Source organism: Arthrobacter sp. E44 (assembly GCF_041877125.1).
GTDB lineage: Bacteria > Actinomycetota > Actinomycetes > Actinomycetales > Micrococcaceae > Arthrobacter.
Genome location: NZ_JBHDJA010000003.1, coordinates 225,020 through 273,755 on the forward strand (window position 1 = coordinate 225,020; position 48,736 = coordinate 273,755).

45 protein-coding genes are annotated in these 48,736 nt (G+C 65.6%); 21 read left to right on the forward strand and 24 right to left on the reverse strand.

What is annotated here, in order from left to right; translation table 11 throughout:
- Positions 1–140 precede the first annotated feature (140 nt).
- Positions 141–320, reverse strand: coding sequence for a hypothetical protein (locus tag ACETK3_RS04855; protein WP_236799271.1), 180 nt, complete (start codon positions 318–320; stop codon positions 141–143).
- A gap of 656 nt (positions 321–976) precedes the next feature.
- On the opposite strand from ACETK3_RS04855, the gene ACETK3_RS04860 reads away from it, so the two are divergent.
- Together ACETK3_RS04860 and ACETK3_RS04865 are read left to right on the forward strand one after the other, a co-directional pair.
- Complete coding sequence (locus ACETK3_RS04860) at positions 977–1,831, forward strand: hypothetical protein (protein WP_236799272.1); 855 nt, start codon at positions 977–979, stop codon at positions 1,829–1,831.
- A gap of 377 nt (positions 1,832–2,208) precedes the next feature.
- Positions 2,209–2,967, forward strand: a complete 759-nt coding sequence (locus tag ACETK3_RS04865; protein ID WP_236799274.1) for an ABC transporter substrate-binding protein — start codon at positions 2,209–2,211, stop codon at positions 2,965–2,967.
- 93 nt (positions 2,968–3,060) lie between these two features.
- Here the strand turns inward: ACETK3_RS04865 and ACETK3_RS04870 are convergent, their stop codons facing one another.
- From ACETK3_RS04870 to pdhA, 3 genes are read right to left on the reverse strand one after another with little or no spacing between them, the layout of a single operon-like run.
- A complete protein-coding gene (locus ACETK3_RS04870; protein WP_373992603.1) occupies positions 3,061–4,593 on the reverse strand; it encodes a dihydrolipoamide acetyltransferase family protein in 1,533 nt (510 codons plus the stop codon).
- A 2-nt stretch (positions 4,594–4,595) separates the two neighbouring features.
- The gene (locus ACETK3_RS04875; protein ID WP_373992604.1) at positions 4,596–5,717 is read right to left on the reverse strand and encodes an alpha-ketoacid dehydrogenase subunit beta; all 1,122 of its coding nucleotides are present in this window, start codon (positions 5,715–5,717) and stop codon (positions 4,596–4,598) included.
- Positions 5,714–6,943, reverse strand: coding sequence for a pyruvate dehydrogenase (acetyl-transferring) E1 component subunit alpha (pdhA, locus tag ACETK3_RS04880; protein WP_236799279.1), 1,230 nt, complete (start codon positions 6,941–6,943; stop codon positions 5,714–5,716). Before pdhA ends, ACETK3_RS04875 begins: the two co-directional genes overlap by 4 nt.
- 142 nt (positions 6,944–7,085) lie before the next feature.
- On the opposite strand from pdhA, the gene ACETK3_RS04885 reads away from it, so the two are divergent.
- Entirely contained in the window at positions 7,086–7,565 is a 480-nt protein-coding gene (locus tag ACETK3_RS04885; RefSeq protein ID WP_373462155.1) for an Lrp/AsnC family transcriptional regulator, read from the forward strand.
- A 303-nt stretch (positions 7,566–7,868) separates the two neighbouring features.
- Here the strand turns inward: ACETK3_RS04885 and ACETK3_RS04890 are convergent, their stop codons facing one another.
- The 3 genes from ACETK3_RS04890 to ACETK3_RS04900 form a co-directional block, all read right to left on the reverse strand.
- Positions 7,869–8,081, reverse strand: coding sequence for a hypothetical protein (locus ACETK3_RS04890; RefSeq protein WP_236799281.1), 213 nt, complete (start codon positions 8,079–8,081; stop codon positions 7,869–7,871).
- A 242-nt stretch (positions 8,082–8,323) separates the two neighbouring features.
- Positions 8,324–10,789 carry a hypothetical protein gene (locus ACETK3_RS04895; RefSeq protein ID WP_373992605.1) on the reverse strand — a complete coding sequence of 822 codons (2,466 nt, stop codon included), beginning with the start codon at positions 10,787–10,789 and terminating at the stop codon, positions 8,324–8,326.
- A gap of 6 nt (positions 10,790–10,795) precedes the next feature.
- On the reverse strand, positions 10,796–11,470 hold the full coding sequence (locus ACETK3_RS04900; protein ID WP_373992606.1) for a peptidoglycan-binding protein: 675 nt from the start codon (positions 11,468–11,470) through the stop codon (positions 10,796–10,798).
- Positions 11,471–11,734: 264 nt separating this feature from the next.
- On the opposite strand from ACETK3_RS04900, the gene ACETK3_RS04905 reads away from it, so the two are divergent.
- A complete protein-coding gene (locus tag ACETK3_RS04905) occupies positions 11,735–12,799 on the forward strand; it encodes a sodium:calcium antiporter (RefSeq protein ID WP_373992607.1) in 1,065 nt (354 codons plus the stop codon).
- Positions 12,800–12,883: 84 nt separating this feature from the next.
- A complete protein-coding gene (locus tag ACETK3_RS04910) occupies positions 12,884–13,252 on the forward strand; it encodes a sec-independent translocase (protein ID WP_373992608.1) in 369 nt (122 codons plus the stop codon).
- Between the two features lie 44 nt (positions 13,253–13,296).
- Here ACETK3_RS04910 and ACETK3_RS04915 read toward each other — a convergent pair whose 3' ends face one another.
- Both ACETK3_RS04915 and ACETK3_RS04920 read right to left on the reverse strand, forming a co-directional pair.
- Positions 13,297–13,821: a DUF2127 domain-containing protein gene (locus ACETK3_RS04915; protein WP_373992609.1), complete on the reverse strand. Its 525-nt coding sequence runs from the start codon at positions 13,819–13,821 to the stop codon at positions 13,297–13,299.
- A gap of 53 nt (positions 13,822–13,874) precedes the next feature.
- On the reverse strand, positions 13,875–16,085 hold the full coding sequence (locus ACETK3_RS04920) for a transglycosylase domain-containing protein (RefSeq protein WP_373992610.1): 2,211 nt from the start codon (positions 16,083–16,085) through the stop codon (positions 13,875–13,877).
- Positions 16,086–16,305: 220 nt separating this feature from the next.
- On the opposite strand from ACETK3_RS04920, the gene ACETK3_RS04925 reads away from it, so the two are divergent.
- The 3 genes from ACETK3_RS04925 to ACETK3_RS04935 all read left to right on the forward strand — a co-directional run bounded on the left by ACETK3_RS04925 (position 16,306) and on the right by ACETK3_RS04935 (position 18,307).
- A complete protein-coding gene (locus ACETK3_RS04925) occupies positions 16,306–16,890 on the forward strand; it encodes a hypothetical protein (RefSeq protein WP_236799292.1) in 585 nt (194 codons plus the stop codon).
- 75 nt (positions 16,891–16,965) lie between these two features.
- Entirely contained in the window at positions 16,966–17,712 is a 747-nt protein-coding gene (locus tag ACETK3_RS04930) for a YcnI family protein (RefSeq protein WP_236799293.1), read from the forward strand.
- Complete coding sequence (locus ACETK3_RS04935; RefSeq protein WP_236799295.1) at positions 17,696–18,307, forward strand: copper resistance CopC family protein; 612 nt, start codon at positions 17,696–17,698, stop codon at positions 18,305–18,307. Before ACETK3_RS04930 ends, ACETK3_RS04935 begins: the two co-directional genes overlap by 17 nt.
- Positions 18,308–18,416: 109 nt before the next feature.
- Here ACETK3_RS04935 and ACETK3_RS04940 read toward each other — a convergent pair whose 3' ends face one another.
- A complete protein-coding gene (locus tag ACETK3_RS04940) occupies positions 18,417–18,929 on the reverse strand; it encodes a hemerythrin domain-containing protein (protein ID WP_236799296.1) in 513 nt (170 codons plus the stop codon).
- Between the two features lie 110 nt (positions 18,930–19,039).
- Positions 19,040–19,384, reverse strand: a complete 345-nt coding sequence (locus ACETK3_RS04945; RefSeq protein WP_236799297.1) for a hypothetical protein — start codon at positions 19,382–19,384, stop codon at positions 19,040–19,042.
- 171 nt (positions 19,385–19,555) lie between these two features.
- Here ACETK3_RS04945 and ACETK3_RS04950 point away from each other — a divergent pair, with 171 nt between their 5' ends.
- Positions 19,556–20,263, forward strand: coding sequence for a hypothetical protein (locus tag ACETK3_RS04950; protein ID WP_236799298.1), 708 nt, complete (start codon positions 19,556–19,558; stop codon positions 20,261–20,263).
- A 353-nt stretch (positions 20,264–20,616) separates the two neighbouring features.
- Complete coding sequence (locus ACETK3_RS04955; RefSeq protein ID WP_236799299.1) at positions 20,617–21,624, forward strand: acetamidase/formamidase family protein; 1,008 nt, start codon at positions 20,617–20,619, stop codon at positions 21,622–21,624.
- A gap of 567 nt (positions 21,625–22,191) precedes the next feature.
- Here the strand turns inward: ACETK3_RS04955 and ACETK3_RS04960 are convergent.
- Positions 22,192–23,124, reverse strand: coding sequence for a lipid kinase (locus ACETK3_RS04960; protein WP_373992611.1), 933 nt, complete (start codon positions 23,122–23,124; stop codon positions 22,192–22,194).
- 211 nt (positions 23,125–23,335) lie between these two features.
- On the opposite strand from ACETK3_RS04960, the gene ACETK3_RS04965 reads away from it, so the two are divergent.
- Positions 23,336–24,097, forward strand: coding sequence for a glycosyltransferase family 2 protein (locus ACETK3_RS04965; protein ID WP_373992612.1), 762 nt, complete (start codon positions 23,336–23,338; stop codon positions 24,095–24,097).
- Positions 24,098–24,107: 10 nt separating this feature from the next.
- Here ACETK3_RS04965 and idi read toward each other — a convergent pair whose 3' ends face one another.
- Positions 24,108–24,644 (reverse strand): isopentenyl-diphosphate Delta-isomerase, encoded by a 537-nt coding sequence (idi, locus tag ACETK3_RS04970; protein ID WP_236799303.1) that lies wholly within the window; start codon positions 24,642–24,644, stop codon positions 24,108–24,110.
- A gap of 35 nt (positions 24,645–24,679) precedes the next feature.
- On the opposite strand from idi, the gene ACETK3_RS04975 reads away from it, so the two are divergent.
- The 6 genes from ACETK3_RS04975 to ACETK3_RS05000 are packed head-to-tail and all read left to right on the forward strand — an operon-like array spanning position 24,680 to position 29,891.
- The gene (locus tag ACETK3_RS04975; protein ID WP_373992613.1) at positions 24,680–25,747 is read left to right on the forward strand and encodes a polyprenyl synthetase family protein; all 1,068 of its coding nucleotides are present in this window, start codon (positions 24,680–24,682) and stop codon (positions 25,745–25,747) included.
- Positions 25,744–26,658, forward strand: a complete 915-nt coding sequence (locus ACETK3_RS04980) for a phytoene/squalene synthase family protein (RefSeq protein WP_236799306.1) — start codon at positions 25,744–25,746, stop codon at positions 26,656–26,658. Before ACETK3_RS04975 ends, ACETK3_RS04980 begins: the two co-directional genes overlap by 4 nt.
- Positions 26,659–26,663: 5 nt before the next feature.
- On the forward strand, positions 26,664–28,355 hold the full coding sequence (gene crtI, locus ACETK3_RS04985; RefSeq protein ID WP_373992614.1) for a phytoene desaturase family protein: 1,692 nt from the start codon (positions 26,664–26,666) through the stop codon (positions 28,353–28,355).
- Positions 28,352–28,699, forward strand: a complete 348-nt coding sequence (locus ACETK3_RS04990) for a lycopene cyclase domain-containing protein (protein WP_373992615.1) — start codon at positions 28,352–28,354, stop codon at positions 28,697–28,699. Before crtI ends, ACETK3_RS04990 begins: the two co-directional genes overlap by 4 nt.
- Positions 28,696–29,031: a lycopene cyclase domain-containing protein gene (locus tag ACETK3_RS04995; protein WP_373992616.1), complete on the forward strand. Its 336-nt coding sequence runs from the start codon at positions 28,696–28,698 to the stop codon at positions 29,029–29,031. The genes ACETK3_RS04990 and ACETK3_RS04995 overlap by 4 nt, the downstream gene beginning before the upstream one ends.
- On the forward strand, positions 29,028–29,891 hold the full coding sequence (locus tag ACETK3_RS05000; protein ID WP_236799309.1) for a prenyltransferase: 864 nt from the start codon (positions 29,028–29,030) through the stop codon (positions 29,889–29,891). Before ACETK3_RS04995 ends, ACETK3_RS05000 begins: the two co-directional genes overlap by 4 nt.
- 126 nt (positions 29,892–30,017) lie before the next feature.
- Here ACETK3_RS05000 and ACETK3_RS05005 read toward each other — a convergent pair whose 3' ends face one another.
- Complete coding sequence (locus ACETK3_RS05005) at positions 30,018–30,776, reverse strand: SGNH/GDSL hydrolase family protein (RefSeq protein ID WP_236820283.1); 759 nt, start codon at positions 30,774–30,776, stop codon at positions 30,018–30,020.
- Between the two features lie 92 nt (positions 30,777–30,868).
- On the opposite strand from ACETK3_RS05005, the gene ACETK3_RS05010 reads away from it, so the two are divergent.
- Positions 30,869–30,991, forward strand: a complete 123-nt coding sequence (locus ACETK3_RS05010; protein WP_373992617.1) for a hypothetical protein — start codon at positions 30,869–30,871, stop codon at positions 30,989–30,991.
- Between the two features lie 7 nt (positions 30,992–30,998).
- Here ACETK3_RS05010 and ACETK3_RS05015 read toward each other — a convergent pair whose 3' ends face one another.
- Genes ACETK3_RS05015 through ACETK3_RS05030 form a run of 4 tightly spaced genes read right to left on the reverse strand, consistent with a single transcriptional unit; the run spans position 30,999 to position 36,053 of the window.
- Positions 30,999–32,573: a UxaA family hydrolase gene (locus ACETK3_RS05015; protein ID WP_373992618.1), complete on the reverse strand. Its 1,575-nt coding sequence runs from the start codon at positions 32,571–32,573 to the stop codon at positions 30,999–31,001.
- A 47-nt stretch (positions 32,574–32,620) separates the two neighbouring features.
- A complete protein-coding gene (locus tag ACETK3_RS05020) occupies positions 32,621–33,586 on the reverse strand; it encodes a C-terminal binding protein (protein ID WP_373992619.1) in 966 nt (321 codons plus the stop codon).
- Between the two features lie 34 nt (positions 33,587–33,620).
- A complete protein-coding gene (locus ACETK3_RS05025) occupies positions 33,621–34,532 on the reverse strand; it encodes a dihydrodipicolinate synthase family protein (RefSeq protein ID WP_373992620.1) in 912 nt (303 codons plus the stop codon).
- A gap of 39 nt (positions 34,533–34,571) precedes the next feature.
- Entirely contained in the window at positions 34,572–36,053 is a 1,482-nt protein-coding gene (locus ACETK3_RS05030) for an MFS transporter (protein ID WP_373992621.1), read from the reverse strand.
- A gap of 309 nt (positions 36,054–36,362) precedes the next feature.
- Between ACETK3_RS05030 and ACETK3_RS05035 the strand changes: the two genes are divergently transcribed.
- On the forward strand, positions 36,363–37,577 hold the full coding sequence (locus ACETK3_RS05035; RefSeq protein ID WP_373992622.1) for an alpha-hydroxy-acid oxidizing protein: 1,215 nt from the start codon (positions 36,363–36,365) through the stop codon (positions 37,575–37,577).
- Between the two features lie 31 nt (positions 37,578–37,608).
- On the opposite strand, the gene ACETK3_RS05040 is transcribed toward ACETK3_RS05035, so the two are convergent.
- Positions 37,609–38,364, reverse strand: coding sequence for an IclR family transcriptional regulator (locus tag ACETK3_RS05040; RefSeq protein ID WP_286398604.1), 756 nt, complete (start codon positions 38,362–38,364; stop codon positions 37,609–37,611).
- Between the two features lie 128 nt (positions 38,365–38,492).
- On the opposite strand from ACETK3_RS05040, the gene ACETK3_RS05045 reads away from it, so the two are divergent.
- Positions 38,493–39,965: an aldehyde dehydrogenase (NADP(+)) gene (locus ACETK3_RS05045; RefSeq protein ID WP_373992623.1), complete on the forward strand. Its 1,473-nt coding sequence runs from the start codon at positions 38,493–38,495 to the stop codon at positions 39,963–39,965.
- Entirely contained in the window at positions 39,962–41,143 is a 1,182-nt protein-coding gene (locus ACETK3_RS05050; protein WP_373992624.1) for a fumarylacetoacetate hydrolase family protein, read from the forward strand. The genes ACETK3_RS05045 and ACETK3_RS05050 overlap by 4 nt, the downstream gene beginning before the upstream one ends.
- A 67-nt stretch (positions 41,144–41,210) precedes the next feature.
- Here the strand turns inward: ACETK3_RS05050 and ACETK3_RS05055 are convergent, their stop codons facing one another.
- The 5 genes from ACETK3_RS05055 to istA all read right to left on the reverse strand — a co-directional run bounded on the left by ACETK3_RS05055 (position 41,211) and on the right by istA (position 47,428).
- A complete protein-coding gene (locus ACETK3_RS05055; protein ID WP_373992625.1) occupies positions 41,211–41,633 on the reverse strand; it encodes a hypothetical protein in 423 nt (140 codons plus the stop codon).
- Positions 41,634–41,716: 83 nt separating this feature from the next.
- Complete coding sequence (locus tag ACETK3_RS05060) at positions 41,717–42,976, reverse strand: MinD/ParA family protein (RefSeq protein WP_373992626.1); 1,260 nt, start codon at positions 42,974–42,976, stop codon at positions 41,717–41,719.
- A gap of 883 nt (positions 42,977–43,859) precedes the next feature.
- The gene (locus ACETK3_RS05065; RefSeq protein WP_373992627.1) at positions 43,860–44,687 is read right to left on the reverse strand and encodes an MBL fold metallo-hydrolase; all 828 of its coding nucleotides are present in this window, start codon (positions 44,685–44,687) and stop codon (positions 43,860–43,862) included.
- Between the two features lie 405 nt (positions 44,688–45,092).
- Entirely contained in the window at positions 45,093–45,881 is a 789-nt protein-coding gene (gene istB, locus ACETK3_RS05070) for an IS21-like element helper ATPase IstB (RefSeq protein WP_373992628.1), read from the reverse strand.
- A complete protein-coding gene (gene istA / locus ACETK3_RS05075; protein ID WP_373992629.1) occupies positions 45,878–47,428 on the reverse strand; it encodes an IS21 family transposase in 1,551 nt (516 codons plus the stop codon). The genes istB and istA overlap by 4 nt, the downstream gene beginning before the upstream one ends.
- Between the last annotated feature and the right edge of the window lie 1,308 nt (positions 47,429–48,736).

Genomic DNA, 48,736 nt, shown 5'->3' on the forward strand with positions numbered 1-48,736 from the left:
ACGAGCGCCAACCCCAGGACGGCTCAGCGCGGACAGCCGGGAATCACCAGCTGACCCCCGCCCCGATTCTAGCCACAAGAAGCCAGCAGCAGGACCCCCAAAAGCGCTATAAAGCCAAATCCTTGGAAAAACCTTTGCTGCTATTGGATCAGGTAATGGCGCTCGTCAGCATTTGCGGCAGGTTTGGGAAAGACTGCACGGGACAGCGCCCTGACCCCGATTGCCGGAAGCAGAACTGCAGCGGCAGTGATGGACAGGGCAGTCCAGCCCAGGTTTTCGAGCGGACCGAGCTTGGGAGCCTGCAAAGCTGAAGTTGGCAAAGTTCTGACCCTTTTGTGAGACCGGGGAGGCATGTTCCTGCGGGGCGTGTTTCCGGAAGGAACGCCGGGCAGGCCCTCCCAGGTGTCCGCCCAAGCAACAGGAATTATCCTCACAAGGTTACGGCATGGGCCCCATTGGAAGGTTAAAACCGCCAACCGGAGCAAAACCCCCTAATCTCCCGTAATCAACATTTTCAGGACCTTTGCTGTGGCGGCAGGACCTGAGCAAGGGGCAATATCGACAGTGTCGGACAGTCGACTCTGCCCGGCACTGATTGTCGTTATCTGCGTGCCCCTAAAGCTTGACGCGGGGGCGGCCCAGGCTGTCCCTTAAAGTTCCTGCCTGGGCGACCGGGAGGATGGATCGCATGGACCGAAAGCGGCAGTGGAGGTGCCTCCGCAACAGACCGTCCGCGCGTGACCTGCCTGGCCGACGGACGCCAGTGCCGCGGCGGCTGCTCGCTGTTGTGCTCGCAGCATGCCTTCTCCTGGCAGGATGCATACCGTCGCCACCCCCGGATAGAGCGGCTCCCTCCACAACTTCGGGACCTCCCGGTAAACAGTCGAAGCAGATCCACGGGGGTTTTCTTTTCGGTGTGGGATCACAGGCCTATGGCGCCCTGGACAAGCCAATCGTCAAGGAAGTGCCAGTCAACATGATTACCAGTTGGTACAACTACCGGACCGACATGGCGTTCTTCGACAAATTCCGCACCTCCGTGACACCGCAGATCTACGCCGCAGGGAAAGCCATGCATCTGGTCATCTGGGATGGATACACAACCGATACTTGGGGACCGAAAGGGTGGCCGGACGCCGGCATGGTGCAGACAAAGTACGGGAAGGTCTGCGGCGCCAGCTACCCCTTGTCACGGGAATTCCAGGCCGACATGGTGCGGTTGGCAAAGAACACGGGCGGCCCAGCAGACGGCCCGCCGCTGTACGTTTCCATGTTCACCGAATTTCAGACCTACCCGTGCCACGAGGACGGGAATTACTGGGACACGGGCCAGAACTACTACAGAGCCTTGAAGGATGCCTACCGCGAGGCCAAAGACACCTTCCATAAATACGCCCCCAATTCAAAGGTTGCGCTGACCTGGGGCGGCTGGGCTGCCAACTTCGATGACCCGGCAAGGGGCGGTGGAAGGTCAATGCTTCCGTTCTTCAAGGACGTCATGGATGGATCGGACTTCCAGTCGTTCCAGGCAATGGGCAACAGCGGGAACGTGGAGCAGTCCACGTGGATGGTGAAAGCACTCCACGGCTACGGCAACGGCTTTTCACTGCTGGCACACTACAAACCCGACAATAACTCCCTGGCTGTCTATGATGCCGACATGGCCGGTTTCTTCAACGACGTCAAAATGGCGGAACTGAAGGTAAACGGGCTGTTTGGGTTCAGCTTCATGGAGCAGGACATGCTCATGTCCAGCGGATCCCGGTATGAGCAGGCGAAGGCCGCGATCAGCAAGTACCAGGTGCCTGCCCCGCCCTGGCCGTTGACGTGAGTTCATCCAGGCACTCCGAGGTCGAGGCTAAAGTTCTGCTAATAAATCAAGATGATGAACTAGCCAGCCTGACGATACCGGTGATGCGATGGTGTCCTTTGAGCGTGAACACTGTACTGCTCCTTTCATGCGATGCCACCCCGCGGGGGACGGCTGGGTTTCCTGACCGTTTTCCGTTCAGGCTTTCGCCGGTTCGGCGAGGAATTTGTCGAATGACCGGTGGTGTGATCGGTCCTGCGAAAGAGCTCCGGGTTCCGGTGCTTTGATGTCTCAAGAATCCCCCAGGAGGCTTAATCGATCCTTAAGCTCTTCCGGGCCCGCCAACGCCACTCAAGACCTATAAAAGTGACTTTCAAACCCGGAATGCTGCCAGGCCGGTGGCCGTCAACGCAGCCCTGGTAATTCCGCCCTATAACGCAAACTTCCAGGGCGAAGCGGGGAAGCTGCGCCGCCGGGCGTTATCCCACGCCATCAACCGGGAAGAGATCACCCGGGTGATCTTCAACGGCACACGCACGCCCGCCACAGAATTCACTTCGCCGGTACTGGACGGCTACTCGGATTCGATTCCCGGTAATGATGTCTTGAAGTTCGACGCGGACAAGGCCAAGAAACTGTGGGAGCAGGCAGAAGCCCTAAAGCCGTACGACGCCGGCAAGCCCCTCATTTTCACAACGAACACTGACGGCGGCAACAAGGAGTGGGTCGATGCCGTCGCTAAAGGCATGGAAAACAATCTGGGCATCAAGACTGCGGTCCAGGCGCTTCCCAGATTCGCGGATCTTCTGAACCTGCGCGTGTCGCAGTCCCTCCCCGGCCTGACCAGCACCGCCTGGCAAGGCGACTATCCCTCGTTGTACAACTTCTTGGGCCTTGAATGGAGTACAGGGGCATCTGCGAATCTTGAAAACTTCTCCTACCCCGAGTTCGATGGGTTGCTCGAAGAAGGCCTGCGGTCAATTGACCCGGCACAGGCCAATGCAAAGTTCAACCAGGCGCAGGAAGTGCTTTTCAGGGAACTGCCCGCGTTGCCGCTTTGGTACAACAACCAGCCTCTGGTGTGGAGCAACAGCGTCCTGGCAGCCGAGACCGGCTGGAACGGCGTCATCCTCTACTACAACGTCAGGGCCAAGTAACGGCGACCGCCTGAAGAAGTACGACGGCGGCACGCGCCACCGTCGTACTTCTTACCCATATTTATACGCGTCGAGCGGGGCCAGCGGCGCGGCTCAGATGTCCGCCAGCAGCGAGGTGGGGTTTTCGATCGCGTCTGCCACGAAGCGGAGGAAGCCGCCGGCCGTGCCGCCGTCGCAGACCCGGTGGTCGAACGTCAGCGTGAGTTCGGTGACTTTGCGGACGGCCAGCTCGCCGTTGACCACCCACGGCTTGTCGATGATCCGGCCCACGCCCAGGATGCCCACCTCGGGGTGGTTAATGATGGCCGCGGAACCGTCAACGCCGAACACCCCATAGTTGTTCAGGGTGAACGTGCCGCTGCCCAGCTCGGCCGGCGTCGCCTTGCCGTCTCGGGCCACCTGGGTGAGCCGGCGGATCTCTGCGTCGAGTTCGCGGGCGCTGAGCTTCTCGGCGCCGCGCACGGAGGGCACCACCAGGCCGCGGTCGGTCTGCGCCGCGAAGCCCAGGTTGATGCCGTCGAAGGACACGATCTCCTGCGACCCGTCCTCAGCCGTCTCGATCCGCGTGTTCAGTTCCGGGTACTTCTTCAGCCCCGCGGTGACGAACCGGGCGATGAACGCCAGCAGGCCGGGAACCTCGGTGCCGTTGGCCTTCAGCCCCTCCCGCAGTTCCATCAGCGCGGTGGCGTCAACGTCCACCCAAACGGTCGCCTCCGGGATCTCCGAGCGGCTGCGGACCATGTTGGTGGCCACAGCCTTCCGGACACCGCGGACCGGCGTGCGTGCAGAAATGGGAAGTCCGGTGCGGGAGTCGGTGGCCGAGCTCGCCGAGGATTCGGCCGGCTGAGCAGACGGACGCTCCGGCGCTTCCACAGGCTTGGCCTCAGGTTCAGCCACAGGCGCTGCGGTCCGCATCGCAGCCTCCACGTCGCGGCGCATGATCAGCCCGCTCTCGCCGGAACCCGAAAGCTCTCCCAAGTCCACGCCGTGCTCGCGCGCCATCCGGCGGACCAGCGGCGAGATGACGGCGCCAAGCTTGCCCGGCACCCGGGTCCGCAGGAGGGTGAGCTCGTCCTCCTTGGACAACTCCGCGGCAGGGGCCTCGGTCCGTTCAGCCACCGCCACAGAAGACTTCCGCGCACGGGTCCGCCGGGCAGCACCATGACCGCCTGGAGTGCCGTATCCGATCAGCACATTCCCGGACCCGGCCTTCTCCTCTTCCCGGTAGGTCTCGGCTGCCGCCTCCGACGCAGCCGACGCGGATGATGCCGCCCCGGGAGTGGCATCGGGCCTTCCTGAGCCGGACGACATGCTGCTTGCAGCATGGTCGTCCGGCGAAGGGGCGGGGGCGGCATCATCCGCGTCGTTCCCAACACCGACGGAGAGCGGCATAACAGAGATGAGCGGCTTCCCCACGTCCAGCGTCTCCCCCGGCTGCCCGTGGAGTTCGGTGACGATCCCGGCGTAGGGGGACGGCACCTCCACTGCGGACTTGGCGGTCTCCACCTCGGCGATGGGCTGGTCAACGGCAATCTCGTCGCCCACGGCCACGTGCCAGGACACGAGCTCGGCTTCAGTGAGGCCCTCGCCCAGGTCGGGCAACAAAAACACGCGTGGTTCGCTCATGGTCAGTTCTCCCACTGAAGGTCGTCAACGGCGTCGAGGATGCGGTCCACGCCGGGCAGGTAGTACTTTTCGAGTTTGGGCGCCGGGTACGGGATGTCGAATCCGGCCACGCGGCGGATGGGCGCGGCCAGGTAATGGAAGCAGCGCTCCTGCACCCGGGCCACGATCTCGGAGGACACGGATGCGAAGCCGTGCGCCTCGGCGATCACCACGGCCCGGCCGGTCTTCCGGACAGACTCGCACACCGTCTCGTCGTCGAACGGCACGATGGTCCGCACGTCGATGACCTCCAGCGAGCGCCCCTCCAGCGCAGCGGCCTCGGCAGCGGCCAAAGCGGTGGGTACGGACGGACCGTAGGCAATCAGCGTCGCGTCCGTGCCGGGACGCGCGACGGCGGCACGCCCCTCAGAGCCAAGTCCCGCCGTCGTACCTTCCCCGCGGGAGTCGTGGAGGCGGCGCAGCTCGCCCAAGTCCACCGAGTCCTTGGTCCAGTACATCTTCTTGGGCTCCATGAAGACCACCGGATCGTCGGTGTCGATGGCTTCGCGGAGCATGCGGTAGCCGTCCGCCACCGTCGCCGGGGTGTAGACCTTCAGGCCGGCGGTGTGGGCGTAGTAGGACTCGGAGGAGTCACAGTGGTGCTCCACTCCCCCGATGCCGCCGCCGTACGGGATGCGGATGACCATGGGCAGTTTCACCATTCCGCGCGTACGGTTGTGCATCTTGGCCACGTGGCTGACGATCTGTTCGAACGCCGGGTAGGCGAACGCGTCGAACTGCATTTCGATGACCGGCCGCATGCCGTTGATCGCCATGCCCACGGCCATGCCCACGATGCCGGACTCGGCCAGCGGGGTGTCGAAGCATCGCTGCTCGCCGAACGTGGCGGTGAGCCCGTCGGTGATGCGGAATACGCCGCCCAGGAGCCCTACGTCCTCGCCGAAGACCAGCACGGAGGAGTCTGCCTGCATGGCGTCGGCCAGGGCGGTGTTCAGTGCCTTGGCCATGGTGACCGGCTGCGGGCCGGCGGCTTCGGCGGACGCAGCAGCGGAAGCGGCGGCCCGGGCGGTGGCGGCGGAAACGTTGCCGTTGGCCTCGGACGAGGTGGTGATGGTGGGGCTCACTTGCCGGCCTCCTTCGAATCAGTTGCTGCTGCATCCCTGGCCAGCTCGTCGGCAAGCATGGCGGACTGTTCCTTCAGCTGCGGGGTCTGCCGGTCAAAGACGTGGCGGAAGAGTTCCTGCGGGTCCACGGGAACGTCCTCGCTGAGGCCTTCGCGCAGCTGTGCGGCAACCGCCTCGGCGTGCTCGCGGATCCGGGCCTCGCCGTCGTCATCCAGCAGCCCCCGGTCCGTCAGGTAGGTGCGCATCCGGTTGACGGGGTCCTTGGCCCGCCACTCCGCAACTTCGCTGTTTTCCCGGTAGCGGGTGTCGTCGTCGGCGTTCGTGTGGGCCTGCATGCGGTAGGTGTTGGCCTCCACCAGCAGCGGTCCGGAGCCTTCGCGGGCGAGCTTCACGGCTCGGTCCAAGACGGCGAGAAGGGCGACGACGTCGTTCCCGTCCACGCGTTCGCCAGCCATGCCATAGCCCACAGCCTTGTGCGCGAGCGAGGGCGCCACGGACTGGTGCGCCAGCGGCACTGAGATGGCGTACTTGTTGTTCTGCACGAAGAAGATGACGGGCAGGTGGAAGACGGCGGCGAAGTTCAGGGCTTCGTGGAAGTCGCCTTCGCTGGTGGCACCGTCGCCGCACATGGCCAGTACCACCGTGTCCTCGCCGCGGAGCTTAGCCGCGTGGGCCACCCCGACGGCGTGCAGCAGCTGGGTGGTCAGCGGCGTGCACTGGATGCCCACCTTGTACTTGAGGGGGTCGTACCCGCCGTGCCAGTCGCCGCGGAAGATGGTCATCACCTGCACGGGGTCCACACCGCGGGTCATCACGGCAACGGCGTCACGGTAGGTGGGGAACATCCAGTCACCGTCGGAGAGGCACAGGGCGGCGGCCACCTGGCAGGCTTCCTGCCCATGGCTGGAGGGGTAGACGGCCATGCGGCCCTGCCGGACCAGGGCCGAGTTCTGGTCGTTGACGCGGCGCCCGACGACGAGGCGTTCGTACGCTTCGAGCAGTTCCTTGTCGCCGGGCACGGGGTATTCGTGGCCGGGCTGGGTGCCCTGCTCGCCTTCGGGCTTGAGCCGGCCGTCCGGGTCCACCATCTGGATCTGGTGCCGGGCGGGGAGCATGTAGTCCTCCACCGTGATGCCGAACTTCTTTACAGCCTCGTTCAGCGCGTTTTCCGGCGCTTCCTGCGGGCTGGCGGTGTCCGGCACGGTGTGGTCTGCGGAGATCGTCATTGGTCCGTCCTTCGGTAGCCACTATTCGCTCCCAGTATGGTCCTGCAGCAGGTTTCGTATCCAGCACCTGCGCAGATCGTGGAGAAGCTGCTCCAAACTGCCTACTATGGGAGACGATTTGTAACTGTGACGTGGATTACCGATGGGGGCCGTGGACAAAATGCCGGGCAAGGATGCTGCAGCCGAGGTTGCGCTCGATGACATCGACCGGCGGATCATTGCCGAACTGACCCGCGACGGCCGGATGTCGGTGACGCAGGTCGCGGAGAACGTCCACATTTCCCGGGCCCACGCCTACTCCCGGATCTCCCGGTTGACTTCCGACGGCGTGCTGACCCGCTTCACCGCGCTGGTGGACCCGATCAAGGCCGGGCTCAAGTCCTCCGCCTATGTGACGCTGAAGCTGAAGCAGGACTCCTGGCGCGAACTCCGTGACCAGCTGGGCGCCATCCCCGAGGTGCACCACATCGCACTGGTGGGCGGCGACTTCGATGTGATCCTGCTGGTCCGCGCCGTGGACAACATCGATCTGCGACGGGTCATCTTCGACCAGCTGCAGACCATGCCCGGCGTGCTCGACACGCAGACGTTCCTGGTGTTTGAGGACGTGGATACGCGGTAGGTGGCTGCTTCCCCGCAGCCAGGCTGATTTCCGGTGGACCACCCAGACCCAACCAGCATGGATTCACGCAACTTCATCAAGCCTCACCCGCCTGATCCGGCCACCGCCGCCAGCCCTGACCACCCCGCCCCGCGCTGGCTTCGGGTATACCCCTTTCGGTTGTCGAGCCGCCGATGAGATTTCGACGCGCATGTTTCATTTCGCGCAGCAAATATTGTGCGCGCTCGGGAATCTGCGTGTCGATAAGTGGGATGCGCGGCGGAATGAAGAAGCTGGCCGGATCTGGCAGTGCGCCGACTACTGCTATCGCTGCTCCGGGATCCAGTCAGGTGCATCCAGCCCCAAGCCCGTGAGGTTGTCACAGCGGACCAGCTGGGAGCCGATGCGCTCCAGCGGGCAGTCGACATAGGTGTTGAGGACGTCGTCATCGGAGGCAGTGGTGGCCGAAGCCGGAACTGCGGAGAGGAAGATAGCCGGGAACACGGCAGCAAGAACCGGAAGATTCTTCCTGTTCATGGTTGTCTCCTTGGATAGCAAGGGCGACTAAAAGGGCAACCGCCGGACACACGGGCGGCGCGTCTGGGGTTCCCAGCCCATGCCCCAAAAATGAACTGCTGCCGGGCAGGACGCTCCGGCAGCAGTCAACATACTCGCGCGGCGAACCTCGCATAAGGGTTGGCTGCACCCCATTCGCCCCGGCGGCCTACCCATCCCAATGGCGGGATCGTCGGTGGGGCATGGTCGGGGTGCCCCCTCCCCTACCCTGCGCTGGACGTAGGCGCCGGCGCCGCCGTCTCTCCTCCCCAGTAATCCACAGTTGGTGCCGGCGTTGCGTAGTCAACGGACGACGTCGGCTGCCCGCTTTCCATGTATTGGCCCGCCGGTGCGGTGGCCACCTGAGTCGCTGCCGGGGCAGGTGCATCGGCGGTGGCGGACGGACCATCCTGGGCAAGGGTTGAGGTAGGGGCAGGGGTCGGACCACTGCTGGGGCTGACCGCAGCAGGGGACGTCGCCACAGAAGTTCCCCCGGAAACCGAAGCTCCCTTGACGATGGCCGTAATCTGCTCCTTGTACCCATTCAGCGTGGCCTGGATCTCGGAGAGCGGGACGTTCTGGATGTTCCTTCCGTACTCAGCGATCTGCGCCCACAAGACCTCAAGCTGCTGTCTGCTCTCTCCGTCCAGGGGCTTGTCAAGCGTCAAGACCAGCTGGCTGGCCAGGGCATACGTCAGGCAGTCCAGGCAGTTGTAGTTGGCCGCGGCGGAGAGGTTCTCCGGGACAATCACATTCGTCTGCCCCACGATCAGGACCACTTGGAACCCCACCGCCACGGCCGCGCAGCCCGAGCAGTTGGCAAAGGCGTAAGCCTCATTGGTGGTGGTGACCGGCTCCCCGTCATCTGCCCACACCAGGGCGAAGGCCACGCTGTATTTCACCGAGCCGTCGGTGGTGTTGACGGCGAGCGCCTGGTTTCCGTCGGCGGCCGGGGCGGCCGGCCTGTCGAACGGGAACACCCAGGACGGGGCGGCAGCCGAAGCGGCAGCAGCGGGAGCATCACCGCCAGGAGAGGCGGCGCCCGGCTCCGCCACCGGCACCAGCACCATGCTCAACTGGGGCTTGTCCCGCGTCGGCTTCACAGCACCCGCCGGCCACAGCGCAACAGTCTGACCGGAAGCACCCTCCCGCAACGCCACGCGCTCACGCGCGGGCTTGGGCAGGACGGCCCGCGTTGCATCACCCAACGTCCCGCGTTCGTATGCCTGCACCGGACGGTACGTCCCGCCGTCGGGCCACCATGCCCACGCGAGCCCTGCCAACAAGGCGGCCACGGCGGCCATGGCGGCCGTCCGCTGCACGGCTTTGCCGCGGGTCTTCTGCCACAGCCCCGTGACCAGCTGCCGCAGCAGCCGCACCACGATGTACAGCACACCCAGCACCGGGACCGCCACCACGACAATGGCGAGGGCCCGCACGGCCGCGCCCACGGGATCCCCGGTGGCGAGTGATGCCACCAGCGCTTCCTGCTGCTTGCCCGCGCTGGCCCACCCGGTGGCCAACAGCCGCGGCAGGGACAGCACCATCATCACCATGCTGAACAGCAGCACCGGTACGGTCACCAGGACCCAGACGGTGACCACCGCGCGCGCCCAGGGCTTGAGTACCTTGCTTTCCGGGTTTCCCCAGCGCCAGGGAAGGATTCCCAGGAGGGTGGTCTTGATGCGCTGGAACAGGTCGGGCACGCCGGTGGCGTCTGCCAGGATGTGGTAGCCGTCGTACTTGACCAGGGGGATGAGCTGGCGGACCATCTGCAGGATCTGCGTGACCACCACCAGCAGGAGCGCATCGAAGCCGGTGGCCCACCAAAGTCCCATGATGGCGACGGCCACGATGGCGTTGAAGTACAGGCCGCCCAGGTCGGTGCGGATCCTGCCGCCACGGCCCAAGCGGTAGGAATCGGTGACGTCCGTGAAGAACGCCGGCCAGAGCAGGTAAAGCCCGGCGCCCATGGCCCCGGGTGTGGCTCCGCCCTTGCGGGTGGCGGCGGCGTGGCCGAATTCGTGGAAGCCGGCCGACAGGATGGTGACGGCGAGGATCAGCAGCAGGAGGGCGGGCTGCTCAAAGGCCTCATGGGTGGCCGATCCGAGGCCCTTGACCATGAGCACCCACCAGCAAGCTGCAAGGAACGCCGCCGTCACGGCCACCACGATCAGCGGGTTGAACAGCACTGCGAACGGTGCCGTGATCCTGCGGGTGCGCTCGGGGTCAGACACGATGTAGCGGAAGCGCAGGCCCAGCAGCGGGTTGGACTTTTTGACCTCGGGCTGGCTGCCGTCGGCCAGCCGCAGCAGGCCCAGCGGCAGCAGCTGCTTGTCCATCAGCGTCCGGACATTGTCCGCGCTGACCAGCCGGCCCGAAGCTTCGCTGACGTGCCGGGCGATGCCGTCAAGGTCGTTCGTGCCGTCGGCGGCCTCCAGGACCAGGTACAGGAGCCGGGTCAGCTGGAGGGTCTGGCCGTCGGCGCGCCGCACCAGGGCGGGCGGTTCACGGTAGCCGGACCCCTCTGCGGTGCCCAGGAGCTGGACGCCGTCGGCCCGGGCAGGAAGGTGGGCAGCCGCCGTCGTACTCTGGCCTGACGGAATTTGGCCCGACGGATCCGGGGCAACAGAAACGCGTGACGACGGCGGGCCCGCCTCAGGAGGCGGCCCGCCGTGGATTTGGGTCATGTTTGCTTACTGCTGCAGGTCGGACTGCTGGCCCGCGGTGGCGTTGGCCTCGCCGTCGATGTGCTGCGAGATGGTGGCGCTCTGGTCCGAGATGGCGTAGGCCTGGCTGTCGATGGAGCCGATGTTGGCGGCCACTGCGGCGTCGATGGGGGCGGCAACGTTGGCGTTGGCGGCCACGGCACCGTTGATGGGAGCGGCGATGGCGGCGTCGGCGTCCAGGTTCACGTCGACGTTCAGCAGGTTGCCGTTCAGGGCGCCGCCGACGGTGTCCGTGAGGCCGCCGGTGCTGGTGGGATCCGTGACAGTGCCAGCAGTACCGTCCGTGGTGCCGGCGTCGGTGGTGCCCGTATCAGTGGTGCCGTCACCCTGGCCGATCACGCTGTCCTGGGTGGAGTCGGCATTGGCGTCGGCGGTGATGCCCTGGTCAATGGTGGCGTCCTGGCTCGAGAGGGCCTGCGCGTCCGAGCCGTAGGAGAGGATGTTGGCCGAGGCGGCGGCGTCGATGGGTGCTGCCACGTTGGCGTTGGCGGCGACGGCCAGGTCGATGGGTGCCGCTGCGTTGATGCCCAGGTCCAGGTCCGCATTCAGGTCCAGGACGGACGCCACTTCCTTGTCCGGCAGGGCGGTGGCCTGCTCCGACATCAGTTCTTCATCGGTGAGGGGACGCATTTCGTTGTCCATGCTTGAAAAACCTCCGGTGCAGCGCGGGTGCTCTGCCCCCAGCGGACAGCTCGCGCCCCACAATAGTAAGCATGATTAGTAGTTTTGCCTAGAAACCCGGGCTTGCTAGGGCTAAACAGGAGGCTGCTGACCTGCGGCGATGTGGCCTCGTCGTGCGGGAAGCGGCGATTCCCAGCCTATTCCCAGCCGCAGATTCAGTTCCCGGCCCCTTCGCTGGGTATCTGATTTCCTGGACGGTAGGGCGCCGCCCGGGAAGGGAGAGGCATGGAATCGCTGCCCCTGGCAGTTCTGTTACTGATTTTCGCCGGTGCCGCGGCGGTGATCTGGGTGGCGGGAATCCACCTCTCCAAACAGACGGATGTTCTCGATGACCGGCTGCATCTGGGCTCGGCGCTGGGCGGCCTGATCCTGCTTGCCGTTGCCACGAATCTGCCGGAAATCGCCATCACTGTCAGTGCGGCCGCTTCCAACAACATCGGGGTGGCCGTTGGAAACATCCTGGGCGGTATCGCCATCCAGACCGTCGTGCTGGTCATCCTCGATGTGGTTGGAACCAGGGGCACCGATCCACTCAGCTACAAGGCAGCGTCCCTGACCCTGGTCATTGAAGCCGTCACCGTCATCGCAGTCCTGGGCGTGGTGATTGCCGGCAGTCAGATGCCGAACTCACTCGTGGCCCTTCGCCTGACACCGGCCGCGGTGCTGATCGCCGTGATTTGGATTGTCGGGCTAATCCTCGTCCAGCGTTCCCAGAAGGGCCTTCCCTGGCACCAGCAAGGTGACGCCCCCGGTGGGCAGGACCAGCCTCAAGGCCATTCCAAGAAGAAGGCCAACGACAAGAACCGGCACATCAGCACGGGCAAGTCTGCCCTGATCTTCGCAGTCGCTGCGTTGGCAACCCTGGGGGCAGGCGTGACGCTGGAGCGCAGCGGGGATGCGATCGCCGGGCACATCGGGCTTACGGGCGTCCTCTTCGGTGCGACTTTCCTGGCCCTGGCCACTTCCCTGCCCGAAATTTCCACCGGGCTGGCATCGGTGAAACAGGGCGACTACAAACTGGCTTTCAGCGACATTTTTGGCGGCAACGCTTTCCTGCCCGTGCTGTTCCTCGTGGCAGTCCTCATCACCGGCAAGCCCGTGCTGCCGCAGGCCCAGGCCACGGACATCTACCTCACCGCCCTGGCCATCCTGCTGACCCTGGCCTACCTGCTGGGCCTCCTCTTCCGGCCGAAAAAGAAGCGCCTGGGCATGGGAGCCGACTCGCTGGTGGTCCTGATCCTTTACCTGGTTGGAGTGGCCGGACTATTCGCCGTGGCCACGATGGCCTGACCGCAGGAATCCACCGGTCCAGTGGGGACTCCAAAGCGAGTTCTTCCCACACTCCTGCGGCCGGGACGGCAGTAAAATGATGGGATGTTCGGTATCGACGCCGAAAAGCTTTTCGTCCTCCTCATCATCGGGGCCCTGGTGCTTGGCCCGGACAAATTACCCGAATACGCCGCCAAGTTTGGCCGGCTTATCCGGGAGCTGCGCCGCATGGCTTCCGGGGCCCAGAAACAGCTCCGCCAGGAACTCGGGCCTGAGTTCGATGACATTGACTGGAATCGGCTGGATCCGCGCCAGTACGATCCCCGCCGGATCATCCGCGAGGCACTCCTGGATGAACCTGCTGACCTCCCCCGGAGCCAGGACGGGAACGAGCGCGCAGAAACGGGGGCTTCGCCGCGGCGGCAAAAGGTGGTTCCCGGGCAGGCAGCCCCTTTTGATTCCGAGGCAACCTAGGAGCCCCGTTCCAGGCAGGCGTGCCCTAGATGAAAGGGCACGCTTTAGCGCGGGGACCGGGACCTTGCCGCATCATCATCAGGCGCCCGGCCCTGCGCCCGCCGGAGCCGGTACTCACGCCAGGTAATCCACACGATGAAGATGTCGAATGCCGTGAGGAGCACCATGCCCCACGAGAAAGACACGGAGATCCGGTACAGCTGGTAGGCGATGAAGACCAGCAGGAAGGCGATCATCCAGGGGTAGGCCCACAGCTTTTCCTTCAGGACGGCCCACACCAGGACGATTTTCACCACGCCGTGCAGAAGGAGGTAGGCAGCGCCAAACAACGACGCCGACCCCGAAAGGTTGGCGGTCATGTGCAGCACGCTGTTGGCCACGAAGTCCCGGGGATCCTGGGCAAGTTCATGCTGGGTGAGGAACCGGGCCACCTCGCCGATCTGCGCCGGCGTGACCAGCAAAAGGAGAATGCCGCCGATCAGTTCCAGGACTCCGTCCAACCCTTTGAGGAGCAGGGAGATGCGGAAGGTCCTGTCGAGCACGGTTGTTCCCGACTGCCCCTTTTCCATTGGTTTTCCCTTCCGAACCCTGCGGCGATCCCCAGCGGCTCAAACGTCCCGGATCAGTTGCTTTTGGTCCGTTGTCCCGCAGGGTCGCTGATGAGGTCCTGCGGCGGCGAGTCGAAGTTTCCGTGATCGTAGAGGCCCACTACGCCCTGCATGTACTGCGCCCATTGCGGCCCGGCGATAAATGCTCCGTCCACCGCGGGATAGAACTTGCCGTTGACAGTAATGTTGCGGCCCAGCCGGCCCGGGCCGCCATTGAACGGATCGCCGAAGAAGGATGCCGTCGCCAGACCTTTCGTGTAGCCCACCACCCAGGTCTGGTTGTTCCATTCATTCGTGCCGGTCTTGGCAGCATCCGGCACCCCGAGTTTCTGCGGAATCAGCAAACCGGAACCTTTGGTGAGGACGTCCTGGAGAACGTTGGTGACGGCCTTCGCAACATCCGGTTTCAGCGCCCCGGCCTGGCAGGAGGATGTTTGTCCACCGATCTTCTTGCCTTGGGCGTCGTCCACTTCCGTGATGGAGATGGGAGTGCAGTAGGTGCCGTTGGCCGCAAAGGTCGCGAAGGCGTTCGCCATGGTCAGGGGTGCCACATTTTGGCTGCCCAGGATGTTCCCCAGGGTTGAGAGATCGATCTTTTCGTCTTTTCCGCTGCCCAGGTGCAGGCCGATGGCATCTGCGGCGCGCTGGACGTCGCAGAAGTCATTGAGCCCGGCCAGCGAGGCAAACGTGGCTGTGTTGATCGACTGGTAGATGCCCTCGCGGACCGTCATGGGCCGGTACCAGTTGGGCTCATCGTTCTGCAGGTCCGAAGACTGCGGCACCGTGCTGTCGAACCAGCCCTGCACGGGGTGGCAGGTTGTCTTCCAGGGGTAGTAGATGCCGTAGCGCCGCTTGGAGGCGTCGACGATCTGGTTTGTCGATTTACCCTCGCCCAGCCAGGCCGCCAGGGTCACCGGCTTCATGGTGGAGCCGGGCTGCATGCCGCCCACACCACCCAGGCTGTTCCCGGCCGCGTTGCTGCCGTCCACGTTGAAGTTGTAGTCAGAGACGAACCCGGCGCCTTGTCCGGGCAGCTTCCGTGAATTCTGCGCCATGGACAGGACTTTTCCGGTGCCGGGTTCAATGGTTACCAGCGAGGCGCCCCACTTGTCCGGGTTGGCGCCGGCAGTGGCGTCCACCTGTGCCTGGGCCGGTCCCTGCAGTCGGGGGTCCAGGGTGGTCTTGATGGTCAGGCCGCCGGCCATGATCTTCTGGTCGCGGTCGTCCACCGTGGCGCCGTACGCCGGGTCATTCTCAATCTGGTGGATGACGTAGTCGCAGAAGTACTGCGCCTGGGGAGCATACGCGCAGCCCTGTTTGGGCGGGTTGAGCTTGAGCTGGATGGGAGTGTTCACGGCGTCGTCGCGTTGCTGCTGCTTGATGTAGCCGTGTTCCAGCATCGCGTCCAGCACTAGGTCGCGCCGCGACTTGGCGGCCTCCGGGTGAACGGTGGGGTCGTAGAGTGAAGGACCATTGACCAGGCCGGCGAGCAGTGCCGCCTGGGGCAGGGTGAGGTCCTTGGCGTCAATGGAGAAGAAGTACTGGCTGGCGGCCTGGATGCCGTATGCGTTGCTATTGAAACCCACCACGTTCAGGTACCCGGCCAGGATCTGGTCCTTCGAGTACGTCTCCTCGAGGCCGATGGCGAGCTTCATCTCCTGGATCTTCTGGTTCACGCCCTTCTGCCCGTTGAGCACCACCTGGGCGTCCTTGCCCTGGGCGATCAGGTTTTCGTTGAGCATGTTGGTGACGTACTGCTGGGTCAGGGTCGATGCGCCCTGGTGCCCGCCGGCGGCGTCCACGGCCAGGGCCCGGAAGATGCCTTCGGGATCAATGCCGCCGTGCTGATAGAACCGGTAGTCCTCGATCGCCACGATCGCGTTCTTGATGTTGGGCGACATCTGGTCCAGGGAAATCCGCGTCCGGTTCTCGTTGAAAAGGGTGGCGATCTGGGACCCGTCCGCTGCAAGCACACGCGTCATCTGTGCCGGGGGCGCGGAGAAAACGTCGTTGGGGAGGTTGGTGGTCAGGGCAGCAGATCCGCCCGCTAACGCCGTCTCCGTCACGGCTGCCGCCGGCATCATCAGGCCGGCAACAAGGGCCCCGCAAAGGGCACTGACTGCAAGGAAGCCCGCGAACCAGCCCAGCGTGATCCCGGCGACGCGCAACGGGTTCCGGCGCCCGGGCGAGTCTGACGTGGATTGGAAAGAAACTCCCTTGGGCATGCGTGTCTCCGGTTCTCGGCATCGTATTCCTGCAGTGGTCGCAACCGGCCCTCACCCTACTCTTCAAGTCTGGGGCGCTCCTGAACGGTGCACCGGGAGCACAGTTTGCGTCACGGCCAGCGGGGCCGTTTCGGTGAAGAGGCGGCCCGATTAACGGGCACCTCGGGCCCTTGCCTAGAGTGGATACCGGCAAGATCGAGCTGGAAGGGTGGCGTATGGCATGAGTGCCCCGTTGCGCTTCCCCCGCGCCATGGCTGTTACGACGGCGATGGTCGCCTTGGCTGCCAGCGCACACGTCATGGCGGGCGGTGCGCTGCCCCACCCCGTAATCTTCTTGGGGCTTGTGGCGCTGGTGCTGGCGCCGGTCATGATCCTGGCCAGGTCCAAAGTGGCCGCGCCCGCCATGGCCGGGCTCCTGGTGGCCAGCCAGTTGATCCTTCATGAGGCCTTCAACGCCCTGTCCATGCCCGCAGGCTTCCAGCACATTGCTGTCGGCCACCTCCACGGCCCCGGATCCGTATTGCCCGCAACGGCATTCACCCCGGACTACGCCGTTCCGAACACACTGATGCTGGTCCTGCACGCCGCGGCAACACTGGCCACGGCTGTGGTGCTGGCACGGGGCGAGGCAGCCGTCTGGGCACTCGCCGCGTGGCTGCGCCCCACCATCCGGATCCTCACGCCGGTGGTCATCCCTGACTGGCCGCTCCAGCCGGCGCGGCCCGCCGTCGTCGTTCTTTCCCGCTGGCGAAACCTCAGGCTGCCGGCCCGGCGTGGGCCGCCGCTGGTTCCCACCGCTCCCTGAGCGGCACCTGACATCCTGACCCGGGCGATTGCCGCGCCGGGTCCTGCCAGCACGCCCTTTCCCTGAAAGCATGCAATGAAAACGACACTTCGCCATACCCTGAAAACCCTGACCGCCGCGACCGCAGCCGCGGGAATCATCGCCGCAGGCGCCACCGCCGCATCCGCCCACGTCAGCGTGGACCCTGACGATACCGGCGCCAACGGCTACTCGCACCTGACGTTCAATGTGCCCAACGAATCCCCCACCGCGAAGACCAGCAAGCTCGAGGTGAAGCTGCCTGCAGACACCCCCTTCACCTCCGTGTCGGTCAAGCCCGTAGAGGGCTGGACCGCGCAGGTCATCACCAGCGACCTGCCCAAGCCCGTCACAGTGGCTGGCACCACGGTGACCAAGGCGCCGAGCTCCGTGGTGTGGACTGCGGATGAGGCGCACCAGTTGGGCCAGAACCAGTACCAGTCGTTCTCCCTGTCCGTGGGAAGGCTCCCGGCAGCGGGGACCACGGTGACGTTGAAGACGGCGCAGTCCTACACGGACGGCTCCGTAGTGAACTGGGACCAGGAACAGACCGAGGGACAGCCCGAGCCCAAACATCCGGCCCCGTCCTTCACCACCACCGCCGAGGACGGCACGACGGCGGCTGCCGCGGCCGGAGGGCCGGCTGCGGAACCAGCGGCCCAGGTCTCCCCCGCGTCCAACGATGCCGCTTCCGTCTGGGGAATCGTCCTGGGCGCTGCCGGGCTGGTCCTCGGTGCCACCGCCCTGGCGGTTGCCCTCGCCGGGCGGCGCACGAAAGGGGCGGTCCGTGAAAGCGCAAAATAAGGGCCGGGGCTGGCCTGCGCGGCTCCTTCTCACCCTCGCCACAGCTGCGTTCCTGGTACTACCCTCGGCTGCGGCCCAGGCCCACGACGCCCTCGAATCCAGCGATCCCGCCAACGGCGCCACAATCCAGAGCGTCCCGGCCAAAATCGGCCTGACCTTTGACCGCACCCCCATCGCCATCAATTCGATCGTGCGGGTTGAGGACTCCACGGGCACGGACCAGGCAGACGGGGCGGTGGAGATCGTGGACAACCACGTCACCCAGGCGGTCAAAGCAGGAGCGCCCGCCGGCAAGTACACGGTGGTGTGGCGGGTGGTTTCCTCGGACGGGCACCCCATCGAGGGAACCTTCAGCTTCACCGCGAACAGTGCGGGCACGGCGGGCACTGCCGCGGCCGGTAGCGCAGGCAGTGGGGGCAGTTCCGGCGCAAGCAGTGACGCGCCCACGACGGCGGCGCCCGCCCAGGCAGGCACAGCGGTCGGCCAGGTGCCGTGGGCCCTGGTGGGCGGCATTGCCGGTGTCCTGGTCCTCGCGCTGGTGGTGACCGGCATCTTCGTCAGGCGCCGGCTCCAAAATTCCGACCAGGAACAGTAAGCGGTACCAAAGTTGGGTCAACGCCTGGAAGGCGGGAACCGGTCACCCTGCAGCCGAACAGCTGCGGGGTGACCGGTTTTGACCGGACTGCGGGCGGACGCGGCCGGCCCTATTCGTGCTCGCGGACGTACTCGTCGGGATCGAGGTCCCGGGGTTCGATGCCGTCGGCGTGGGCTGACTCGAAAATGCTGAATGACAGTCCAAGCCGGTGGCGCAGTTCCAGGGAAGCGTGCTGCCGGAAGTCGGTCAAGCCTTCGCGTTCTTCCTCTGCCATATGGTCGCCGTTGGCTTCATTGAGCTTTGACAGCGCCTCCCACCACTCCGGTGCCCCTGCCCGGTGGTCGGAGACATCACGGATGGCGTCCCGGATTTCATTGTGGTCGTGGATCGCGTCGGTGGTTTCGTCCCCGGCGGAGTCCTTTCCGCCTGCCCCTGTCCCCAGTTCCATCAAGGCCGGGTAGAACAGTTCCTCTTCTGCCTTGGCATGTACTTCCAGCAGGATGCGGAGCTGGTTCCACACAGGTTCCAGGTCTGAAGGTTCGCACTCATGCATTTCGTCGAGCAGGGCGAACCGCCGCCGCTGCTCATGGTGGTCATTCAAAATCACTTCAACGATGTCCATGGTGGACCTTTCGGCAGGTTCAGCGCGCCCGGGTGAGCCACCAGCCCATCCTTGCAGATGCCCCAACATGGCGTACGTGCGGCGCCGCTCCAGCTCGTTTAAGGGCCGGCTCAGGCAGCGGAACGCCGGATGATGACGATCCGCGCCGCAACTCCGGCGATAACAAGAGCGATTCCCAACGCCAGGAGGATCCACACGGGCACGGAATCGGCATCGATGCTGCGGTAGCAGGCAGCTGCCGCCCCGCCGCCGCCCTGCTGCTGGTCCAGCAGTTCAGCTGCCCGGCTGTTCGGGGCCAACGGGCTGCCGCAGAGAGGACCCGCCGGCTGCAGCCCGATGACGAAACCCAGAATGTACACGTCCAGTCCGGCGGCGGCGATCCACATCCACATGCGCCGCTGCCAAAGCCCCTGTTTGCCGGGGGTAACGGGTCTCGCCAGAGAATCATGCGCCATTGTCCGAGCATAATCCGCACCCCAGACAGAGGTAAGGACCGGACAAGAACCACGGCGTTTTCAGCTTTTCCCCAGCCTTGGCTCCTACAGTGAACCCGTGCCCGGTCACTGGTTCGGCACGCATGCGCAAATTCGGAAGGACACAACGTGGTGAAGCCATCAATTCCGTCAATGAAATCCCGCATCGGAGTCGGGGCGGCGGCAGTCCTCGCCGCGGGTGCCATGGCCGCCGCAGGCGTCGGTGCTGCGTCCGCCTCTCCCACGTCAACCCTCACGTCAACAGCCTCCCCCGCTGCGGCGGCCAAGGCCCACATGCCAAAGGGCTCGGGTGGCCTGGAGGCCTTCCTCAGCCTGAAGGCGGACAGCCCGCAGTCCGCCGGCGACCGTGCGGCAAAGGCCGCCGCCGCCCTGGTGAACCACCCCCAGCTTTTCGCAAAGCTCCCCGCCGCCCTTCAGGCGGACGTGACCACCCTCAAGGACGCCCCCGCGGCCGACAAGGTGAAGGACGCCTACAAGATCAAGACCACTGCCCTGTCCGGCGGGTACGGCGCCGAGATCCAGAAGCGCGCCGACGCGGCGGAGAAGGCCGCCACCAGCCTGGCCGGGCTTCGCCAGGAGCTGCGCACCGCGTTCAGCTCGGGCAACCCGGGCGCCGGGCTCCAGCAGGTGGCCGACCAGCTCATCGGCCACCCGAAACTGTTCGCCAAGCTCCCCGCAAATCTGCAGGCCGACCTGACGGCACTCAAGAACGCCGCCCCCGCTGATCTGGATGCGCAGGCGAACAAGATCAAGGACACCGCAGTCAACGGCGGCTACGGCACCAAGGTCCAGAAAATGGCGGAAGCGCTGGCCAAGAAGGCTGCGGCCCCCAACACCTAAGCATTTTCAGGTACTAACCGGCACCAGATTCCCCGGTCACAGGCAGGACAAAAGTACGACGGCGGCCCGCACCTGCGCTTTCGACGCGCCAATGCGATTCCGCTGCGCAGATTCCTTTTCGCAGCCCGCATTTGGGGTGCGCCAAGGAAGGTGCGCCGCGAAGATGGAGAAGCGAGTCGAGGAGAGCCCTGGTGCTGCCCGAACTCCCGAGATCTTTCGGCGCGAGGGGCCCAAAATACTATCGTGGGGATCGTCGTCGCCGTCGTCCTGTTCAAGACCGGGCGCATGGGTAAGAAGGAAGTACCAATTACGACGGCGGCAGGGGAACCTGAAGCAGCGGAGGTTCAGTAAAGATGGTTGTCCACAAGCTCGCGCCCCAGCCAGGCGAATACTCGTACGTGTTCGGCGGCCGGGAGCCGATGATCAGCATCAAGCCCGGCGACATTGTGGAGGTCAGCACCGAGGACTGCTTCGGCGGCCGGGTCACCTCCCCTGACCAACTGCCCAGCGAAGTGGTGCCCTTCAACGAGATGAACCCTGTCTCGGGGCCCATCGAGGTGGCGGGCGCGGAACCCGGCGACATGCTGGCCGTCCATTTCGTCTCCATAGTGCCGGCCCGAAAGTACGCGGTGTCCTGCGTGCTTCCGCAGTTCGGCGCCCTGACGGGAACGCGCGAGACGGCCACGCTCAACGAGTCGCTGGAGGAACGCGTCTGGTTCTACGACATCGACCTGGAAAACTGGACCGCCTCGTTCAAGGCGCGGAACTCCGACTTCCGGCTTCAGTTGCCGCTGGATCCCATGCACGGCACCGTGGGTGTGGCCCCTGCCGGCGGCGAAGTCCGGCTGGTCATGACGCCGTCCACGCACGGCGGGAACATGGACACCCCGGAAGCCCGCACCGGGACCACGCTGTACCTGCCGGTCAACGTGGCCGGGGCCATGCTCTCCCTCGGGGACGGCCACGCCCGCCAGGGCGAGGGCGAAGTCTGCGGCACCGGCCTGGAATCCGCCATGAACTCGGTGATCGCCGTGGACCTGATCAAGGAGGGTGCCGCCGCCTGGCCCCGCCTGGAGAACGACGACTTCATCATGAGCACCGGTTCCACCCGCCCGCTTGAGGATGCGTACCGGATTAGCCAGAAGGACCTCATCGCCTGGACCTCGGACCTGACTGGAATGGACCTGCTGGACTCCTACCAGCTGGTCAGCCAGATGGGCCTGGCCCCGGCGGCCAACGTCTGCGACCCCAACTACACGATGGTGGCCAAGCTGCCCAAGTGGACGCTCCAGGGCGCCCAAGCATATGGCGGCGCCCACAGCCGCCTGCGCAAGGCAGCCGAGGACTACACCGCACGGTAGAAAACGGCACAAAACAACGGAAGCGCTGCAGGTCTCTTGCCAGATCTGCAGCGCTTCCGTTGTGTTGGGAACGCCCTCAACGTCTGCCGGCACGAAATTTCGCCGACCTTGATGCAATCTTGATCGAAAGCAAACAGGTCCTTGAGGCATTCCCTTCAAAGTGGTGCGTGAAGGACGGGGACGCAACCTCGATGCACCTGGGAACTGGGCCCAGTCAACCCGCGCCTGCATCGGATAAAACCGATGGTCTCAGAGCCTGGCGGCGCTAAGAAGCGGCGCCGCCAGGCAACCACCCCCCCATTCCACACAGGCCAGGGGCCGACGGCGGAGGCAACGGATCAGCGTCGATCCGAAAAAAGCCGTCGGCCCCCACATCCCTCAAAGAAGTACGACGACGGCACGCACCTTGGATTTCGACTCGCGAATGAGATGTCGACTCGCAGATTCCTTTTCGCGGCCCAAATTGGGGGAGCGAAAAGGAATCTGCTCCTCGAAAACGGGGAACCGTGTCGCGGACCGACTTGCGCCTCGAAAACGGGGAAGGGCAAGCGGCGGCGGAGGGCTCCCCTACGAGTCCAGTCTCGCCGCGGTGCTGTATTGCGGCACCACGACATGCACGGCGTTGCGGTCGATGGTGAAGTCCGCGGGCGTGACTGTGGCGATCTCGCCGTCGAGGTTCACCGGCATTGGCGGCTCCGTGACCAGCCGGACCCGAGTCGTGGTGAAGTGGTACACGCCGTCGCGCTCTACGAAGCTGCCGTCCTTGAGCAAGCGGGCGATCCGCACGTGCTCCCGGAGCGGCGCCCCGGGGATGGCATAGATGTCCAGGGTGTGATCGTCGATGCCGGCGGTGGGCGAGACCGCATTGCCGCCTCCGTAATGCCGGCCGTTGCCCACCGCCACCTGCAGCATGTTTTCCAGCTCGAGCGGTTCGTGGTCGCCTTCCGGGAACTCGAGCCGGGCACGGAAGGGCTTGTGCCGGGCATACGCGCGCATGGCGGCAACGCCATAGGCCAGCGGCCCCAGCCTCCGCTTCAGCCGCGGGCTCAGGCTTTCGGTCACCCCCACGGACAGGCCAACCGACGCCACGTTGAGAAAGGGCTCGCCGTTGGCCCGCCCCAGGTCGATGTCCACCACTTTCCCGTCGGCGAGCGCAGCACACGCCGCCTCAAGGTTGGCCGGAATTTCGAGGGTGCGGGCAAGGTCGTTGGCTGTCCCCAAGGGTAGGACCCCCAGCACCGTTCCAGTTCCGGCGAACCGCCCGGCAGCGAAGGACACGGTGCCGTCGCCGCCGCCGACGACCACCAGGTCATGCCCCTTCGAGGACACAGCCTCGAGTGTCGAAGCCAGATCGCCACCGGACCGGACGAGGTGCACGGCGGAGATCGGCAGGCCGGCCTGCCGCAGCTTCTCCACCACCGGCTCCGCCCCGGCCGCGGCCAGGCGCGCACCGGCGTTGATCACCAGGGCAACGGACTCCGCGTCTCGGGCAGCCTTCATGGGGACCATCCTAGGTGGACCGGACAGGCGGATTTCGACGCGCGAATGAGATTCCGCCGCGCAGGTTCCTTCCCGCGACCCACATTTGGGGAGCGCAACCGAGTCTGCGAGTCGAAAACGGGGAGCCGCATCGCGGATGGACATGCGCATCGAAAACGGGAGGCGCTTCTCGACCGGGCGGGAGGACAGCGAAGCAGGCTAGCATCGGGGGATGCCGTCCCTCTCCGTGGTCATCCCGTGCAAGGATGACGGCCCTTTCCTGGAACGCTGCCTCCAGGCCCTGCAGTCCCAGACCATGGCTCCGCTGGAAATCATCGTGGTGGACAACGCCTCCAGCGACAACACGGGAGAAATCGCAGCAAAGTACGGCGCCCGGGTCCTTCACGAACACGTGCCGGGGATCGCCGCCGCCGCCTCCGCCGGCTACGACGCCGCCCGCGGGGACGTCATCGCCCGCTGCGACGCGGACAGCGTCCCGCCGCCGGACTGGCTGGAACGCATCTGCCGGCGCTTCGAGCAGGAACCGGACCTGGCCCTTCTCACCGGGCCCGGCGTCTTCTACGGCACGGGCAGGATCCGCGGCAAACTCGCGGGGGTCGCCTACATCCAGGCCTACTTCGTCCTGATGGGCGCGGCCATGGGGCACTGGCCGCCTTTCGGCTCCAACTGCGCCTTCCGCCGACAGGACTGGGAGCAGGCCCGCGCCAGGGTGAACCGGCTGGACACGGGCGTGCACGACGACGTCGACCTCGGCTTTGCGCTGGACCCCACCCGTCGCACGGCCTACGATCCCTCGCTGAAGGTTGGCATTTCGGCCCGCGCGTTGGCAGGCGGCGCCGACGCACGCCTGCGGTTCAAGCGCGCCTTCCACACCCTGGGAATCCACTGGCGGCAGCTGCCTCCCTGGGAGCGCTGGAAGGTGACGCTGAAAGCCCGCGGCGAGCGCCGCCGTCGTCCGTCACCACAACGGTGACACAAGGAACCTAAGCGCCGAACCGCTCCGGGTAGAGCAGCGGCAGCTGGAGGGTCAGCCAAGGGCTGAAGGCCCAGGGGGTCGCGGCCACCGCGGCGGTGATCAGGGCGGGGTCGGTCCACTGCCACTCCATGACCTCGTCGGCCCGGGGATCCATCGGGGACGCGGCGTGCGCCGTGAAGACCGGGCAGATCTCGTTTTCCACCACGCCGGAGGCATCCACCGCTCGGTATCGGAAGTCCGGAACCCGCAGTTCAATGTCCGAGAGGCGGAGGCCCAGCTCATACTCGCCCCGGCGCCGCACGGCGTCCTCGAGGTCCTCTCCCGGCGCGGGGTGTCCGCAGAAGGAATTGGTCCAGACGCCGGGCCAGGTCAGCTTGGCCAGGGCGCGGCGGGTGAGGAGAATGCGGCCGTCGGAATCATACACGTGGGCGGAGAAGGCCAGGTGCAGGGGCGTGGCGGAGGTGTGCACGGTGGCCTTGTCCTCGACGCCAACGGGTGTTCCGTCGTCGGCGGCCAGGACCACCTGCTCTGTCTTCCCGTTCAATTGCCCTCCCATGGGTGCCCGTGTTTACTTTACCTATGGATACGGGGACCACGCTGGCGCACACCGATGACGGCCGCTTGGTCAATGACGTTCTGCAATCCTTCTTTGCCCGGGCCAAGGTGAGGGCCGGTGCGCTGCACCCCCAGTACCTACGCCTGTGGGAACACCTTGAAGCCTGCACGGTGGGCGGCAAACGCTTCCGTCCCCGGCTGGTGATGACCACCTACTCCCTGCTGGGCGGCAGCGACAGGACGGCGTCAGCCACGCTGGCCGCTTCCTACGAGCTGCTGCACACTGCCCTGATCATCCACGACGACGTGGTGGACCAGGACTTCACCCGCCGCGGGATGCCGAACCTCGCCGGCGCCTACCGCAGCCTCGCCACGGACCAGGGCAGCAGCCCGGACAGGGCAGAGCACACCGGCTTGTCCGCCGGGGTGATCGCCGGGGACCTGGCGCTGTCCAACGCATACCGGTTCCTGTCCGAAGTCGAGGCGGACCCGGCCATCCGGCAGCGGCTGGGCGACCTCCTTGACGAGGCCGTCATGGCTTCAGCGGCCGGCGAACTCCTGGACGTGCTGGCACCCCTGGACCCCATGCCACAGACCGTGGACCAGGTCCTGGAGATGTCCAGGCTGAAAACGGCCGTGTACTCCTTCGACACGCCGCTGCGCGCCGGGGCCGTCCTGGCCGGCGCGGACCGGGAACTGGTGGAGGCCCTGGGCGAGTTCGGCCGCATCATTGGCACCGCGTACCAGGTGGCGGATGACCTGGTGGGCGCGTTCGGGGATGAGTCGAGGACCGGCAAGACCGGCTGGGGCGACCTGCGCGAGGGCAAGCGCACGGCCCTGATCTCCTACGCAGCGCAGCAGCCCCAGTGGACCCGCATCAAAGAGCTGCTCTCCAAGGACCTCACGGCCAGGGATGCCGCCGAGATCCGCGAACTCCTGGTGGCCTCCGGGGCACGGGACAAGACCCTGAAACTCGCCGCAGACCTCACCGAGCGGGCGCTGGATGTCCTGGTGCAGCCGTTCGTGCCGCAAGAGCTGCGCGACGGCCTCTCCCCCCTGTCCCGCCTGGTCACCGATCGGATGGGCGCATGAAGCGGGACCGCGACGCGCTGGCCGACTACACCGCCGCCGCCCTCAAGTCCTCCGGCGTGGTGCTCCGCTCCTATTCGAGTTCCTTCGGCCTCGCCTCCAAGTTGTTTGACGACGCCGTCCGCCGCCAGGTGGATTCCGTGTACGCGCTGGTGCGGGTGGCGGACGAAATTGTCGACGGCGTCACCTCCGCGGCGGGCCTGTCACCGGAGGAGAGCCGGCGGCAGCTGGACGCGTTCGAGCAGGAAACCGAGAACGCCCTGGCCACCGGCTACAGCAGCAACCTGGTGATCCACGCGTTCGCGGACACCGCCCGCCGAACCGGCATCGGCACCGATCTCACCCGCCCGTTCTTCGCCTCGATGCGGGCGGACCTGGAGCAGTCGGAACACACGCCGGCATCCTTCACCGAGTACGTGTACGGGTCCGCGGAAGTGGTGGGCCTGATGTGCCTGAGGTGCTTTCTCTACGGGCAACCGGTCAGCGCGGAGGAACGGGCCCGGCTGGAGCGCGGCGCCCGGCACCTGGGCGCGGCCTTCCAAAAGATCAACTTCCTGCGCGACCTGGCAGAGGACTTCACGTCCCTGGGCCGCAGCTACTTCCCCGGCGTCAGCCCCGCAAACTTCGACGAGGCACAGAAGATCCGGCTCCTGGCGGACATTGACCACGACCTGCAGGAATCCCGCGCGGTGCTCCGCAGCCTGCCCACGTCCTGCCGCCTGGCCGTGGCCCTGGCCCAGGAGCTCTTCGCCGAACTGGCCGAGCGGATCCGCGTCACCCCTGCACCGGACCTGATCCGGGCGAGGATCAGCGTGCCCACCCCCGTGAAGCTGAAGATCGCCGCCGCCGTGCTCACCGGAAGGCGCGGCCTGGAACCAGTTGCCGCGCGCCCGGCCCGGGTGGCGGCGCAGTGACGGCCGTGAAGAAAGCAGTTCCGTCCGGACGGACAGCTGGACCCGGTAAAACGGTGGTGGTGATCGGCGGCGGCATCAGCGGACTGGCGACGGCGGCCCTGCTCGCCACCGAGGGGCACCGCGTCACCATCCTGGAGAAGCAGGACGTCCTGGGCGGCCGGGCGTACACGTTCAGTGAGGATGGCTTCAGGTTCGACGCCGGGCCCTCCTGGTACCTGATGCCCGAGGTCATCGACCACTACTTCCAGCTCCTGGGCACCTCCGCCGCCGAGCAGCTGGACCTGCTGAAGCTGGACCCCGGCTACCGGCTCATCTCCGAAGGCGCAGCAGAGCCGGTGGACGTCCCGGCCGGGCGGGCACGGGTGGTGGCGCTGTTTGACCGGCTGGAACCCGGCGCCGGCGCACGCCTGGAGAAGTACCTGGACTCCGCCGCCGAGACCTACACCATGGCCAAGCGCCGCTTCCTGTATCCCACGTTCCAGTCCTTCGCCCCGCTGCTGGTGCCGGACATCCTGGCCCGGCTCCCCCGGCTGGCACGCCTTCTGCTGGAGCCGCTGCACAGCTACGCCCGCCGCTACGTCAGCAATCCAAGCCTGCAGCAGATCCTGGAATACCCGGCCGTGTTCCTGGGCGCCTCGCCGTTCACCGCGCCCAGCATGTACCACCTCATGAGCCACCTGGACCTGGACGTGGGCGTCTACTACCCCATGGGCGGCTTCGCCCGGCTGGTGGAGGCGCTGGAAAAGCAGGCCCGCAACGCCGGCGTGACCATCAGGACCAGCACGGAGGTGCTGGAAATCGAAACGGCGCCCATCATCTCCCGGCGGCGTCCGGCGGCCGTGCGCGCGGTGCGCTTCCGCAAGAGCGACGGGACGGAGGAAACCCTGGCGGCCGACGTCGTAATTTCCGCTGCCGACCTGCATCACAGCGAAACCGCGCTGCTCCCCCGGAACCTCCAGACCTACCCGCAGCGGTACTGGCAGCGGGGCACCGCCGGGCCCAGTGCCCTGCTGCTGTACCTGGGCGTCCGCGGCGGGCTGCCGCAGCTGCAGCACCACACCCTCCTCTTCACCAAGAACTGGGAGGAGAACTTCAAGGCGATCTTCGGTAAGGACACGTTCATTCCTGAGCCGGCGTCGATGTACGTATGCAAGCCCAGCGCCACCGATCCGGACGTGGCGCCGGACGGGCACGAGAACGTGTTCGTGCTGGTGCCCATCCCGCCGGATCCGGGGCTGGGCGGCAGCGGTGACGAGCGGCTGGAACGCGCGGCCGACGCCGTGATCGGGCAGCTCAGTGAGTGGGCGGGCATCCCGGACCTGGCCGGGCGCATCGTGGTGCGGCGGATGTACGGGCCGGCAGATTTTGAGCGCGACTACCACTCGTGGAAGGGCACGTCGCTGGGGCCGGCGCACACGCTGAAGCAGAGCGCGTTCTTCCGGGCCGGCAACGTCAGCCGCAAGGTGGAGGGGCTGTACTACGCGGGGGCGTCCACCATTCCGGGGATCGGCATTCCCATGTGCCTGATCAGCGCCGAGCTGGTGGTCAAGCGGCTCCGCGGCGACACCAGCACCGGTCCCCTGTCGGCGCCGCTGCGTCTGGCAGGCACAGCAGTGCCATCGGCACCTGCACAAGAGGGAACAGTGCCACCGGCACCTGCTGAAGAGGGAACAGTTTCAAAGGGTACGACGGCGTGACGGCGGTTGCGTACCTGGCGTTCCTTTTGGTGTCGCTGGGCTGCATGGTGCTGCTGGACCAGCGGTTGCGGCTCTTCTTCTGGCAGGACGCCCGGCGCGCGGCCGTGGTGCTGGCGGCGGGGCTGGTGTTCTTCCTGGCGTGGGACCTGTCCGGGATCGGGCTCGGCATCTTCTTCCGCGGGCACAACGAGACGATCGGGATCGAGCTGGCACCGGAGCTGCCGCTGGAGGAGCCGATCTTCCTGGTGTTCCTCTGCTACCTGGTGATGAACCTGTTCCAGCTGTTCCGGCGGTTCCTCGCGGCACGTCTGGCGCACGGCGAGAAAGTGGAGGAACGCTCATGAGCTACTGGGCACTGAACGCGGTATTCCTCATCGCCGCCCTGGCCGTGGGCACCGCCGCCGCCATCCGGCTCAAGGGCCGGACGCGGAAAGTGGCGCTGGCAGCGGCAGGCTGGGCGGCCGCCGTCGTCCTGGTCCTGACGGCGGTGTTCGACAACCTGATGATCGCCTTCGGACTGTTCACCTATGCGCCGGGGATGATTTCCGGGGCGAAGGTGGGGCTGGCCCCGCTGGAGGATTTTGCGTACCCGGTGGCCGCGGTGCTGCTGCTGCCGGGCCTGTGGATCCTGCTGGACCGGACCTCAAAAGCCGGCACGTCGGGAAGGCGGCCATGAAGACCTTACGGATGCTCCTGCTGTCCTCCCGCCCGCTGTCCTGGGTGAACACGGCGTACCCGTTTGCCGCGGCGTACCTGCTCACGGCGCGCGAGATCGACCTGGCCTGGGTGGTGGGGACCCTGTATTTCCTCATCCCCTACAACCTGGCGATGTACGGCATCAATGACGTGTTCGACTACGAATCGGACCTCCGGAACCCGCGCAAGGGCGGTGTGGAGGGCGCGGTGCTGGACCGGACCATGCATGCCGTCACGCTCCGGGCGGCGATCGGCACCAACGTGCCGTTCCTGGCGGCGCTGGTCCTGCTCGGCAACCCGCTGTCCTGGCTGGTGCTGGCGGTCAGCATCTTCGCGGTGGTGGCCTATAGCGCGCCGGGGCTGCGGTTCAAGGAGCGGCCGTTCCTGGATTCGGCCACGTCCAGCACGCACTTCGTGAGCCCGGCCGTGTACGGGCTGGTGTTGGCGCAGGCGCAGTTCACGCCGGCGCTGTGGGCGCTGCTGGGGGCGTTCTTCCTGTGGGGCGTGGCCAGCCACGCGTTCGGCGCGGTGCAGGACGTGGTGGCGGACCGGGCCGGCGGCATCGGATCCGTGGCCACTGTGATCGGTGCCAAGGCCACGGTGCGCTTCGCAATCGCCGCCTACCTGCTGGCCGGTGTGCTGCTGCTGTTCACACCGTGGCCGGGACCGCTCGCAGCCCTGCTGGCGCTCCCCTACGCGGTGAGCATCCTCCCATTCGCCTCGGTCACGGACGAGGACTCGGAGCAGGCCCACCGCGGGTGGGAACGGTTCCTGTGGCTGAACTACGTCACAGGGTTCTTCGTGACCATGCTGCTGATCTGGTACGCCGCGGTCCGTTAGGGGGCCTAGCCCTCCAGCTGCTGTCACGCAAGGTCTTCGAAGCTGTCCTCACCCGGCCGCCAGGCCATCCACCGGCCGTCCGGGAAGCCGCTGAGTTCGGCGATCTTCACTTCAGCACGGCGGGGATCAGGATGACGCTATCCGCTGGAGCACGGCATCGGCGATGGCTGCATGGCCCGCATCGTTGGGGTGGAAGGTGTCCCTGCTCCCCAGCCACACCGGATCACCGGCCGGGCCCCTGTTGGCCGGCGTGCCAAAAAGTTCCTTCAGGGAAATGAACTGGCCGCCATGAGCATGGCACCCTGCTGTGATGGCAGCGTCCAGGGCGGCGGTTCTGCCAGCAGCTGCCGGCGCCCACACGCCCAGGCACAGGAGCTTGGCGTAAGGGGAGGCCGCGGCAACACGGTTCAGGTAATCCTTGTACTGCCGGGCGAACACCGCGGTGTCCGTGTTCGTGACCAAGTCGTTGGTGCCCAGTTCTACAACGGCAAGGCCTGCACCACGAGGGACCGCGAACCCCGAGGCGACGTCCTGTAGCCGGTACCCCGACTTGTACGTTCCAACTTCCTCAACGGCACCACGCTTTCCCAATCCAGCCGTGACCAGCCGCCGGAACGAGGTGTCCTCCGTGGTCGAAAACTCGCCGGCGGTCAGTGAGTCGCCGCTGAAGAACAAACGCAGGGGATGCTCCTGCGGCCAGGTCAGCTTTACTTGCCCCGCGTCCGGCGCAGCGGCGATCGCGGCATCCGGCCCCGCCGGCGTCGATGCTGTCTGCTCCTGGGGCTGCGCTTCGTTTCCTGCTGCCGGGTCCCGGGCCGCGCGGTTCAGGGACAGAAAGACGACGATAGCGGCGGCCACCATGAGCACGGCCAGCACCGCAACCATAAAGAACCTACGGCCTGCCCACCTGCCCACAAATACCCCCGCCCCGGCCACACAACTCAGCACATCGTACCGGGATGCGGCGCAGGCAGTGAGTGCCCGCACCTCGCGGCCTCTCGGAGCAGGCCCACCGCGGGTGGGAACGGTTCCTGTGGCTGAACTGCGTCACAGGGTTCTTCGTGACCATGCTGCTGATCTGGTACTCGGCGGTGCGGTAGGCGGCACCTAGAGAACGGTGGACAGTTGCCAGGGGACAAACTCGTTGTCCCCGTAGCCCAATTCCTCGCTCTTGGTTTCCTGGCCCGAGGCCACGGCCAGGATGAGGTCGAAGATCTGCTGCCCCATCTCCTCGATGGTCAGCTGCCCGTCCGCCACCGCCCCGCAGTTCACGTCGATGTCGTCCCGCATGCGTTCATACAGCGGGGTGTTGGTGGCCAACTTGATGCTCGGTGTGGGCTTGCAGCCGAAGGCGGAGCCCCGGCCGGTGGTGAAGGCGAGGACCTGGGCGCCGCCGGCCACCATGCCGGTGGCGTTGACGGGGTCGTATCCCGGGGTGTCCATGAAGACCAGGCCGTGGGCGGTGACAGGTTCGGCGTACTCCACCACGTCCACCAGGTTGGTGGTCCCGCCCTTCGCCACGGCTCCGAGGGACTTTTCCAGGATGGTGGTGAGTCCGCCGGCTTTGTTCCCGGGGGACGGGTTGTTGTTGATCGACGATCCGTCCTGGGTAACGTGCTGTTCCCACCAGCGGATGCGTTCCATGAGCTTGTCCGCCGTGCCTTGGGATTCGGCACGGGACGTGAGCAGGTGCTCGGCGCCGTAAATTTCCGTGGTTTCGCCAAATACTGCGGTGCCGCCGTGCCTGATGAGCAGGTCCGCGGCTGCGCCCAGCGCCGGGTTTGCGGTGACGCCGGAGAAGGCGTCCGAGCCTCCGCACTCCATGGCGAGGACAAGCTCCGAGGCGGGAACGGCAGTCCTCTGTGCCTTGTTGATTTCGGGAAGCAGTTCCTCGATCCGCCGCACCCCTTCCGCCACCGTGGCCTTGGTGCCGCCCTGCGCCTGGATGGTCATGCTGGAAATCGACTTGTCAGGGCTCAGCGACCACCCGGTGGTGAGGCCGGCAATCTGGTTGACTTCGCAGCCCAGCCCCAGTACCAGGATGCTGGCGAAGTTGGGGTGGTTCGCGTACCCGTGGAGGGTCCGGCGCAGCACCTCAAAGCCGTAGTTTCCGTCCCCTCCGGTGCCGCATCCAGAGGAATGCGTCAGGGCCACCACGCCGTCCACGTTGGGGTACTGGTCCAAGACGCCGCTGTTCTCGATCCGGGAGGCGATGAGTTTTGCCGCCGTCGCGGAACAGTTGACCGAGGTGAGGATGCCGATGTAGTTCCGGGTACCGACGGAGCCGTTGCTCCGCCGGTACCCCTGGAAGGTTGCCCGCTGATCCTCGGGCACGAATTCGGTCTCCCGCAGCGCGGTGCCCGCCTGGCCGGCCCGGTCGAACTCCCGGTACGCCACGTTGTGGACGTGGACATGTTCGCCCTTGCTGATCAGGCGCCCCGCGAAACCGATGATCTGGCCGTATTTCCGGACCGGTTCATCGGCCTCGATGGTCCGCAAAGCCACCTTGTGTCCGCCGGGAATCTCATCCGCGCACAGCAACTCACTGCCGTTAACGGAAAGGGAAGTGCCGGCGGGAACCGTCCCCAGGGCGGTGCCAACGTTGTCCTCCGGATGCAGGACCAGCAGTCCCATGTCCGCGGCAAGCCGCGGGTTTGCGATCAGTTCAATCGGTGTGTTCATGTTCATGCCTTTACTGTTGGCCCCGCTCCGGCGGGCACCTGGGGTGGCTAGCTGAGGACCTCGGGGTTGACGATGTTGCGCGGCCGGCGGCCCAGGACGGCATCCACCACGTTCTCCGCGGTGCGCCGCTTCAGCTCGTCGCTGGATTCCTCCGTGTACCAGGCGGTGTGCGGTGTCAGCACCACGCGCTCAAGGTCCAGCAACGCACTGTTAAGGGGAAGGGGCTCTTCCTCAAAGACGTCCAGGCCTGCTGCCTGGAGTTTTCCGTTCTTCAGCGCGTCAACAAGGGCCGCGGTGTCAATCACCCCGCCGCGGCAGGTGTTGATGATGGTGGCCCCCGCCTTGAACTGCCCCAGCGTGCCTGCGTTGATCAAGTGGTGGGTGTGCTTGTTCAACGGCACGTGCAGGGATACGACGTCGGACGCGGCCAGCAGTTCTTCCAAGGTCACCACCTCGATGCCCTCCTTGGTGGTGGTCCCCGGAGTGTGGAGGGGATCGTAGCCCAGGGCACGGTAGCCCAGCGCCTTGGCCTTGGCTGCGGTGGCCGCCCCGATCAGGCCCAGTCCGATGACGCCGAAGGTCTGCGAGGAGAAGCGGCGGATCGGCTTGACCGAGTCGAGCCGGGTTTCCCCGGCCCGGACTCCCCTGTCCAGGTCCGGGATGCCGCGCGCCAGCGTCAGGGTCAGCGCAATGGCGTGGTCGCTGACGTCCTCCACACCGTAGTCGGGCACGTTGGACACCACCACCCCGCATTCCGTTGCGGCTGGGACATCAACGGTGTCCACGCCTACCCCGTACCGGCTGACGGCTTTCAGGCGCGGCAGGCCCTTAAGGACGCGTTCGGTAATGGGGGCGTACTGGACGATGAGTCCGTCCACGGCAGCCGCAGCCGCCAGGACGTCGTCCTCCGTCCTGCAGTTGGCCCGGACCAGTTCAACGCCGTTGGCGTCCGCCACGGCCTGCTCCTGGCTGATCGACTCGAATTCGTAGTCGGTGATTAGTATGCGCGGCATGCCCGTCCTTTTCTCTTCCTGCATCCCCTGATCCTCACGCCCAGCGGAGGATCAGGGGGTCCTTGCGCTTGGCCATCTCCACCAGCTGCGCGCGGGTGTGCGGGTTCAGCTCCCCTACCGGATGGCGCGTCCTGTCGCTGGCAATGATGTTGCCCTCCTTCATCAGGACTTTAGTGGCGCGCAGGCCGCACTGCCGGTTCTCGAAGTGGATGAACGGAAGCAGGTCTTCCCAAGCGTGGATCGCCTTGTCCCGTTCGCCGGCGTGGAAATCCCGCACGATCTGGCCCAGCTGGTCCGGAACCATGCAGCTGCTCATCGTGCCTAGGGCCCCGGCTTCCAGGTCCGGGATGAGCGTGATGGCTTCCTCGCCGTCGAAAAGCCCGGGAAGCGACGGGCCGGCCGCGGCGCCCAGGGCGCCCAGCTTGTCCGCCGCCTGGGGCATCTCGATCTTGGCGTAGTTCACCTGCGGCACCTCCCTGGCGATCCGGGCCAGGAGGCCGACGGACAGTGGTGTGGTGCTCATCGGCGCGTCCTGGATCATGATGTCGATGTCCAGGCCATCAGCCACGCGCTTGAAGTACTCCACCACGGCCTCGTCGTCCACCTTCATGGTGGCCCCGAAGAACGGCGGCATGAGCATCACCATTTCCGCGCCGAGCTCCTGGGCCCGCAGGCTGCGTTCCCGGGCGATCCGCGTGCTGAAGTGGCTGGTGGTGACGCAGACCGGCAGCCGCCCGTCCAGGTGCTCCATGGTGGTCCGGAGCACCTGCTCGCGTTCCCCGTCGGTCAGCGAGAACTGCTCGGAGTAGTTGGCCAGGATGCAGACGGCGTCCGACTTGCCGTCCACCAGGTAATCCAGGACCCTGCGCTGGCCGTCAAGGTCCAGCTCCTCGTTGTCCGCGAAAATGGTGGGCGCTACCGGCATTACGCCAGTGATGGCACTCATGGTTGTCCTTCAGGTTTGTAGGGGTAGCGGGCGCTTGGATCAGCGGTTTGCGCTGAGCGCGGCCACTGACGCGTCCTCGTAGTCTTCGGCGTCGATGTCGCGGCCGTGCGGGTCCCACTTGTTGACCAGGATCACCACGATGGCGATGGCGGGCACAACGGCGAGTACCAGCAGCGCCTTGGTTCCCCAGGCTGCCGTGGCCAGGGGCCAGAACACCAGGCCGGCGATCGCGCCGAGGCGGATGCCGATCTGGGTGAAGCCGGTGCCGGCTCCGCGCAGGGACGTGGGGTAGGACATGGTGGCCATGGTCATGCCTTGGGCGCCGGGGCCTGCTGCGTGGCAGAAGATCAGGAGGCCGATGACCAGGGCGCCGATGAAGGACCAGGCACCTTCGACGTTGCTGAGGCTGCCGGCGATGACCATGCAGGTGAAGGTGCCGCAGAACCCGAGGAGTGAAAGCTTGCGCGGGCCGATCTTGCCGGAGAGGCGGGCACCGATGAAGCCGCCGGTCACACCGAAGGCCAGGTTGAGGATCAGCGAGGACACGATGTTGGTCATGACGTTCTGGGTGTGCAGCATGGCCAGCACGATCTGCCCGACGAAGAAGCCCACGGCGTAGTACTCCATGGACTGGCTGGCATTGATGACCAGGGCCAGGCCAGTACGGCCGCGGTACTTCTTGCCCACGAGCTTGCCCCAGGCCTGGGTCAGGGTCATCTGGAACTGCTTGCGCTCGGCGCGGGGGTCCACGGCGTCTTCGGCCACTTCGGCATCCACGTTGTAGGTCCGCTTCAGGATCTTGGCTGCTTCATGCAGGCCCAGGTTCTGCGCCGCCCAGGAGGGGGACTCCGCCATGTACTTCTGGCGGAAGATCATGATCAGAATGGCAGGGACGGCACCGAAGCCCACAACGATGCGCCACATCTGGTTTTCCGGCCACTGCATGCCCTGGAAGAGGAAGTACACGGGAATCAGTAGCGCGAAGGTGGAGGCCACGGCGGCGTACCACATGGGCTGCCAGAGGGAGACGGTGCCGCCCTTCTTCTTCCGTGAGGCGTATTCGGCCAGAAAGCTGAAGGCGACCGGGAAGTCGACGCCGATGCCCACGCCCATGATGAAGCGGGCAATGATGAGGGTCCAGACGTCCGGGGCCACGGCGCAGGCGATCGCTGCGACAACGAAGAAGACCATGTCCGCCATGAACACCTTGAACCGGCCGAGCTTGTCCACGAAGTACCCGCCGAAGACGGATCCGACGAGGGCGCCCACCATGATGGAGGCGGACACCACGGACAGCATCTCGGGAGTCAGGTGGAAGTCCTTGGAGATGTAGGGCAGGCCGAACGCCACCGAGGTGAAGTCGTAGGCGTCCAGGAAGATGCCGCCCAGGGCGATGAGGGTAATGGCGAAGGATTTACCCGTCTTGAGGGTACCGCTGTTGATGAGGTCGGTGACGTCCTGGGCGGAGCGCAGGACGATCCGTCCGCCGCTGGGCGCAGCGGCGTTGGGGACTGCTGACATTGGGGGTCCTTTCGAAAGCCCACAGCTTTGTGGGTCTCGTGATTTGGCAAGTTCTGTGTTCGGTATTTCGAACGTTGGTCGATGTGGCGATCAAGCATTCGCTGGGGTAGGGTGATCGGGAACACAAAGGAGTCTAGGGACGCCACCCTGGACCGTCAAGCGATGAACCGGAATTTGGACGGGAAAGCCTGCACCAGCGGCGATGCAGGCGCCAGCAGCCGCGGGCCTAAACCGTTAAACCGCCGGACGCGCCAGCACCAACTTGCCGACCTTTGTACTAAATTTCGAACGCGAAAGGGGTTGCTCCCTATGGAGGACCGTCAACTGCCCAAGTGGTCCGAGATCCGTGAACTTGTCCAGTTCCGGAGCTTCGAGCTGGATCCCGTGCAGCGAAGGCTTGCCCGGGCATTCACCATCGCGGACCTTCGCGCAATGGCCCGGAAGACCACGCCGAAGGCTGTCTTCAACTACACGGACGGCGCCGCCGAAGAAGAGATCACCATCACCCGGTGCCGGCAGGCCTACCGGGACGTGGAGTTCTCACCGGCAGTCCTTCGTGATGTCTCGGATCCGGATCCGTCCACGAAGCTTTTTGGCCGCACCATCGACTTCCCCCTCGTCCTGGCTCCCACCGGCTACACCAGGATGATGCACAACGACGGCGAGAAGGCAGTTGCGCGGGTAGCGGCCCGGAACAACATTCCGTACACGCTCTCCACGGTGGGCACCACCACCGTGGAGGACCTCGCCAAGGCGGTGCCTGAAGGGAACAACTGGTTCCAGCTCTACATCGCCAAGGACCGGAGCAAAACTGAGGGCCTGCTGGAGCGGGTGCTGACCAGCGGCTACGACGTCCTGATGGTCACCGTGGATACCCAGGTGGGCGGTGCCCGCGTCAGGGAGCTGCGTGACGGACTGACCATCCCGCCCACGTTGTCACCGAAGACTTTCGCGGACATGGCGCTGCACCCGTCCTGGTGGTTCGACAAGCTCACCACCCCGCCCATCGAGTTCGCGTCCCTCAAGGGCTTTGGCGGGAACTCGGCAGAGGTGGCGGACCAAGTGTTCGATCCAGCCCTGACGTTCGAGGACATCGCCTGGCTTCGTAAAGTGTGGCCGCACAAGCTGCTGGTCAAGGGCATCCAGACCATCAAGGATGCGGTACGGGTTGTCGAGCTGGGCTGCGACGGAGTGGTCCTGTCCAACCACGGCGGCCGGCAGCTGGACCGCTCGCCCACCATCCTGAAGATCCTCCCCCAGGTCCGCCAGGCCCTGGGCCCGGACGCTACGGTGCTGATCGACAGCGGCATCATGTCCGGCAGCGACATCCTGGCCGCCGTCGGCCTGGGAGCGGATGCGGCAATGGTGGGCCGGGCCTACCTCTACGGCCTGATGGCCGGCGGCGAGCGCGGCGCCGCCCACGCCGTGAAGATCCTGCGCTCCCAGTACGTACGGTCCATGCAGCTGCTGGGCGTCAAGTCCACGGCCGGCATTTCGGGCGACCATGTGGCGCTGGCCGGCTGACCGCCAAGGGTGCGCCCCGCTCCCCCGGCCGTCAGCGGTAGCCGAGCTCGGCACTCAGGCGGGCAGCGCCGTCGGCCGCCAGCGCCGACCACTCCTCCACCGGTCGCTGGTTCCAGCGCATGTCCGGAACGGAGATGCTCAGGGCCGCCACCACTGCGCCGGTGTGGTCCCGGACCGGCGCGGCCACGCAGGAAACGTCCGGGGTGGACTCCCCGGACTCGAAGGCCAGCCCGGAGGCGCGGATCTCGTCCAGGACGTTGGCGAGAGCGTGGGGTTCGGTGATGCTTTTGGGGGTCAGTTTGGCAAGGCCCTTTGTGAAGATGCGCTTGCGTTCGGCGTCCGGCAGGTACGCCAGGAGGGCCTTGCCCACGGCGGTGCAGCTCGCCGGAAGCCGGCCGCCCATGCGCGAGACCATGCGCACGGACTGGGTGCTGTCCACCTTGCAGATGTACACCACGTCCGCGCCGTCGAGCATTCCCACATTGACGGTCTCGTCGCACTCCCTGCCCACGGACTGGGCGATGCGCAGCCCGACGGCGTGCAGGTCCAGCCGTTCGGCGAACGCGTTGCCCAGCCGGAAGACGCTCAGCCCCAGGTGGTAGGTGGCGGTGGCATCGTCCCGGCGGAGGTATTTGCGCTCCGTCAGGGTGGTGAGGAGTTCGTGGACGGTGGTCCGCGGAAGGCCGGTCCGTTGCACCACCTCGGGTGCGGAGAGCCCGTGGCGGGCGTCCATGAAAAGCTCCAGGACGTCGAGGCTCCTGACGACGGCGGGGGTCAAGCGGGGCACGTGGAGTCCTTTCGTTGGGGGCGCGTTGGCTTTGCGCGGCTTCCATTCTACGCGCACCGTTCGAAATATCGCACATTGTTCGACAAAGAGGGAATTTGGAACTAAAGATGATTCCAGGAGGAAACAACATGCATACCACCCCAGAGCAGGTCGAGAACCAAATAGTGGCCGCGCACGCGGCCTACGAGCAGGCCCGGAACGTGGAACCGCAGGTCCGCGGGTCCTGGCTGGAGGCCATCGCCGCCGCCCTCGAAGCCAACGCGGATGAACTCGTGGGCCTCGGTATGAAGGAAACCCACCTGGACGAGGGCCGGCTGCGTTTCGAACTGAAGCGCTCGGTCTTCCAGCTGCGCCTGTTTCGCGGCGAAATCCTTGCCGGTGAGCACCTGGGCGCCATCATTGACCACGCCGACCAGGACTGGGGAATGGGCCCCCGTCCGGACCTCCGCAGGGTCAACGTTCCCCTCGGCGTCGTAGGCGTCTTCGGCGCCTCGAACTTCCCCTTTGCCTTCAGCGTGATGGGCGGGGACACCGCTTCCGCCCTCGCGGCCGGCTGCGCCGTGGTGCACAAGATCCACGAAGGGCACCTGCAGCTGGCGCTGCGCACGGCGGCCCTCGTCGAGGAGGCCCTTGCGTCGGCAGGCGCGCCACAGGGACTGTTCTCCGCCGTGGTGGGCCGCCAGGCAGCCGAGGCACTCGTTGACCATCCGCTGACCAAGGCGATTGGCTTCACGGGCTCCACTGCGGGCGGCCGGGTGCTTTTTGACCGGGCCTGCCGCCGCCCCACCCCCATCCCCTTCTACGGTGAGCTGGGCAGCATCAACCCGGTGTTCGTCACGGAACAGGCCTGGGCTGCGCGCCGGGATGCCATCCTTTCCGGATATGCAGCGTCCTTCACGGCCGGAATGGGACAGTTCTGCACCAAGCCGGGGCTGCTGTTCGCGCCGGTGGAGGATACGGACGAAGTGGCAGCTCTGCTGCAGAAGGAGCTCGAGGCCAAGAGCGTGGCACCGCTCCTGAGCCCGAAGCTCCGCGAGGGTTTCGACGCTTCGCTGGAGAAGGTACGGTCCGCCGAGGGCGTGGACGTGCTGGTGAAGGGCGACGACGCCGAGGCACCCCGGCCCACCGTGCTGGCAACCACCGCGGAGGCGGTGCTGGCACAGCCGGAGCTGCTGGAGCAGGAGATGTTCGGCCCTGCCACCCTGATCATCCGGTACCGCCCCGGGACCGACCTCGCCGAACTGGCCGGCCTGCTGGAGGGCCAGTTGACGGCCACTGTCCAGGGTGAGCCGGAGGAAGAGCTCCAGGACCTGCTGACGGTGCTGCGGGAACGGAGCGGCCGGCTGGTGTGGAATGCCTGGCCGACAGGTGTCAGCGTCACCTACGCGCAGCAGCACGGCGGGCCTTATCCGGCCACCACTGCCGCCTCCACCACCTCCGTGGGCACTGCTGCCATCGGACGGTTCATGCGCCCGGTCGCCTACGACTCCTTCGCCCCGGAGCAGCTTCCGCCTGCCCTCCGGGACAACAACCCTTGGAACATCACGCGGCGGGTGGACGGAATCCACCAGTCCGCCGGACAGAAAGCTGAAATCCGATGACGACTGTTACTGCAGAGCAGGTCCTGCCCGCGGATGCCGACAACGCCCTCTTGGTGGGGCGAGTCTGGGACCCGGAGACGGGTGGCCCGCGCGTGGTCTCCGTCAGGGGACAGGACGTCTTCGACCACACCGCGCACGTACGCACCGTCTCCGAGCTTATGGACCTGGACGACCCCGTGGGCCTCATCACCACCACCCGGGAGTCCCCCAGCTGGGACCTTACCGCCCTGATCGATGCCTCCCTGGCGCAGGACCCGGAACGCCCGCACCTCCTGGCCCCGGTGGACCTGCAGGTGGTCAAGGCGTGCGGCGTGACCTTCGTGGACAGCATGATTGAGCGGGTCATCGAGGAGCGGTGCGGCGGGGACTTCCACCAGGCGGCGGCCGTCCGTGAGTCCGTCCTGGCCGTCCTTGGCACCGACCTCGCAAGCGTGCGGCCCGGTTCCGAGCAGGCCCGGCAGGTGAAGGAGGTGCTGACGGCCAAGGGGATGTGGTCCCAGTACCTGGAGGTGGGGCTCGGCGCGGACCCGGAGGTCTTCACCAAGGCCCCGGTACTCTCGAGCGTCGGGTTTGGGGCCCGAATCGGCATCCCGTCGTTTTCGAGCTGGAACAACCCGGAACCGGAACTGGTCCTGATCGTGGACTCCCAGGGCCGGGTACGTGGAGCGACTGTGGGCAACGACGTGAACCTGCGCGATGTGGAGGGCCGCAGTGCGCTCCTGCTGGGGATGGCGAAGGACAACAATGCGTCCTGTGCCATCGGCCCGTTTGTCCGCCTCTTCGACGACGGGTTCAGCCTTGAGTCGCTGCGGAGCGAGGACATCACGCTGACCGTGGAGGGAACCGACGGCTACCGGCTGGAAGGGCAGAACAGCCTCTCCCGGATCAGCAGGCCCTTCGAAGAGTTGGTGGGGGCTGCCTACGGCAGGCACCACCAATACCCGGACGGCTTCGCCCTGTTCACGGGCACGCTCTTTGCCCCCAGCCAGGACCGGGATACGCCGGGCTTGGGGTTCACGCACAAGGAGGGAGACCGGGTGACCATCCACAGCACCCAGCTGGGGTCGCTGATCAACACTACGGGCACCACCGAGGACCTCCCGACGTGGAGTTTTGGGATCCGGCACCTGATGGAATACCTGTCGCGGTTTGTCCAGGTTCCGGTGCACGAGGGTTAGGACGAAGACTGCGAAGGCAGGGTCCAGGATGTTGGGCCCTGCCTTCACGGTGCCGGGTAATGCTGCGCTACGCCAGGTCTTCGAAACTGTCCTCGCCCGGGCGCCAGGCCATCCACCGCCCGTCCGGGAAACCGCTGAGTTCGGCAATCTCCACGAAAATCTCTTCCTTGGCGGGGTGGATCACGATGGTGCCGGTGTCGAGCTCGATCTGGATACCGGAGCCCGTCTCTTCCGTCGTTGAGATCACTTCGCCGGGAGCCAACCGGCGCAGGGCATCGGCGTACCCGAGCTCCTGCTCGCGCCATAGCCGGCCATCTTGACGGACCTCCGGCCACACGTAGCTGTTGAGCGTGACGTGGCCGGGGCCCTGCTTTCCGTCGAACCGGAACTGCACATAGTCATTAAGGACAAACTCCACCGAGTACAGTCGCTGGTCCACGAGCCGCGACAGCAGGTCATTCGGAACATAGGGCTTCCCCGTCGCGCCCATAAAGCCCTCCCCTACCGACCTTCGACTCTAGCGAAGGCAGACACCAAGCCCGGACGCCACCGCCGCGGATGAATTTAGATGGTCTACCTGTACCCGTCCACAATCGCGGCGGCGATCTCCTTGTAAGCCCGCCGTGTTTCAGGCTTCAGACCGTCCAGCGTCACAAGGTCGCCGTCTGCAACGCCACGGTCGTGTGGCACCGCAATTAGCTCTCGGCAGATCCCCGCCAGGTGTTCCTCGATGGCATCCTTGTCTACGCGGGAGGACACCTCGTCCTTGTCTGTGATGACCACGATAGCGTTGCGGGCCAGGTCCTCGTAGCCGTGGCTGGCCAGCCAGTGGAGCGTGCTGCGGGCCCGCTTGGCACCGGACACGGCGTAGCCGGCGGCGATCACCAGGTTGTCGGCGGACTGCAAAATTCCGCTCATGGCATTGTGGGTCACGCCGGTGCCGCAGTCAGTCAGGACCACGGAGTAGTAGCTGGAGATGAGCTTGCGGATTCTGCGGTACTCCTCCGCCGTCAGCGAGTCTGAAACCTCCGGGTCCTGCTCTCCCGCGATGAGGTGCAGCCGGCCGGCGTGGTGCATGTACCGGGTCAGCGAGGTCAGGGACTCGATGGAGTCGATGTTCTCCAGCAGGTCAGAGATGGTCCGCGGCGTGGACTGCTGGTAGATGCCCTCGCCCAGCGCCCGTTCCACCAGGTCGCCGGAGTCCGGGTTGGCGTCGATGGCGCAGGGCGCGTCCCCGCGGTACTCCGCCAGAGTCAGCCCCACGCCCACGGTGGTGGAGGTCTTGCCAATGCCGCCCTTCAGGCTCAGCACGGCGGTGTTGTAGCTGCCCTGGAGCTGGCGCGAAATGCGGCGGGCCAGTTCGTCCTCCTGGCGCTGCTTGGGTCCGGGGCCAAGATTCCATGCGCCACCGGTCAGGTTGTACAGGGCGCCGCGGAAGCCGCCGACGGGCCTGGGCTTCTGTTCTTTGACGAACAGACCCGGTGAGCTGATGAAGTCGGGCATGGGTGCCTCCGCGATCGTGTCGGCCACGGTGGGCCGGGTGCGGCGGAAGGAGGGCGCTTCGACAGGAGCGGCCGACGGCGGCACGGCAGCGTGACCAGAACCAGCACCAGAGTCAGAGCCGGCACCAGCAGGGGGCACTGATGCAATCGGCGCGGCAGCAGGCCGTGCGGGAGCAGGGGTCGCAGGAGACCCCGGTGCAGCAGGCGTAGCCGAAGGTGCGCGCGACGGCTTGGTGGCGTCGGCTGCGGCGGCAGCCTCCGCCCAGGAGGAGCGGCGCGTGACCGGCTTCCCGGCGTCGTTCGGGTTGGAAGGGGGCGTTACGGCTGGCATGGTTCCTGTCCAGGCATCCTGAACTGAGCCGTCGGCACGACGAAGGTCGCGGCGTCGGCGCAGCTGCGGCTGCCCTGCATCTTCTGCTGGGGCGCCTGCAGTCTGATCAGCCGGATCTGGCATGTCTGTCCCCCGGACGTTTCGGCAAACGGTTCTGCGGCACTGGTTCAATCAGTAAGTCTAGGGGGTCCGGCAGGAGGCCCTGCCCAGTATCCGCTGGTCAGTGGTGGATGAGCGCGGCCGAAACCACTGCCACGGTGAGCACCAAGAGAACGGCAAGGATGGCATAGCTCACCCATTTGGGACGGGCCTTGTGGGGGTTGATATCGACATACGGCATGATCAACGTCGCTTACCTCTGTGGGTGGGTTCGGGCGCGGCCTGTACAAGTATCCGGATTGCGCGGCGCTTAGGCCGCAACCTTTGATACAGAACGGCGAAAGGAACCAGCAGGGTGCCCAGCATCGCGCTCAGCGCAAGGGCGTAGTCAGTTAAGGCCACGACAATCTCCATCGGTCATAAGCATCCTTACTGGTTATGACCTAAGCATGTGACAGAGCGATTGACAAGTTCAGTCAAGAAGCTTGAACCATAAAAGCTTCAGTAAGTGGGTGCCCGGTCGAACGACAGGAGCCGCGTCAGGGTTCGCTCAGACTCGCGTTCGCGCTGGTCAACCTTCGCCTGACCACTCCGGAATGTTTGGTTCAGCCCTCCATCGCCGTCAGAACCACGATGAGGGTGGCTGCGGCGAGCACGGCCAAGGCCACATAGGCCAAAACCCCACGCCTCCATCTGCAACTGTTGTGCTACAGGTACGACGGATGTTTCCCAGTGGGTGAAGGCGGGTAAAGCACGCCCGACGTTTCCTGAAAGCGGGGGTGTGTTACGACGAGCTCAGGCTACTGCGCCAGTTCTCTTGAAGACGCTTGATGAACCAGCGGGACTGCTCCGGGCCGTAGGGCAGGACAGGGATGGCCTTTGTAGCGTCGTTGGGCGTATCCCGGATGGATTGTCGGGCTTGCCTGACTGCCGTGCTCATGGTGTCGGCCATGGTTTTGACGAACTGGTCGCTGCACGGCGTCCCATGCCCCGGGATCAGGAACTCATAGCGGTGCCGCAGCGCCGAGATGTGCCGAAGCACATCTGCCCATTCCTCTGGGTAGGAGTCCTCAAAGGAGGGGTGAGCTCCCTGCTCCACCAAGTCACCCACGTACAAGGTAGTAGGTGTACCAACTAAAAGGTCTCCGTCCGTGTGGCCCCGGCCGAGGTAGAACAAGGTTGCAGTCAGTCCTCCAAGGTCAACCAGGACGGGCTGATCCTTGACGATAGCGTTTGGTACCACGAGTCCCACGTAATTCCCCTCACTGGACGACATCTCCGGTTCCAGGGCGGCCACGTGTCGGCGCTGCAGGTCTCCCTGCTGCTCGATCTCGCGTGCGCAGTTCTGGTGTGCCCAAAATTCCTTGACGCCAGCTTCTTCAAACACAGCGTTGCCGAAGAAGTGGTCGTAGTGTCCGTGCGTATTAACGACTACAAGGGGCAGATCTGTCTTTTCCCTCACGGCATCCAGGATCTCCCGCCCCTGACGCGGACCACATCCGGTATCAATAACCATGGCACGTTCACTGCCGACGATCAGTCCCGTGTTCAGCAGCGATCCCTCGGTGACCAGTGCATAGTTGTCCATGCCAACTTCGAGCCATTCCGACATTCTCTTTCTGCACCTCCGGCAGCGGGCGTTCGTATTGGTCACCGATTCTACCCATGAAGCCCAACCGCTTAGCGGAATTGCTGTTGCAGGCGTCAATTTGGTGTCGTCGCCCACCCCGGACCACAGAGTTGCGTAGTTGCCGTGTGCACAAGAAAAGTCGCGGCACCAATGGGTCACCCGAGTGCTCGTACGATTCTGGGCGCCCGTAGATCCAATTAAGGGGTTTTTGATACGGTGTCGTCCACGCGGACGTTGACTTCCTGCGGCACAGCTGTCAATGGCCAGTTGTTTCTGCCCACGGGCGGCCATCAATTGTGCCCGCTGGTGGCCAGTAAAACTGCCCGGTTATGGCCAACGGATCTGCCCACTGATTGGTTTCGGCGGGGTTGGCCATCGTGGGGTTGGTCAGTTCAGTCGGGCGACTCCTTTTCCGGCGAGGGCTTGGGTGAGGCGGACGGAATCGCCGCTGGTTTGGCAGACGTGGGCGTGGTGCAGCAGCCGGTCCACGGTGGCGGTCGCGAGGGTTTTGGGCATGAGCTCATCGAACCCGGCGGGGTGGAGGTTGGAGCTGATCGCGACGGATCGTTTTTCGTAGGCTGCGTCCACGACCCGGTAGAGGCCTTCGGCGGCGTCTGTGGCCACGGGTAACAGACCAATATCATCGATGACCACGAGCTCGGCGCGGAGGATGCGGGCGACGGCGCGGGTGACGCTGTCATCGGTGCGGTGGGCGCGGATGAGGACGCCGAGGTCCTCAAGCCGGAACCAGGCGACCCGCATTCCGGCTTCGACGGCTTGCTGGCCGAGGGCTTCGAGGAAGAACGTTTTCCCGGTTCCCGAGGGCCCGCAGACGACCAGGTTTTCCCTGCGGGTGATCCATTCCAGGGTCCGGAGGGCTTGCTGGGTCGGTGCGGGGATGGAGGACGCTGCCGGGTCCCACGCCTCGAAGGTTTTCCCGGTCGGGAACCCTGCTGCTTTGCGGCGGGAAGCGAGCATGGACCGGGCCCGGCCAGCGGCTTCCTCGGTGAAGAGGGCTCTGACGACCTCGGCCGGTTCCCAGCGCTGGGCGCGGGCGGTCGCGATCAGGTCCGGTGCCAGCGCCCGGGCATGGGGCATTTTCAGGGACCGCATCAACGCTTCCAGGTCTGCCGGCAGCGGCGGGGAGGCGGTGTTGGGCGTGGTGACGGGGCTCATCGGGCCTCCTCCGGGGTGATCTTGGTGGTGTTGGTTGTGGTGTTCAGGGCGGCGTTGCCGATCGCGGCCCACGCGCCGGTTCCCTGGGTCAGCGAGCTCGCTTCGTCGGCCGCGTGAGTGGTGGTGCGGCGGATGTTGGCGTTCAGGATCGAGGCGAGGTCCTGGTGCGCGAACCGGCCATGCAGGGCGGCGTCGCCCAAGGCGCGGTCGACCTGGTCAGTGCCGGCGATTTTGGCCAGCGTGACGGCTTCGGCCATTTTGATGTTTATCCGTGCCGTTCCGGCCGCGGCGGCCTCGACCAGCCAGGTTCTGGCGCCTTCGCCGATGGCCAGGAACGCGGCCTCGTCCGCGTTGCGGGCCCTGACCTCGTAATCGCCGGGGACCCTGGTCCGGGGTCCGGGGAAGTGTTCGTCGTTGATGGCGGGGCTGCCGGGCCGTGCCCGGTCGTGGCGGGCGACTTCAACCGGACCGGTCGTGCCATGGTGGACGATGATGACCTGCTCGCCGGGCCCGGTCCCGTGGGTTCGGACGAACACCCGGGCCCCGAGCAGGTGGGCCGGGACGGAGTACTGGGCGTTTTCGAAGGTGACCATCGGGGTGTTCTCCGGAACGGTGCGGGCAAGGCCGAACGCGACCGTGTGCGCAGTATCCGGGATCCGGTGCAACCGCGGGGCTTCCTCGGCGAGCATGGCCGCGGGTTTCCGCCGCGTCGTCCGGTGCTCACGGTGATTGACCTCGTCCATGAACGCCTGGCAGGCGGCCTCGAGTTCGGCGAACGTGCCGTATTCGTCGCGGAGGTTGGTGTCTTTGGGCACGAGATCAGCCTTGGCGAGCTTCACCGATGCTTCCACTCCGCCTTTGGTTGCCGGGTCCGCGGGCTGGCAGGTCAGCACGGTCACCCCGTAGTGCCGGGCGAAGTCCAGGGTCTGATGGTTCCGCACCGGGACCCCGGCAACATGAGCGGTGGTCACGGTCTTCTCGTTGTCCGTGAGTACATACGTTGGTGCTCCGCCGAAGATCCGGAAGCACCGGTCCAGCGCCGCGAAGACGCTCGGCGCCGTCCGGTCTTTGAGCGGGATCACGACGCGGAAGCGGGAGAACGCCAGCCACGCCACGAACAGGATGGTCTTCACCCCGCCGATCCGGGGCCCGTCGCCGAAGTCGTACTGCAGCCACATGCCCGGTTCGGTGATCCAGGGCCGGTGGACGCGGGTGTGACCCAGCCGCCATGCCGCCTTGACCTGCGCGATCGCCCGTCGGGTGGAGCGTTCCGAACCCGTATAGCCCAGCGCGAGGAGCTTTGCGTGGGCCTTATCGGCCCGGATCCGGCCCTTGGAGGCCTCCACCCATTCTTCGATCTTGGGCAGGTACGGGTCGGTGACCCGGCCCCGGGCCGTTGGTTCCCCGATCGGCCGGCCGGCGTCCCGGGCGGCGACGTGTTTGGCAACGGTGTGGTGCGAGCAGCCCGTGAGCTCCGCGGTGGCGCGCAACGATCCGGTCAGATCGTAGGCAGCAAGAATTTCCATGATTTCTCCGTCAGACTTCATACAGGGCCTCTTCCTGGTTCGCTTGGTGCGCTTAGACACCGTCATCAAACCCCAGGGAGAGGCTCCCGCCGCTTAAGGCGCGGTCGGTTCAGTAAGGAAGTGGGCAGATCTCATGGCCACCATCGGGCAGTTTTACTGGCCGTCAGTGGGCACTTTCGTGGCCGCCTATGGGCAGTTTTTCATGGCCGCTAACACACAGCCGCGGCTGGGCGTCAAAGCGCTGATTCCGGGATCCCATCCACAGCCATTTCATTTAGCTTAAACCACATCGCCCTCATGAAACCCTCGCTGTCTCTGCGGACGACTGCAAACCGCACCCCATGTCGATCCCATCGCTCTACAAGCAGGTCACCGTGAACGTCGCGTGTGACGAAGGCATCCTCCGCCACCCAAGCCGCGCCGTTTTTGAATCCAAACATTGCCTCCGGCAAAGGAGTCCGCGAACGGCGTGCAGACCCTGGGTGTTCCTCGTAATCCCACATAGGCCGAAATTAGCCCACCGGAATGCTTGCGACACGAGTACGCCGTACCTGACTTTCCTTTACCGAATACTTGCTGCGCCGCTCTGCCTACTTACCCGCGTCATGTGCGAGGGTCAGCGATGACGAAACAGTAAGACGAAACCGCATTACCGCTCTACGACACAAGTGCTGTTGGTGTCGGCTTCCTTCCGCGGCCCCCGGCAGTGAGGAGTCTCCGTCGGCCGAGAAAGTATCCTTGCCCGAACGTCATTCTGCGATGGGTAGCAGTGTCAAGCTCAGCCATCGAGCGAGTCTTTCCCGAGGCGAACAGGTCACCGAGTCGGCGGTCTGCCTGAACCACTCCACGATTATGGTGGAGTTTTCGCTCTGGAGAACAGCGCGCGGACCAGCATCAGGAGCAGGTCGAGGAAGGGGTATCACACCACCGCGCCTAGTCGGCGGATCCCGGACTTTCCCGAGTCCCGCCCGCAGCGCCCGAACATCAATCCGTCCATAGTCCGATGTCGAATAGCTTTCACACAGTTCGGTAAGGGAAGGTGGCATCGGCGAACTCCTGTCGAGGCCGCTGTGGTAACACCGCGATCAAAGGAAATCTCTGCGATTAAAGTCGCCACACTCGGGTGAGACACAACACCGCACATCACCCGGACTTTGAAACGACCCCTGCAAATTCGGCCCAAGTCTCGATACCTTCGGGCACAATCTGGGACTGCTGAAGGTTTGATTGACACTTTGCCTGTGAGGATTTGATCCTTGCGGGTGGAAGGATGTTCCTCATGCCCAAAGCCTTTCCCGAAGAGTTCCGCCGCGATGTCGTGGCGGTTGC

Coding starts and splice junctions, on each gene's coding strand:
- ACETK3_RS04860 (WP_236799272.1), top strand. CDS start 977: ATGATTACCAGTTGGTACAACTACCGGACCGACATGGCGTTCTTCGAC.
- ACETK3_RS04870 (WP_373992603.1), bottom strand. CDS start 4,593: ATGAGCGAACCACGCGTGTTTTTGTTGCCCGACCTGGGCGAGGGCCTC.
- pdhA (WP_236799279.1), bottom strand. CDS start 6,943: ATGACGATCTCCGCAGACCACACCGTGCCGGACACCGCCAGCCCGCAG.
- ACETK3_RS04885 (WP_373462155.1), top strand. CDS start 7,086: ATGGGGGCCGTGGACAAAATGCCGGGCAAGGATGCTGCAGCCGAGGTT.
- ACETK3_RS04890 (WP_236799281.1), bottom strand. CDS start 8,081: ATGAACAGGAAGAATCTTCCGGTTCTTGCTGCCGTGTTCCCGGCTATC.
- ACETK3_RS04895 (WP_373992605.1), bottom strand. CDS start 10,789: ATGACCCAAATCCACGGCGGGCCGCCTCCTGAGGCGGGCCCGCCGTCG.
- ACETK3_RS04900 (WP_373992606.1), bottom strand. CDS start 11,470: ATGGACAACGAAATGCGTCCCCTCACCGATGAAGAACTGATGTCGGAG.
- ACETK3_RS04905 (WP_373992607.1), top strand. CDS start 11,735: ATGGAATCGCTGCCCCTGGCAGTTCTGTTACTGATTTTCGCCGGTGCC.
- ACETK3_RS04910 (WP_373992608.1), top strand. CDS start 12,884: ATGTTCGGTATCGACGCCGAAAAGCTTTTCGTCCTCCTCATCATCGGG.
- ACETK3_RS04915 (WP_373992609.1), bottom strand. CDS start 13,821: ATGGAAAAGGGGCAGTCGGGAACAACCGTGCTCGACAGGACCTTCCGC.
- ACETK3_RS04920 (WP_373992610.1), bottom strand. CDS start 16,085: ATGCCCAAGGGAGTTTCTTTCCAATCCACGTCAGACTCGCCCGGGCGC.
- ACETK3_RS04925 (WP_236799292.1), top strand. CDS start 16,306: ATGAGTGCCCCGTTGCGCTTCCCCCGCGCCATGGCTGTTACGACGGCG.
- ACETK3_RS04930 (WP_236799293.1), top strand. CDS start 16,966: ATGAAAACGACACTTCGCCATACCCTGAAAACCCTGACCGCCGCGACC.
- ACETK3_RS04940 (WP_236799296.1), bottom strand. CDS start 18,929: ATGGACATCGTTGAAGTGATTTTGAATGACCACCATGAGCAGCGGCGG.
- ACETK3_RS04945 (WP_236799297.1), bottom strand. CDS start 19,384: ATGGCGCATGATTCTCTGGCGAGACCCGTTACCCCCGGCAAACAGGGG.
- ACETK3_RS04950 (WP_236799298.1), top strand. CDS start 19,556: ATGAAATCCCGCATCGGAGTCGGGGCGGCGGCAGTCCTCGCCGCGGGT.
- ACETK3_RS04955 (WP_236799299.1), top strand. CDS start 20,617: ATGGTTGTCCACAAGCTCGCGCCCCAGCCAGGCGAATACTCGTACGTG.
- ACETK3_RS04960 (WP_373992611.1), bottom strand. CDS start 23,124: ATGAAGGCTGCCCGAGACGCGGAGTCCGTTGCCCTGGTGATCAACGCC.
- ACETK3_RS04965 (WP_373992612.1), top strand. CDS start 23,336: ATGCCGTCCCTCTCCGTGGTCATCCCGTGCAAGGATGACGGCCCTTTC.
- ACETK3_RS04975 (WP_373992613.1), top strand. CDS start 24,680: ATGGATACGGGGACCACGCTGGCGCACACCGATGACGGCCGCTTGGTC.
- ACETK3_RS04980 (WP_236799306.1), top strand. CDS start 25,744: ATGAAGCGGGACCGCGACGCGCTGGCCGACTACACCGCCGCCGCCCTC.
- ACETK3_RS04995 (WP_373992616.1), top strand. CDS start 28,696: ATGAGCTACTGGGCACTGAACGCGGTATTCCTCATCGCCGCCCTGGCC.
- ACETK3_RS05000 (WP_236799309.1), top strand. CDS start 29,028: ATGAAGACCTTACGGATGCTCCTGCTGTCCTCCCGCCCGCTGTCCTGG.
- ACETK3_RS05005 (WP_236820283.1), bottom strand. CDS start 30,776: ATGGTTGCGGTGCTGGCCGTGCTCATGGTGGCCGCCGCTATCGTCGTC.
- ACETK3_RS05015 (WP_373992618.1), bottom strand. CDS start 32,573: ATGAACACACCGATTGAACTGATCGCAAACCCGCGGCTTGCCGCGGAC.
- ACETK3_RS05020 (WP_373992619.1), bottom strand. CDS start 33,586: ATGCCGCGCATACTAATCACCGACTACGAATTCGAGTCGATCAGCCAG.
- ACETK3_RS05025 (WP_373992620.1), bottom strand. CDS start 34,532: ATGAGTGCCATCACTGGCGTAATGCCGGTAGCGCCCACCATTTTCGCG.
- ACETK3_RS05030 (WP_373992621.1), bottom strand. CDS start 36,053: ATGTCAGCAGTCCCCAACGCCGCTGCGCCCAGCGGCGGACGGATCGTC.
- ACETK3_RS05035 (WP_373992622.1), top strand. CDS start 36,363: ATGGAGGACCGTCAACTGCCCAAGTGGTCCGAGATCCGTGAACTTGTC.
- ACETK3_RS05045 (WP_373992623.1), top strand. CDS start 38,493: ATGCATACCACCCCAGAGCAGGTCGAGAACCAAATAGTGGCCGCGCAC.
- ACETK3_RS05050 (WP_373992624.1), top strand. CDS start 39,962: ATGACGACTGTTACTGCAGAGCAGGTCCTGCCCGCGGATGCCGACAAC.
- ACETK3_RS05055 (WP_373992625.1), bottom strand. CDS start 41,633: ATGGGCGCGACGGGGAAGCCCTATGTTCCGAATGACCTGCTGTCGCGG.
- ACETK3_RS05060 (WP_373992626.1), bottom strand. CDS start 42,976: ATGCCAGCCGTAACGCCCCCTTCCAACCCGAACGACGCCGGGAAGCCG.
- ACETK3_RS05065 (WP_373992627.1), bottom strand. CDS start 44,687: ATGTCGGAATGGCTCGAAGTTGGCATGGACAACTATGCACTGGTCACC.
- istB (WP_373992628.1), bottom strand. CDS start 45,881: ATGAGCCCCGTCACCACGCCCAACACCGCCTCCCCGCCGCTGCCGGCA.
- istA (WP_373992629.1), bottom strand. CDS start 47,428: ATGAAGTCTGACGGAGAAATCATGGAAATTCTTGCTGCCTACGATCTG.